Annotated in this window: 51 protein-coding genes (2 of these 51 running past the window's edge); 31 read left to right on the top strand and 20 right to left on the bottom strand. The window is 66.0% G+C overall.

Going from position 1 to position 56,623, the window contains the following annotated elements; translation table 11 throughout:
* Both glmU and QW845_RS02270 read left to right on the top strand, forming a co-directional pair.
* Positions 1-1,198 carry the 3' portion of a bifunctional UDP-N-acetylglucosamine diphosphorylase/glucosamine-1-phosphate N-acetyltransferase GlmU gene (gene glmU, locus QW845_RS02275; RefSeq protein ID WP_315800036.1) on the top strand. 149 nt of this gene lie to the left of the window's left edge, so the window shows 1,198 of its 1,347 coding nt (coding positions 150-1,347); its start codon lies beyond the left edge, outside the window; it ends in the stop codon at positions 1,196-1,198.
* Positions 1,173-1,409, top strand: a complete 237-nt coding sequence (locus tag QW845_RS02270; RefSeq protein ID WP_315800035.1) for a hypothetical protein — start codon at positions 1,173-1,175, stop codon at positions 1,407-1,409. The genes glmU and QW845_RS02270 overlap by 26 nt, the downstream gene beginning before the upstream one ends.
* Before the next feature lie 15 nt (positions 1,410-1,424).
* Here the strand turns inward: QW845_RS02270 and QW845_RS02265 are convergent, their stop codons facing one another.
* Positions 1,425-1,655, bottom strand: a complete 231-nt coding sequence (locus QW845_RS02265) for a hypothetical protein (RefSeq protein ID WP_315800034.1) — start codon at positions 1,653-1,655, stop codon at positions 1,425-1,427.
* Positions 1,656-1,894: 239 nt separating this feature from the next.
* Between QW845_RS02265 and glmS the strand changes: the two genes are divergently transcribed.
* From glmS to QW845_RS02250, 3 genes are all read left to right on the top strand, one after another.
* The gene (gene glmS, locus QW845_RS02260; RefSeq protein WP_315800033.1) at positions 1,895-3,721 is read left to right on the top strand and encodes a glutamine--fructose-6-phosphate transaminase (isomerizing); all 1,827 of its coding nucleotides are present in this window, start codon (positions 1,895-1,897) and stop codon (positions 3,719-3,721) included.
* A gap of 226 nt (positions 3,722-3,947) precedes the next feature.
* Positions 3,948-4,562, top strand: a complete 615-nt coding sequence (locus tag QW845_RS02255) for a LysE family translocator (RefSeq protein WP_315800032.1) — start codon at positions 3,948-3,950, stop codon at positions 4,560-4,562.
* Positions 4,563-4,757: 195 nt separating this feature from the next.
* On the top strand, positions 4,758-5,555 hold the full coding sequence (locus tag QW845_RS02250) for a DUF502 domain-containing protein (RefSeq protein ID WP_315712018.1): 798 nt from the start codon (positions 4,758-4,760) through the stop codon (positions 5,553-5,555).
* A gap of 44 nt (positions 5,556-5,599) precedes the next feature.
* On the opposite strand, the gene QW845_RS02245 is transcribed toward QW845_RS02250, so the two are convergent.
* Entirely contained in the window at positions 5,600-5,974 is a 375-nt protein-coding gene (locus QW845_RS02245; RefSeq protein ID WP_315800031.1) for a VOC family protein, read from the bottom strand.
* Positions 5,975-6,252: 278 nt separating this feature from the next.
* Between QW845_RS02245 and QW845_RS02240 the strand changes: the two genes are divergently transcribed.
* Positions 6,253-8,133 carry an autotransporter domain-containing protein gene (locus QW845_RS02240; RefSeq protein WP_315800030.1) on the top strand — a complete coding sequence of 627 codons (1,881 nt, stop codon included), beginning with the start codon at positions 6,253-6,255 and terminating at the stop codon, positions 8,131-8,133.
* 164 nt (positions 8,134-8,297) lie between these two features.
* The gene (locus tag QW845_RS02235) at positions 8,298-9,152 is read left to right on the top strand and encodes an NAD(P)-dependent oxidoreductase (protein WP_315800029.1); all 855 of its coding nucleotides are present in this window, start codon (positions 8,298-8,300) and stop codon (positions 9,150-9,152) included.
* 34 nt (positions 9,153-9,186) lie between these two features.
* Here QW845_RS02235 and recG read toward each other — a convergent pair whose 3' ends face one another.
* Positions 9,187-11,289 carry an ATP-dependent DNA helicase RecG gene (gene recG, locus QW845_RS02230; RefSeq protein WP_315800028.1) on the bottom strand — a complete coding sequence of 701 codons (2,103 nt, stop codon included), beginning with the start codon at positions 11,287-11,289 and terminating at the stop codon, positions 9,187-9,189.
* A 193-nt stretch (positions 11,290-11,482) separates the two neighbouring features.
* Between recG and QW845_RS02225 the strand changes: the two genes are divergently transcribed.
* Together QW845_RS02225 and mfd are read left to right on the top strand one after the other, a co-directional pair.
* Complete coding sequence (locus QW845_RS02225) at positions 11,483-11,770, top strand: succinate dehydrogenase assembly factor 2 (RefSeq protein ID WP_315800027.1); 288 nt, start codon at positions 11,483-11,485, stop codon at positions 11,768-11,770.
* A complete protein-coding gene (gene mfd, locus QW845_RS02220; RefSeq protein ID WP_315800026.1) occupies positions 11,770-15,285 on the top strand; it encodes a transcription-repair coupling factor in 3,516 nt (1,171 codons plus the stop codon). The genes QW845_RS02225 and mfd overlap by 1 nt, the downstream gene beginning before the upstream one ends.
* A gap of 469 nt (positions 15,286-15,754) precedes the next feature.
* Here the strand turns inward: mfd and QW845_RS02215 are convergent, their stop codons facing one another.
* The 3 genes from QW845_RS02215 to QW845_RS02205 form a co-directional block, all read right to left on the bottom strand.
* Positions 15,755-16,987: a GGDEF domain-containing protein gene (locus tag QW845_RS02215; RefSeq protein ID WP_315800025.1), complete on the bottom strand. Its 1,233-nt coding sequence runs from the start codon at positions 16,985-16,987 to the stop codon at positions 15,755-15,757.
* A gap of 113 nt (positions 16,988-17,100) precedes the next feature.
* A complete protein-coding gene (locus QW845_RS02210) occupies positions 17,101-18,609 on the bottom strand; it encodes a class I adenylate-forming enzyme family protein (protein WP_315800024.1) in 1,509 nt (502 codons plus the stop codon).
* A 51-nt stretch (positions 18,610-18,660) separates the two neighbouring features.
* Positions 18,661-20,487 (bottom strand): extracellular solute-binding protein, encoded by a 1,827-nt coding sequence (locus QW845_RS02205; protein WP_315800023.1) that lies wholly within the window; start codon positions 20,485-20,487, stop codon positions 18,661-18,663.
* Positions 20,488-20,748: 261 nt separating this feature from the next.
* Between QW845_RS02205 and QW845_RS02200 the strand changes: the two genes are divergently transcribed.
* Complete coding sequence (locus QW845_RS02200; protein ID WP_315800022.1) at positions 20,749-21,525, top strand: invasion associated locus B family protein; 777 nt, start codon at positions 20,749-20,751, stop codon at positions 21,523-21,525.
* Positions 21,526-21,680: 155 nt separating this feature from the next.
* Here the strand turns inward: QW845_RS02200 and hspQ are convergent, their stop codons facing one another.
* On the bottom strand, positions 21,681-22,013 hold the full coding sequence (gene hspQ, locus QW845_RS02195) for a heat shock protein HspQ (protein ID WP_315711998.1): 333 nt from the start codon (positions 22,011-22,013) through the stop codon (positions 21,681-21,683).
* A 144-nt stretch (positions 22,014-22,157) separates the two neighbouring features.
* Here hspQ and QW845_RS02190 point away from each other — a divergent pair, with 144 nt between their 5' ends.
* Positions 22,158-23,111, top strand: coding sequence for an AEC family transporter (locus QW845_RS02190; RefSeq protein ID WP_315800021.1), 954 nt, complete (start codon positions 22,158-22,160; stop codon positions 23,109-23,111).
* A 6-nt stretch (positions 23,112-23,117) separates the two neighbouring features.
* Here the strand turns inward: QW845_RS02190 and QW845_RS02185 are convergent, their stop codons facing one another.
* Positions 23,118-24,317 (bottom strand): UbiH/UbiF family hydroxylase, encoded by a 1,200-nt coding sequence (locus QW845_RS02185; RefSeq protein WP_315800020.1) that lies wholly within the window; start codon positions 24,315-24,317, stop codon positions 23,118-23,120.
* Between the two features lie 118 nt (positions 24,318-24,435).
* On the opposite strand from QW845_RS02185, the gene pcsA reads away from it, so the two are divergent.
* From pcsA to QW845_RS02170, 3 genes are all read left to right on the top strand, one after another.
* Positions 24,436-25,170: a phosphatidylcholine synthase gene (gene pcsA, locus QW845_RS02180; RefSeq protein WP_315800019.1), complete on the top strand. Its 735-nt coding sequence runs from the start codon at positions 24,436-24,438 to the stop codon at positions 25,168-25,170.
* Positions 25,167-25,895 (top strand): TerC family protein, encoded by a 729-nt coding sequence (locus tag QW845_RS02175; RefSeq protein WP_315800018.1) that lies wholly within the window; start codon positions 25,167-25,169, stop codon positions 25,893-25,895. Before pcsA ends, QW845_RS02175 begins: the two co-directional genes overlap by 4 nt.
* Positions 25,896-26,080: 185 nt before the next feature.
* Positions 26,081-27,055 carry a quinone oxidoreductase gene (locus tag QW845_RS02170; RefSeq protein WP_315800017.1) on the top strand — a complete coding sequence of 325 codons (975 nt, stop codon included), beginning with the start codon at positions 26,081-26,083 and terminating at the stop codon, positions 27,053-27,055.
* A gap of 37 nt (positions 27,056-27,092) precedes the next feature.
* On the opposite strand, the gene QW845_RS02165 is transcribed toward QW845_RS02170, so the two are convergent.
* From QW845_RS02165 to QW845_RS02155, 3 genes are all read right to left on the bottom strand, one after another.
* Entirely contained in the window at positions 27,093-27,845 is a 753-nt protein-coding gene (locus tag QW845_RS02165) for a hypothetical protein (RefSeq protein WP_315800016.1), read from the bottom strand.
* Positions 27,846-27,982: 137 nt separating this feature from the next.
* Positions 27,983-28,258: a hypothetical protein gene (locus QW845_RS02160; protein ID WP_315800015.1), complete on the bottom strand. Its 276-nt coding sequence runs from the start codon at positions 28,256-28,258 to the stop codon at positions 27,983-27,985.
* A gap of 301 nt (positions 28,259-28,559) precedes the next feature.
* Complete coding sequence (locus QW845_RS02155; protein ID WP_315800014.1) at positions 28,560-29,756, bottom strand: acetylornithine transaminase; 1,197 nt, start codon at positions 29,754-29,756, stop codon at positions 28,560-28,562.
* A 417-nt stretch (positions 29,757-30,173) separates the two neighbouring features.
* Between QW845_RS02155 and QW845_RS02150 the strand changes: the two genes are divergently transcribed.
* The 8 genes from QW845_RS02150 to QW845_RS02115 all read left to right on the top strand — a co-directional run bounded on the left by QW845_RS02150 (position 30,174) and on the right by QW845_RS02115 (position 38,598).
* A complete protein-coding gene (locus QW845_RS02150) occupies positions 30,174-31,295 on the top strand; it encodes a DUF2336 domain-containing protein (RefSeq protein WP_315800013.1) in 1,122 nt (373 codons plus the stop codon).
* A 192-nt stretch (positions 31,296-31,487) separates the two neighbouring features.
* Positions 31,488-32,666, top strand: a complete 1,179-nt coding sequence (locus tag QW845_RS02145; protein WP_315800012.1) for a radical SAM protein — start codon at positions 31,488-31,490, stop codon at positions 32,664-32,666.
* A gap of 119 nt (positions 32,667-32,785) precedes the next feature.
* Positions 32,786-33,625, top strand: a complete 840-nt coding sequence (locus QW845_RS02140) for a hypothetical protein (RefSeq protein ID WP_315800011.1) — start codon at positions 32,786-32,788, stop codon at positions 33,623-33,625.
* Positions 33,626-33,765: 140 nt separating this feature from the next.
* A complete protein-coding gene (locus QW845_RS02135; RefSeq protein ID WP_315800010.1) occupies positions 33,766-34,002 on the top strand; it encodes a hypothetical protein in 237 nt (78 codons plus the stop codon).
* 24 nt (positions 34,003-34,026) lie between these two features.
* Positions 34,027-35,172 (top strand): radical SAM protein, encoded by a 1,146-nt coding sequence (locus tag QW845_RS02130; RefSeq protein WP_315800009.1) that lies wholly within the window; start codon positions 34,027-34,029, stop codon positions 35,170-35,172.
* A 41-nt stretch (positions 35,173-35,213) separates the two neighbouring features.
* Positions 35,214-37,133, top strand: coding sequence for a RiPP maturation radical SAM C-methyltransferase (locus tag QW845_RS02125; RefSeq protein ID WP_315800008.1), 1,920 nt, complete (start codon positions 35,214-35,216; stop codon positions 37,131-37,133).
* A 26-nt stretch (positions 37,134-37,159) separates the two neighbouring features.
* Entirely contained in the window at positions 37,160-38,005 is an 846-nt protein-coding gene (locus QW845_RS02120) for an aKG-HExxH-type peptide beta-hydroxylase (protein ID WP_315800007.1), read from the top strand.
* A gap of 11 nt (positions 38,006-38,016) precedes the next feature.
* Positions 38,017-38,598: a hypothetical protein gene (locus QW845_RS02115; RefSeq protein ID WP_315800006.1), complete on the top strand. Its 582-nt coding sequence runs from the start codon at positions 38,017-38,019 to the stop codon at positions 38,596-38,598.
* A 17-nt stretch (positions 38,599-38,615) separates the two neighbouring features.
* On the opposite strand, the gene rimO is transcribed toward QW845_RS02115, so the two are convergent.
* Positions 38,616-39,941 (bottom strand): 30S ribosomal protein S12 methylthiotransferase RimO, encoded by a 1,326-nt coding sequence (gene rimO / locus QW845_RS02110; protein ID WP_315800005.1) that lies wholly within the window; start codon positions 39,939-39,941, stop codon positions 38,616-38,618.
* A gap of 113 nt (positions 39,942-40,054) precedes the next feature.
* Between rimO and QW845_RS02105 the strand changes: the two genes are divergently transcribed.
* The 5 genes from QW845_RS02105 to QW845_RS02085 all read left to right on the top strand — a co-directional run bounded on the left by QW845_RS02105 (position 40,055) and on the right by QW845_RS02085 (position 45,837).
* Positions 40,055-40,645 carry an ANTAR domain-containing response regulator gene (locus tag QW845_RS02105; RefSeq protein WP_315800004.1) on the top strand — a complete coding sequence of 197 codons (591 nt, stop codon included), beginning with the start codon at positions 40,055-40,057 and terminating at the stop codon, positions 40,643-40,645.
* Positions 40,642-41,796, top strand: coding sequence for a CmpA/NrtA family ABC transporter substrate-binding protein (locus QW845_RS02100; protein WP_315800003.1), 1,155 nt, complete (start codon positions 40,642-40,644; stop codon positions 41,794-41,796). The genes QW845_RS02105 and QW845_RS02100 overlap by 4 nt, the downstream gene beginning before the upstream one ends.
* 343 nt (positions 41,797-42,139) lie before the next feature.
* The gene (locus QW845_RS02095) at positions 42,140-43,930 is read left to right on the top strand and encodes a NirA family protein (protein WP_315800002.1); all 1,791 of its coding nucleotides are present in this window, start codon (positions 42,140-42,142) and stop codon (positions 43,928-43,930) included.
* Positions 43,927-45,528, top strand: coding sequence for a sulfite reductase subunit alpha (locus tag QW845_RS02090; RefSeq protein WP_315800001.1), 1,602 nt, complete (start codon positions 43,927-43,929; stop codon positions 45,526-45,528). Before QW845_RS02095 ends, QW845_RS02090 begins: the two co-directional genes overlap by 4 nt.
* 159 nt (positions 45,529-45,687) lie before the next feature.
* On the top strand, positions 45,688-45,837 hold the full coding sequence (locus tag QW845_RS02085; RefSeq protein WP_315711980.1) for a hypothetical protein: 150 nt from the start codon (positions 45,688-45,690) through the stop codon (positions 45,835-45,837).
* 6 nt (positions 45,838-45,843) lie between these two features.
* On the opposite strand, the gene QW845_RS02080 is transcribed toward QW845_RS02085, so the two are convergent.
* Genes QW845_RS02080 through pxpB form a run of 3 tightly spaced genes read right to left on the bottom strand, consistent with a single transcriptional unit; the run spans position 45,844 to position 48,424 of the window.
* Complete coding sequence (locus tag QW845_RS02080; RefSeq protein ID WP_315800000.1) at positions 45,844-46,611, bottom strand: 5-oxoprolinase subunit PxpA; 768 nt, start codon at positions 46,609-46,611, stop codon at positions 45,844-45,846.
* Positions 46,612-46,661: 50 nt separating this feature from the next.
* A complete protein-coding gene (locus QW845_RS02075) occupies positions 46,662-47,696 on the bottom strand; it encodes a biotin-dependent carboxyltransferase family protein (RefSeq protein ID WP_315799999.1) in 1,035 nt (344 codons plus the stop codon).
* Positions 47,693-48,424 carry a 5-oxoprolinase subunit PxpB gene (pxpB, locus tag QW845_RS02070; RefSeq protein WP_315799998.1) on the bottom strand — a complete coding sequence of 244 codons (732 nt, stop codon included), beginning with the start codon at positions 48,422-48,424 and terminating at the stop codon, positions 47,693-47,695. The genes QW845_RS02075 and pxpB overlap by 4 nt, the downstream gene beginning before the upstream one ends.
* Positions 48,425-48,671: 247 nt before the next feature.
* Between pxpB and QW845_RS02065 the strand changes: the two genes are divergently transcribed.
* Both QW845_RS02065 and QW845_RS02060 read left to right on the top strand, forming a co-directional pair.
* The gene (locus tag QW845_RS02065) at positions 48,672-49,370 is read left to right on the top strand and encodes a ribonuclease activity regulator RraA (protein ID WP_006613956.1); all 699 of its coding nucleotides are present in this window, start codon (positions 48,672-48,674) and stop codon (positions 49,368-49,370) included.
* A 54-nt stretch (positions 49,371-49,424) separates the two neighbouring features.
* Complete coding sequence (locus QW845_RS02060) at positions 49,425-49,832, top strand: cupin domain-containing protein (RefSeq protein WP_315799997.1); 408 nt, start codon at positions 49,425-49,427, stop codon at positions 49,830-49,832.
* Positions 49,833-49,909: 77 nt separating this feature from the next.
* Here the strand turns inward: QW845_RS02060 and QW845_RS02055 are convergent, their stop codons facing one another.
* Together QW845_RS02055 and QW845_RS02050 are read right to left on the bottom strand one after the other, a co-directional pair.
* Positions 49,910-50,788: a DUF2147 domain-containing protein gene (locus QW845_RS02055; protein ID WP_315799996.1), complete on the bottom strand. Its 879-nt coding sequence runs from the start codon at positions 50,786-50,788 to the stop codon at positions 49,910-49,912.
* A gap of 91 nt (positions 50,789-50,879) precedes the next feature.
* Complete coding sequence (locus QW845_RS02050; RefSeq protein WP_315799995.1) at positions 50,880-51,356, bottom strand: Lrp/AsnC family transcriptional regulator; 477 nt, start codon at positions 51,354-51,356, stop codon at positions 50,880-50,882.
* Positions 51,357-51,503: 147 nt separating this feature from the next.
* Between QW845_RS02050 and QW845_RS02045 the strand changes: the two genes are divergently transcribed.
* Both QW845_RS02045 and QW845_RS02040 read left to right on the top strand, forming a co-directional pair.
* Positions 51,504-52,523: a 1-aminocyclopropane-1-carboxylate deaminase gene (locus QW845_RS02045; protein WP_172108925.1), complete on the top strand. Its 1,020-nt coding sequence runs from the start codon at positions 51,504-51,506 to the stop codon at positions 52,521-52,523.
* A gap of 919 nt (positions 52,524-53,442) precedes the next feature.
* Positions 53,443-53,880 (top strand): hypothetical protein, encoded by a 438-nt coding sequence (locus QW845_RS02040; RefSeq protein ID WP_315799994.1) that lies wholly within the window; start codon positions 53,443-53,445, stop codon positions 53,878-53,880.
* A 157-nt stretch (positions 53,881-54,037) separates the two neighbouring features.
* On the opposite strand, the gene QW845_RS02035 is transcribed toward QW845_RS02040, so the two are convergent.
* The 3 genes from QW845_RS02035 to QW845_RS02025 all read right to left on the bottom strand — a co-directional run.
* Entirely contained in the window at positions 54,038-54,829 is a 792-nt protein-coding gene (locus tag QW845_RS02035) for a transporter substrate-binding domain-containing protein (protein ID WP_315799993.1), read from the bottom strand.
* Between the two features lie 178 nt (positions 54,830-55,007).
* Positions 55,008-55,418 carry a hypothetical protein gene (locus QW845_RS02030; protein ID WP_315799992.1) on the bottom strand — a complete coding sequence of 137 codons (411 nt, stop codon included), beginning with the start codon at positions 55,416-55,418 and terminating at the stop codon, positions 55,008-55,010.
* 244 nt (positions 55,419-55,662) lie between these two features.
* Positions 55,663-56,623, bottom strand: the 3' portion of a protein-coding gene (locus QW845_RS02025; RefSeq protein WP_315799991.1) for a hydroxyacid dehydrogenase. The gene runs 38 nt beyond the window's last position; the window shows 961 of its 999 coding nt (coding positions 39-999); its start codon lies beyond the right edge, outside the window; it ends in the stop codon at positions 55,663-55,665.

The raw sequence follows: 56,623 nt of genomic DNA, 5'->3' as shown, positions 1-56,623 counted from the left end.
CGTCGCGGTGGTGGTGGGGCCGGGGCACGAGGCGGTCGAGAAGGAAGCCCGGCGCCTGCGCCCGGATGCGGATATCTTCGTCCAGCGCGACCGGCTGGGGACGGCGCATGCGGTGCTGGCGGCGCGGCAGGCGATCGCGCGCGGCGCCGACGATCTGCTGGTCGCGTTCGGCGACACGCCGCTGATCACGGCCGAGACGTTCGCGCGGCTGCGGGCGGCGCTCGCCGAAGGCGCGGCACTCGCCGTGCTCGGCTTCCGCGCCGCCGATCCGACCGGCTATGGACGCCTGCTGCTCGACGGATCGAAGCTGGTCGCGATCCGCGAGCAGGCCGATGCGAGCGAAGCGGAGCGGGCGATCACGCTGTGCAATGCCGGGGTGATGGCGATGGACGGCCGTCGCGCGCTGGGGATCCTCGACAGGATCGGCAATGCCAACAGCAAGGGCGAGTACTATCTGGTCGATGCGGTGGCGATCGCGCGCGAGCAGGGGCTCGATGCGGTCGTGATCGAAACCTCCGAGGACGAGGTGCGCGGCATCAACACCAAGGCGCAACTCGCCGAGGCCGAGGCGGTGATGCAGACCCGGCTGCGCCGCGCGGCGATGGATGCGGGCGTGACGCTGATCGCGCCGGAGACCGTCTATCTCGCCGCGGATACGACGTTCGGCAAGGACGTGACCATCGAGCCGTTCGTCGTGATCGGCCCCGGCGTGTCGATCGGCGACGGCGCGGTGGTGCATTCATTTTCGCACATCGTGCAGTCCAAGCTCGGCCGCAACAGCCTGCTCGGGCCGTTCGCGCGGCTGCGGCCCGGAACGTCGCTCGGCGACGGCGCCAAGATCGGCAATTTCGTCGAGGCCAAGGCTGCGGTGCTGGAGCCGGGCGTGAAGGTCAATCACCTGTCCTATATTGGCGACGCCCATGTCGGCGCCAATACCAACATCGGCGCCGGCACCATCACCTGCAATTATGACGGCTTCAACAAGCACAAGACGAACATCGGCGAGGGCGCCTTCATCGGCACCAACACCTCGCTGGTGGCGCCGATCAACATCGGCGCGCGCGCCTATATCGGCTCGGGCTCGGTGATCACGCGCGATGTGCCCGACGATGCGCTGGCGCTGGAGCGCAGTCCGCAGACGACGCGCGAAGGCGCCGCGGCGCGATTCCGGAATGCCAAGCAACGCCACAAAAAATAGGCGCGAGCCGGGGCAGGGCAGCTTGGATTTCGGTCAACTGCTGTTCGATCTCGTCGGTGCGATTCTGACTGCGATCGTACGGCTAGCCATGTTTTCTGGCCGCGTCGTTTACGGCACGCTTGGTACAACTCCCCCTTTGGAGATCATGTTGCTGACCGGGCTCGGCATTTGGGCCCTGATCGGTGCGATCGCCGCTTGGGTCTTTCTATAGGCGCCACGCGCTTGTTCACTCTTCGTCGTCCTGGAACTCGGCGAACATCGCGCGCGTCAGGCGCCAGCCGCGGCGGGTGGCGTGCTTGACCGGCTCGTTCTTGCTCTGATGCTTGATCGGCATCGGCTTCAGCTCGTGACTCAGCGTCGGCGGCGGCCAGTGCGCCAGATGGCTCCCGGACGCCGGATGTGACAGGCTGAGCGAGCTGGTTCCCTTTGGATCAGTTGGGCGGCGGTAAAAGGCCATGGGTCATCTCCGACGCGATAGTCTTGTGCGAAAGCGTTGACCGCACGTTAAGCCCGCTCCGAACCGACCTCCGTGTCGAACCGGAGCTGCCGGCCTGCCGCGTGGTTAAGCCTCGCGTGAAGTCTTGCACTTAACCCTGTCGCAATCCGCAATAATTATTGAATCCTGAAAGCGCGCGGTTTTCGTTAAGACAATGCCACGCTTTTGAATCTCTCTCGACGATTTGGGGACTAGCGCTGATGTGCGGAATCATCGGGATCCTGGGACGCGGGCCGGTTGCCGAGCATCTCGTCGATTCCCTGAAACGTCTCGAATATCGCGGCTACGATTCCGCGGGTGTCGCCACGCTCGAGGGCGATCATCTGGACCGGCGACGCGCCGAGGGCAAGCTGAAGAACCTCGAGAAGCGGCTCGAGCAGCAGCCGCTGAAGGGGCACGCCGGCATCGGTCATACCCGCTGGGCCACCCACGGCAAGCCGACCGAGAGCAACGCGCATCCGCACGCAACTGACAATGTTGCCGTGGTGCATAACGGCATCATCGAGAATTTTCGCGAACTACGCGCCGAGCTCGAAAGGCAGGGCGCCAGGTTCGCATCCGAGACCGACACCGAGACCGTCGTCCATCTGGTCAATTCCTATCTGCTGAAGGGCCACACGCCGCAGCAGGCGGTCGCTGCGTCGCTGCCGCAGTTGAAGGGCGCCTTCGCGCTGGCCTTCCTGTTCAAGGGCCACGGCAATCTCCTGATCGGCGCCCGCAAGGGCTCGCCGCTGGCGCTCGGCTATGGCGACGGCGAGATGTTCCTGGGCTCGGACGCGATCGCGCTGGCGCCGTTCACCGACACGATCAGCTATCTCGACGACGGCGACTGGGTCGAGATCACCCGCGATTCCGGCATCATTCACGACGCCTCGGGCGCGGTGGTGAAGCGCGAGGTGCTGAAATCCGGCGCGTCGTCGTTCCTGGTCGATAAGGCCAATTATCGCCACTTCATGGCCAAGGAGATCCACGAGCAGCCGGAGGTCGTCGGCCACACCCTGGCGCGCTACGTCGACATGGGCACCGAGCGCGTGATGCTGCCGGCGCGGCTGCCGTTCGACTTCAAGGACATCCAGCGCATCTCGATCACCGCCTGCGGCACCGCGAGCTACGCCGGATTCGTCGCCAAATACTGGTTCGAGCGCTTCGCGCGGGTGCCGGTCGAGCTCGACGTCGCCTCCGAGTTCCGCTACCGCGAGGCGCCGCTTCGCAAGGGCGATCTCGCCATCTTCATCTCGCAGTCCGGCGAGACCGCCGACACCCTGGCCGCGCTGCGCTACGCCAAATCGCAGGGCGTGCATACGCTCTCCGTCGTCAACGTGCCGACCTCGACGATCGCGCGCGAGAGCGAGATCGTGATGCCGACGCTGGCCGGTCCCGAGATCGGCGTCGCCTCGACCAAGGCCTTCACCTGCCAGTTGATGGTGCTGGCGGCGCTCGCCATCGCCGCCGGCCGCGGCCGCGGCGAGCTGTCCGAGGCCGACGAGACCAAGCTGGTCCACGGCCTGGTCGAGGTGCCGCGTCTGATCGCGGCGGCGCTGACCACCGAGCCGCAGATCGAGAAGCTCGCCCGCGAGATCGCCAAGTCAAAGGACGTGCTCTATCTCGGCCGCGGCACCTCCTATCCGCTGGCGCTGGAAGGCGCGCTGAAGCTGAAGGAGATCTCCTACATCCATGCCGAGGGCTACGCCGCCGGCGAGCTCAAGCATGGGCCGATCGCGCTGATCGACGAGACCATGCCGGTCGTTGTCATCGCGCCGTATGACCGCGTGTTCGAAAAGACCGTGTCGAACATGCAGGAGGTCGCCGCGCGCGGTGGCAACATCATCCTGATGACCGATGCCAAGGGCGCCGAGGAGGCGACGGTGGACTCGCTGGTCACGATCACCATGCCGGACATGGCCGCGACCTTCACGCCGATCGTCTACGCCATCCCGGTGCAGCTGCTGGCCTATCACACCGCCGTGGTGATGGGCACCGACGTCGACCAGCCGCGCAACTTGGCGAAGTCGGTCACGGTGGAGTAGATACGCCGCCGCTTGCCGCGTCCAAGCGATGCTCTCGCGTCGCCTTGAGAACCAGTTGGGCGTGAGTTGCGACGCGGCCTCTGCACATTCGCTGTCATCCAGGCGAACGCCGGGATCCATAACCACCTCACTTCGTGGCTGGCAGCTCCAGCGAGGCCCAAACCACCTGCCGGGACGACGGCCGAGTTTGCCTGTGCTGTGGCGCAACTGATTGACAGGGATTCCGATGGCACTCGACACTTGGCTGCTGTTCCTGCTCACGAGCATCGGCATCTCGCTGACGCCCGGGCCCAACGGCCTGCTTGCCCTGACGCATGGCGCGCTGCATGGCGGTCGGAGGACGCTGTTCACGATCGCGGGCGGCCTGATCGGCTTCATCCTCGTCATCGCGCTGTGCATGTTCGGCATCGGCGCGCTGGTGCAAGCGTCGATCACCTGGCTCGTGGTCCTGAAGTGGGTCGGCGGACTCTATCTTGCCTGGCTCGGGATCAAGCTCTGGTTCGCGCCGCCGGTGGGCGTCGATCTGGCCGGCCAGACCGTGGCGGCGCGCCCGCACGCGCTGTTCCGCCAGGGCTTCCTGACCGCGGCCACCAACCCGAAATGCCTGCTGTTCTTCAGCGCCCTGCTGCCACAATTCATCGATCCCGATCGCAGCCTGGCGGTGCAGTTCGCCGTCGTGGCCGTCACCTATACGGTGACGGAGTTCGTCACCGAATACGCCATTGCCAGCGCGGCAGCCCAGGTTCGTCCGTGGCTCGCCCGGGTCGGGCGGCGCTTCAACCAGGTCTGTGGCGGCATCTTCGTGGCGGTCGGCCTGGCCCTGCCGCTGCGTAGCGCCTAGGGGCGGCGGGTTTGCCCTTTTGAGTGGCTCCTCGCCGCCGCAGGGATCGAAATCGACGGCTTGCGCGCTGACTTGGGGCCCGACTGCCGGGCCACAGGTCAGCGGCAAAGCGCGCCTGTGTCGGAAAGAGGGCCTTTGCCCTTCAAAAATCTGCTAAGACCCCTAGGTGAGATTTGATCCGACCCGGAAGTTCGCATGAGTTCCCGCGACGACCTGCCGCCTGAGACCGATCCCTTGGCCGATGCTCCGGCCGAGACGCCCCACCATGGGCTGATGTTCAGGTTTCGCAACTATTTCCTGACCGGCCTCGTCGTCGCCGGACCCGTTGCCATCACGCTCTACATCACCTGGTGGTTCGTGACCTGGGTGGACGGGCTGGTCCGGCCGTTCGTGCCGCTGGTCTATCGTCCGGAAACCTATCTGCCGTTCGGCGTGCCCGGCTCCGGCCTGATCGTGGCCGTGATCGGACTGACGCTGCTCGGCTTCCTGACGGCCAACCTCATCGGCCGCACCCTGGTCGACCTCGGCGAGCGGCTGCTCGGCCGCATCCCGGCGGTGCGGGCGATCTATCGCGGCCTCAAGCAGGTGTTCGAGACGCTGTTCTCGGGCAAGGGTTCGAGCCTGCGCCGTGTCGGCCTGGTCGAGTTTCCGTCGCCCGGCATGTGGTCGATCGTGCTGATCTCGCAGCCGCCGAGCGCGGAGATTTCGAGCCGGCTGCCCGGTGACGACGAGCAGATCTCGGTGTTCTTGCCGTGCGCGCCGAACCCCACCACCGGCTTTTTCTTCTATCTGCCGCGGAGCAAGATCATCGAGGTGGACATGAGCGCCGAGGACGCGGCGACGCTGATCATGTCCTGCGGCGTGGTGCAGCCGGGATCGGACCAGCAGAAAAAAGTCGCGGCGCTGGCCAACATGGCCAACGCCGCGCGCCTCGCCAACGCACCCGCGCAGCCATCGCCGCACCGCGAGCCCGAGCCGGCCAAGGCCGACTAGGCTGAAGGGCCGACTGGCGCGAAAGGCCAGCCACTGCGGAAGAGCTAGGCCGCATCCTGCGGAACGAACACGCGCAGGCGATGTCCATCCGGATCGAGCGCGACGAACGTCGTTCCGAAATCCATCCGCGTCGGCGCCTGCGCGATCGAAAGTCCGCGCGCCTTCCAGTCGTCGTGCAGCCTTTGGACCTCGCCGGCATCGCCGACCGCGAACGCGACCTCGCCGAAGCCTGCTGCGCCGGCCGCTGGCGGCTCGACCGTGTGCCGCGACCACAGGCCCAGCATGACGCCCTCGCGCAGCGGCAGCATGGCGAACGTCGGCGATTGTTCGATCACGGGCCGGCCAAGCAGATCCGCATAGAAGGCCGCGCTGCTCGGCGGGTTGTCGACGTAGAGGATCAGGAAATTGAACTCGGGCATCGTCTTTTCTCCGGTGGCGGCGCCGGCTGCGGCGCGTCAGCCACACGACTAGCCGAGCTCCCTGCCAGATTCTGTCAGCAGCCTTCGCGAGCACGGTCGGCGGCGGTCCGGTCCGCCCAGCGGGCAAACGTGCGCATCGCGGCACTTTGCACTGCATGATGATGCGAGGAAGGCACAGCCACGGATGTCGTCGTTCCTACAACCAGCGGGCGGTGGTGTTTCGAATGGTCACCATGGAAACATCGGGCAAACAAAAGTATGACGTTGGGGAAGCGCGTATGAGGCCTGTGAGTAGAACGACGTTGTTGTGCGTGGTCGCGCTGTCCGTAGCGTCGCTGCAACTGACCGGGCCGGCGGCAGCCCAGACCACCTATACGCGCATTCAGGCATTTGGCGACAGCTACGCCGATACGGGCAATCTCTGGACCTTCACCGGCGGGGCCGGCAAGCTGCCGCTCTATCCCACCGGCCGCTTCAGCGGCGGCACCAATTTCGTCGATACGACCTCGGCGCTGCTCGGCATTCCCCAGCTCAACTACGCGATCGGCGGCGCCATGGCCGGCAACACCAACGTGGTGGCGCCCGGCATTCCCGGCTTCTTCCAGGAGTGGAGCGGACTGACCGGCTTCTCCGGCAGGATCTCATCGACCGACCTCGTCGAAATTTCCGTCGGCGGCAATGACGCACGAGCCTACTACCGCGCCGGTGGCTCGCTCGCTGGAGCGCCGACGGCCGCGGCCGTCACGGCTCAGCAGGCCATGGCCGGCATCAACGCGCTGGTCGGGGACGGCGCGCGCAGCATCGTGTTCACGGCCGGCGATGTCAGCACCTTGCCGGAGGCCGTCGGCAACGCCAATGCTCCAGCCGGCAAGGCCTACAGCACGACCTACAACAGCCTGATGCAGCAGTCGCTCGCCGGCGTCGCGCGTTCGGGCGTACGTGTCGAGTATGTCGACACCGGACTGGTGGGGACGCTGATCCAGGCCAATCCGTCGCGCTATGGCTTCACCAATGTCGGCGCCTGTCCGATCGCCTGCATCGGCAATCCTGCGCTGCAGAACCAATACCTGTTCTATGTCGATGGCGTGCACCTGACGTCACACGGCTTCGAGGTGCTGGGCCAATATATCGTCAACCGCCTCAACGCGCCGCTGACCTTCGCGCCGCAAGGCGAGGTGGGGTCGATCACGGCGATGGGCTTCGCCTCGACCCTGTTCGGCAAGCTCGACATGTTCCGCGAGACCGCGGGCTTTGCTCCATCGACGATGAACGCCTATGGGGCAATGGGCCGCCCGTCCTACACCAAGGCGCCGCCGCTTGCGCCGGTCAGTCCATGGTCGTTCTACATGCAGGGCAATGGCGGCGTCAGCGACCGCCAGGGCAGCGCCGCCTCGAACGGCTTCAATCTCGACAGCATCGGCGGCACGATTGGCGTCGAGTACCGGCTGTCGGCGAACGCCATGATCGGCACCGCCTTCGACTACTCCAACCCGAAGGCGAGGCTGTTCAACAGCGCCGGCACCACGGATGCCAACTCCTATCAGTTCGGCCTCTACGGCGCCTGGGCCAGCAGCAACCTGTTTGCGGAAGCGCTCGCGACGATCGGCCATCAGGACTATCGCAACATGCGGCCGGGCGTCGTCGACACCATCACCTCCAATCCCGGCGGCACGACCTTCGTCGCGGCCGGCAAGGCCGGTTACCTGTTCGATGCCGGCACGGCAAAGCTCGGCCCGATCGGCGGGCTGACCTATGCCCGCGCCCGTGTCGACGGCTTCACCGAGACCGGCGATCCTGCGCTCACGCTCGCGGTCGGCTCGCAGACCGCCGAGACCCTGATCGGCAGCGTCGGCGTGCAGCTGCGCACCCCGTTCCAGTTGCAGGGCAACGTCATCAATCCGTACCTGAACCTGACGCTCGATGACGACATCATCGGCAACGGCCGCCTGATTCAGTACAGCGCGACGTCGGCGCCCGTCATCGTCAACAACTGGACCGTTCCGAACGGCACCTCGCACGACGTCTACGGCCGGGTGAGCGCCGGCGTCGTGGCGCCATTCTGGAGCAATGTGGCGCTGACGGCGACCGTGTCGCGCACCATCGGACGCACGGGTGGCGACGATTTCTTCGGCAGCGGAGGATTGAAGATCGCGTTCTGAGGTCTGCCGCGGCGGCCAGCGTTCTCGGGGGCTCTGAGGGGAGCGTTGAAGTTGCGGCCAAGGCGAGGGCAGCCCGGAAGGGCTGCCCTTCGTTTTCGTGCCTTCAATTTTGTCACGGGGTGCGCATAGTCTTCGAGACCATCGTTGGAACCGGAGCCGTCCTCATGCCCCCCAGCATTGCCGTCATCGCACCGGGCGCAATGGGCGGCGCGATCGCTGCCCGTCTCGTGGAGCACGGCTGCAACGTCCTGACGTCGCTCGAGGGGCGCAGCGCGGCGACGCGGGCGAGAGCGGCCGCATCCGGCATGATCGGCGCCAGCGATGCCGAGATCGCCAATGCGGACATCATCCTGTCGATCGTGCCGCCGGGCGAGGCCGTGGCGCTGGCGGAGCAGCTCGCGACGGTCATCAACCGGAATTCGAGGAAGCCCATCATCGTCGACTGCAATGCCGTCAACGTCGAGACCATCCGGACGATCGAGGATATCGTGCTGTCGTCGGGCGCGCGCCTGGTGGATGCCGCCATCATCGGCCTGCCGCCGAAGCCCGGCACGAAGGGACCGGCCTTCTATGTGAGCGGCGAGGCGTCCGCCGATGTCTCCGTGCTGGGCCAACTCGGGCTCGATCTGCGACGGATCGAAGGACCCATCGGCGCGGCTTCGGCGCTGAAGATGTCCTATGCCGGCATCAACAAGGGGCTGACCGGGCTCGGCGCCGCGATGGTGCTGGCCGCCACCCGCGCCGGCGCAGCGGACGCGCTGCGCGATGAGCTGGCTCTGAGCCAGCCGCACGTGCAGGCGCGGCTCGGCAATGCGCTGCCGGACATGCTGCCGAAGGCCTATCGCTGGGTTGCCGAAATGCGCGAGATCGCGGGCTTCCTGGGAGAGGATCATCCGGCGGCGCTGATCTACGAAGGGTTGGCCCGGCTGTTCGAGCATGTTGCAGCGGACGTGCAGGGGCAGGGCATCGAAGCCGCGCAACTGGTGGCGTTCGCGGAAAACTGCAAGGCGAGGACGTAGGCATCGTCCTCACTCGCAATGACGGCGGTTGAACCTATCCCGCCGTCAACAGCGGGATCGCCTCGTCGCGTTCGTACAAATACAGCAGGCAGCGCAGCGCTTCGCTGCGCGGGCCCTTCAGCCTGGGATCGTCCTTCAGGATGCGCAGCGCCTCGTCGCGCGCCTGGGTGATCAACTGGGCGTGCACCTCGGGCCGCGCGATGCGATAGCCGGGCAGGCCGCTCTGGCGGATGCCGAGCACGTCGCCTTCGCCGCGCAGCTTGAGATCCTCCTCGGCGATGCGGAAGCCGTCGGTGGTCTCGCGGATCACCGCGAGCCGCGCCTTCGACATCGGCCCGAGCGGCTCGTGATAGAGCAGGATGCAGGTCGAGGCCTCGGAGCCGCGGCCGATGCGGCCGCGCAGCTGGTGCAATTGTGCGAGGCCGAAGCGCTCGGCATTCTCGATCACCATGATGCTGGCGGCCGGCACGTCGACGCCGACCTCGACCACCGTGGTGGCGACCAGCAGGCGCAGCTCATGCGCCGCGAAGCGGCCCATGACCTCGTCCTTCTCGCTGCCCTTCATCTTGCCGTGGACGAGGCCGACCTTGTCGCCGAAGCGCTCGCGCAGGCTCTCGAAGCGATCCGTCGCGTTGGTGAGATGATCGATGCCCTCGGCCTCGGATTCCTCGACCAGCGGGCAGATCCAGTACACCAGCTTGCCGGCATCGAGCGCGCGGCCGACGGCGTCGATGACCTCGCCGAGCCTGACATCGGCGACCGCGCGGGTGTCGATCGGCTGCCGGCCGGCCGGCTTCTCGCGCAGCTCGGAAATGTCCATGTCGCCGAAATAGGTCAGCACCAGCGTGCGCGGGATCGGCGTCGCCGACAGCACGAGCACGTCGACGGCCTCGCCCTTCGAGGTCAGCGCCAGCCGCTCGCGCACGCCGAAGCGATGCTGCTCGTCGACGATGGCGAGCGCCAGCGACTTGAAGATCACGTCGTCCTGGATCAGCGCGTGGGTGCCGATCAGGACGTCGATCTCGCCGGCTTCGAGCCGGGCAAGGATGTCACGGCGTTCCTTGCCCTTCTCGCGTCCGGTCAGGATGACCACGTTCATGCCGGCGCGCGCGGCAAGCGGGGCGATGGTCTTGGCATGCTGCCGCGCCAGGATCTCGGTCGGCGCCATCAGCGCAGCCTGCTTGCCGGCCTCGGCGACGGCGGCCGCCGCCAGCAGCGCCACCACCGTCTTGCCGGAGCCGACGTCGCCCTGCAGCAGCCGCAGCATGCGGACCGGTTTTTCGAGATCGGCGGCGATGGCGTCCAGCGCCTCGGCTTGCGAATTCGTCAGCGCGTAAGGAAGGGCGTCGATGATCCTGCGGCGCAGACGGCCATCGCCGGCATGACGGTTGCCGGCGGGCCGGCGCAACTGCGCCCGCACCAGCGCCAGCGCCAATTGGCCTGCGAGCAGCTCGTCGAAGGCGAGGCGCGACCAGAACGGGTTCTCCGGCAGGATGTCGGTCAATTCCTGCGGGACGTGCACCCGCGTCAGCGCCTCCCTCAAGGACGGGAAGTTGCAGCGGCTGAGCACCTCCGGGCTGATCCATTCCGGCAGGTCCGGCAGCTTGGTCAGCGCGGCGGCGATCGCCCGCCGCAGCGAGCCGAGCGCGAGGCCTTCGGTCAGCGGATAGACCGGGTCGATTCCTGACAGTTTTGCAAACCCAGCCTCATCGAGGATGCGGTCGGGATGCACGATCTGCGGCACGCCGTCGTACATCTGCACCGTGCCGGAGACGTAGCGCTTGGCGCCGACCGGCAGGATCTTCTCGATGTAGTCGCCCTTGGGGCGGAAGAACGTCAGCACGACGTCGCCGGTCTCGTCGCTGGCGTAAACGAGGTATGGCGCGCGCGCGTTGCGCGAGGGACGGTGGCGGTCGACCGTGACCTCCAGCGTCACGACCGTGCCGACCTCGACGTCGCGGACCTTCGGCCGGTTACGGCGGTCGATCACGCTGGCCGGCAGATGCAGCAGCAGGTCGACCAGCCGCGGCGTCTCGCTGCAGCCGAGCAGGTAGCGCAGCAGCTTGTCCTGCTTCGGCCCGACCCCGGAGAGGGCGGTGACCGGCGCAAACAGGGGATTGAGGATGCTGGGGCGCATGGAGCGAACACTTAAAGCGGTTTGAGAGCTGGGATAGCCGCGAATGCCGAGACATCCACGTCTTTTTCTCAGTTTTCAGGTGCCGGGCATGCCGGTTCTGCAGTCCCGAGGGCTGACAGGGGCGCCGCGCACCGCTATATCAACCGCGCCCGGCACCGTCCGGGCTTTTGGCGTTGTACCGCAGGATGCCGCGATGACTGGAACGACCCGATCGAGCCAAGGCCTTGACGACCGCCGCAAGCGGCTCCTGTTCCGCTGCTGGCATCGCGGCACCCGCGAGATGGATCTGATCCTCGGCCGCTTTGCCGACGCCGAGATCGGCAGCCTCAGCGAGAGCGAGCTGGCCGAGCTCGAGCAACTGCTCGAAGTCCCCGACCCGGACTTTTATGCCGCGGTCACCGGCGCCCGGCCGCTGCCGCCGGAGCAGACCCCGGCGCTGTTCGCTCGCATCAAGGCGTTCCGCGCGGTGGACGCCGACTGATGAAGAGCCCTGTCAAGTCGCCTGCCGAGCATCTCGCGCCGGGGCGCGCGCTGACGCTCGCCAACGTCGCCGAGGGCGCCGAAGGCCTCGTCGTCTCCGACCTCGCGCGTGCCATTGCCGCCAAGCCGAAGCCGCCGGCGGTGAGCCTCGCCGTGGTCTGCCGCGACGGCGCACGCATGCAGCAGCTGGCGCGGGCGCTCGACTTCTTCGCGCCCGATCTTCCTGTCATGCAGTTCCCCGCCTGGGACTGCCAGCCCTATGACCGCGTCTCGCCGCATGGCGGCATCCTGGCCCAGCGCGTCACGACATTGGCGCGGCTGTCGCGCCTCGCCGGCAGCGACAAGCCGCTGATCGTGCTGACCACCGTGAATGCCATCGTCCAGCGCGTGCCGTCGCGCGACACCATGGCCGGGCAGGCACTGTCGGTCGCGCCCGGCCATGTCGTGCCGATGGACTCTGTCGTCGCCTGGTTGGAGCACAACGGCTACCACCGCTCGTCGACCGTGCGCGAGAGCGGCGAATATGCCGTGCGCGGCGGCATCCTCGACCTGTTCCCGGCGGGCCTCGACCAGCCGGTGCGCTTCGACTTCTTCGGCGACAGCCTGGAATCGATCCGCACCTTCGACGCCGAGACGCAGCGAACCCTGCTCGACATGCGCTCGCTCGATCTGGTGCCCGTCTCCGAATTCCAACTGGTCACCGACACCATCCGCCGCTTCCGCATGGGCTATGTCGCCGAGTTCGGCGCGCCCGAGCGCGACGATGCGCTGTACGAGGCCGTCAGCGAGGGCCGGCGCTATCCCGGCATGGAGCACTGGCTGCCGCTGTTCCACGACAAGATGGAGACGCTGTTCGACTACCTGCCGAACACGCCGGTCGTGATCGAGCCGCAGGGCGAGGACGCCGCGCGCGAACGCTTCAAGCAGATCATCGACTATTACGACGCGCGCCGCGAGGCGATGGAGCATCCCGGCGGCGGCGCGATCTACAAGCCTCTGACCGTCGATCGGCTGTATCTGACGTCGTCCGAATGGGCCGAACGGATCGCCACCGTGCCGCTGGCGCGGATCACGCCCTTCGCCGTGCCCGAAGCGGCAAACGTCGTCGACATCGGCGCACGGCAGGGCCGCAACTTCGCGCCGGAGCGCAACGACGCCGCGGTCAACGTGTTCGAGGCCGTGGTGGCGCATGTGCAGGCGCTGCAGTCGGTACGCAAGAAGGTGGTGATCGCGCTGTGGAGCGAGGGCTCGCGCGACCGCATGGCCAGCATGTTGAAGGATCACAAGCTGATCCACGTCACCAGCGTCAATACCTGGCGCGTGGTGCAGGCGACGCCACGCAACGAGACCATGCTGGCGCTGCTCGGGCTGGAGTCCGGCTTCGAGACCGACCAGATCGCTGTGATCTCCGAGCAGGACATTCTCGGCGACCGCCTGGTGCGGCCGCGCAAGGCGAGCCGCAAGCTCGACAACTTCATCTCCGAGGTGACGAGCCTCGCGGTCGGCGACATCGTTGTCCATGTCGATCACGGCATCGGCCGTTTCGTCGGCCTGCAGACGCTCGAAGTCGCCGGCGCGCCGCATGACTGTCTCGAGCTGCGCTACGCCGGCGAGACCAAGCTGTACCTGCCGGTCGAGAACATCGAGCTGTTGTCGCGCTACGGCTCCGACCAGACCAGCGTCGAGCTCGACAAGCTCGGCGGCTCCGGCTGGCAGACCCGCAAGGCCAAGCTCAAGAACCGAATCCGCGAAATGGCGGGCGAGCTGATCAAGATCGCCGCCGAGCGCATGCTGCACGAGGCGCCGAAGCTGCCGGTGCAGGCCGGCCTCTACGACGAGTTCTGCGCGCGCTTCCCCTATGACGAGACCGAGGACCAGCTCGCCGCGATCCAGGCGACGCTCGCTGATCTCGAAGCCGGACGGCCGATGGATCGGCTGGTCTGCGGCGACGTCGGTTTCGGCAAGACCGAGGTGGCGCTGCGCGCGGCGTTCGCGGTCGCGCTCGACGGCAAGCAGGTCGCCGTGGTGGTGCCGACCACGCTGCTGGCGCGCCAGCACGCGAAAACCTTCACCGAGCGCTTCAAGGGCTTTCCGGTCAACGTCGCGCAGGCCTCGCGCCTCGTCTCGACCAAGGAGCTCAACCAGGTCAAGAAGGGCCTCGCCGACGGCTCGGTCGACATCGTCGTCGGGACCCATGCGCTGCTCGGCAAGTCGATCAAGTTCCGCGATCTCGGCCTCGTCATCGTCGACGAGGAGCAGCACTTCGGCGTCGGCCACAAGGAGCGGCTGAAGCAGCTGCGTGCCGAGGTGCATGTGCTGACGCTGTCGGCAACTCCGATCCCGCGGACCTTGCAACTTGCTTTGACAGGCGTGCGCGAGCTGTCGATCATCGCCTCGCCTCCGGTCGATCGTCTCGCGGTTCGCACCTTCGTCGCGCCGCATGACCCAGTGATGATCCGCGAGGCTCTGCTGCGCGAGCGCTATCGCGGCGGCCAGGCGTTCTACGTCGTGCCGCGCATCGACGATCTCGCCGAGGTCAAGGAGTTCCTCGACAAGACCGTGCCGGAGATGAAGGTCGCGGTCGCCCATGGCCAGATGGCGCCGACCGTGATCGAGGACATCATGTCGGCGTTCTACGACGGCAAGTTCGACGTCCTGCTGTCGACCACCATCGTCGAGTCCGGCCTCGACATTCCCCGCGCCAACACCCTGATCGTGCACCGCGCCGACATGTTCGGCCTTGCCCAGCTCTATCAGCTGCGCGGCCGCGTCGGCCGCTCCAAGCTGCGCGCCTATGCGTTGTTCACCCTACCGTCGACCCACAAGATCAGCCCGCAGGCCGAGAAGCGCCTGGGTGTGCTGCAGTCGCTGGAGACGCTCGGCGCCGGCTTCCAGCTCGCCAGCCACGACCTCGACATCCGCGGCGCCGGCAATCTCCTCGGCGACGAGCAGTCCGGCCACATCAGGGAGGTCGGCTTCGAACTCTATCAGTCGATGCTGGAGGAGGCGATCGAGAACCTCAAGGCGGGCATCACCGAGCCGACCGTCGACCGCTGGTCGCCGCAGATCACCATCGGCATGCCCGTGCTGATTCCGGAGGACTACGTCTCCGACCTCTCGGTGCGGCTGTCGCTGTACCGCCGGCTCGCCGATCTCGAGACCGACGACGAGATCGACAACTTTGCCGCCGAGCTGCGCGACCGCTTCGGCAAGCTGCCGGACGAGACGCGCTATCTGTTCAAGGTCGCGGCGATCAAGAACTACTGCCGCCGGGCCAATGTCGAGAAGGTGGATGCCGGTCCGAAGGGCGCCGTCATCGCCTTCCGCGACAACAGTTTTGCCTATCCCGAGCGCCTGGTCGCCTTCATCAAGCGCCACGGCCAGGCCGCCAAGGTACGTCCCGACATGAAGGTCGTGTTCCTGCAGGTCTGGGAGACCCCGGAGGAGCGGCTGGCGGGGACGACGGATATCCTCAAGGAGCTGGCCGAGCTCGCGGAGAAGAAGAAGGCGGCGTAGGGCAGCCGCTGGCTCTACATCAGCGAAGCTGCCAGCCGAAGTGCAAGGCAAGGCTGGCGATCAGGAAGACCGAGACGATCGCGACGACGCTGACCCAGTCAGTCTCGTCGCGTGATTGCCGGTTGTGCATGACGCATGCTCCGCTTACTGAGATGCCCCCGAGTCGAGCTTGGATCGCACCACACGAGTGGGGCAAATACGCGATCTCAACATGCACGTGTTTGGATGAGATCGTGGCCGAAGGAACGAACGTCCGGCGTGGAACACGAGATCTCGTAGGGTGGGCAAAGCGGCCGCCGTCAGGCGGCAGCGTGCCCACCGTCGGCCGGCATACTAAGCGGTGAGACGGTGGGCACGGCGCCATCTAATAGATCGCATGTAGCGAGACCGTGCATGCGCCTTTGCCCACCCTACGCAGCACGACTCTTGGTTCGAACCAGCGCAGTGATGACGCAAAACATGTAGTTTATTACGACGCCGCGCGCTGCGCCTCGCCATAGACCCGGGCCAGCAGGGTGCGCGCGGTGTCAGTCGGCTGCAGCGCGGCGACGGTGATCGACGGCTCGGTGCGGGTGTCGCGCTTGCCGTGCGAGGTGTGGCGCATCACGCTGGAGAGGCGGCGGGCGATGGCATGGGCGGAGCGGAGGTCGGTCTCGGCGAAGACGACCACGACGGAGCCGTTGTCCTCGTGGGTGCCGAAATCCATCCGCCGCATCAGGCGGCTGATGATGCGGGCGCCGTCATATTGCGCGCGCGGGTTGACAGGGTCGAAGGCGAACCGAGCTACCGCGAGGCTGCCGCCGCTCTTCTGCGTCTGGCTGACCGCGGTGGCGAAGTCGCGCGCGAAGGCGTTGCGGGTGAGCAGGCCGGTCTGCGGATCGAGCATGCCGCCGGCTTCGATGGCGCGCAGCGTGCGGTTGAGGCGGGCTTCGAAGGCGTGCAGGCGGATCAACGGCAGCGCGCTGGCCGCGATGTGCGCGGGAGCGCCGGCGATGATCTCGAGATTGGCGAGTTCCTGCAGCGGCGCCGGCTGGTTGGCAGTGACGACAACGGCAAGGTTGCGGAAGCGGGTGTCCTCGGCGAGCACCGCGAGGAACGCGTCGACCACGCGCGGCGAAAACCCTTCGCCGAGCACGATGCCGTCGATGTCGCGGCTCGACAGATGCTTGGCGGCGGCTTCGATGCTCAGCGCGCCGACGACCGCCATGCGTTCGCCGAGCGCGACCGACAGGCCGGGCAGGGAGCTGCCGCGGCCGAGCAGCAGCACGGTCGCGTCATCCAGCGGATCTGTTTCCGGCAGGGTGGCGTCGGGTGCCTTCTTTTCATCGAGACGGCGCAGCACGGTGGTGTGCAGCGTGCGGACACGCAGCGCCGCGCGCAGCCGCGCCAGCAGCCGCTCGTGATTGTCGCTGCCATGCAAGGGAATGGCGTGGTCGGGCAGGACAGCGCCACCGGGCGCGATGGCGATCAGCGGCACGTAGGGCTTGCGCGCACCGACATGACGCGAGACCGCCGCCAGCTCGGTTGCATCAGCATCCTCGACGACGGCGACGACCGCGGCCGGCTGAACCCGGGACATCGTGCTGATCGCATCAGCCCAGCGCGTCTCGACGGAGGGGAGAATTTGCGCCACCGCGAGGGCCGCACTCAGCGAAGGCCGCGTGGACGAGGAGACGATGAGAAGCGGGCCTTGTGGGGACATCCAGGAAACTCAGGATACGCTGGGCGATACGTCGCGATCCTAGGTCCCTCCCGTTAACGCAGCGTCAACACTGTTCCAAACATGACGGTTCCGTAGTGGTCCGGACGGCAGGATCAGCCGCCCGGGCCGGCGCGGTCGCGGAAGGCCTCGACCATCAGCGGATTGAGCCCGAGCTCGGCGAGCGCTTCCCGCGCGCGCGCATTGTCCATCGCGCGGCCCGCGAGGCGGTGACCGCTGAGACGGTCGGGCAGAGCGGTCAGCAGCGCGCCCTGGCCAAGCCGCCGCGACCATTCGTGCAGGTCCTGCGCAAGGAAGCGGTAGCCGCCGACGGCCATCACGCCGGCCGGCGGCGCCGTGATCGAGATCGTGTCCTGGGCACGGTCGAGGCGCACGGCATACTCGGTGTCGACGTAGTCGCGCGGCGCTGCCGGCATCAGCGAGTCGCTCGGCGGCGGCGGAGGGGCGTAGGCGGCGAGCACGACCATCGGCCCCCGCAGCCCGAGCGTGCCCTTCGGCGTCACCAGGATCTCGCCGGCGATCGACGAGCCCGGCTGTTCGCGCTGCGCGCCCTGGCGGCCCGGTTTGACCGGCCCGGGACTGCCATCGGCCGCGGTGCGGCGCACGGCGAACAATCCGGCTTCGCCGAACAGATAGACGTCGGTCATCTCGATGTCGCGCGTCTTCCACGATGCGCTCGACGCCACCTGCTCGGGCGCGCGCCACATGCCGAGCACGTAACGCAGGTTCGGCAGCCGCGAGGCGAGGTCGCCCTCGTCGAGACGCAAGGCGAGTTGGGCCGGCGCGATCAGCGTATCGCAGGCGAGCTCCGCGAGCTGCTGTTCTAGCGCGTCGGCGTCGAACGGGTGGTGCAGCGCAAGGGTGCCGCCGGACAACAGCCATGTCACGACCGAAGCGGCAAGGCCGGCGAATGACGACGGCAGGAAGGCCGACATCATGTTCACGCCCTGCGGCAGATCGCTCTCGAGCGAGATGGCAAGCCCACCGGCGATCAGGCTCAGATGGGTGCGCGGGACGGCGCGGAAGCCGTCGGCGGTCACGTCGAACGAGACGATCGCGGCCTTGCGGCCGTCCGGCATCAGCCCGCGCGTCGAGCGCGAAGGTTTCGCGATCGACTGGTCGAGCGAATACATCCCCTCGGGCAGGTCGGAGCCGAAGCCGCAGACGTGGCGGATCGAGAACGCCTCCGCCGCCGCATTCATCGCGAGATCGGAGTGAATCACGCCGTCGATCTTCGACATCGTGACGATGGCGCGCGCGCTGGTGCGGTTCAGCGCCGCCACGAGCTCCGACTGACGCCACAGCAGTGGGAACACGGCGACGACGAGGCCGGCGCGATGTGCGGCCAACACCGTCAGCACGAACTCGATCGTGTTGGGCAGCTGGACCGCGATCACCGAATGGGCGGGCAGGCCGGCGTCAATGAAGTGCGCCGCCAGCGCCGAGATCACGCGATCGGCTTCGGCATAGGTCAGGCGCATCGGCGGCCGCCCGGTGACGCGCTGCTTGTTGATCGGATCGACCAGCGCGACCGCATCCGGCTTGCGCGCCAGGATGCGTTGAAACAACGCGTCGAGCGTCGGCGACGTATTGGCCTGATTCACCTGTTGCCCCGTACTTTCACGGACCCGGCCACGACCAATTGCCCCGATTGGTCACTTCCGTGCCGGCTCCGGCCGCTGCCACCAGCTCTCCGGGAGCGCTCCCGTCAAAGCCGTCCTCTTTGGCCGTTCTATACGATTCCACCGCGCGATCCATTCCTCGGCGGCATTGAGCACTGGAATAGCGTAGAACCCCGCCATAAGAGTACGGTCCAATGCGCGAACCGTCGAGATAAATTCCGGCCTGTCGCGGGCGCGCAACAGCGCCGCGATCATGGCGTCGATCGCCGGGTCCCTGGCCCCCATGTAGTTGCGGGTTCCGGTGCGGTCGGCGGCCTCGCTGCCCCAGTAGAACGCCTGCTCGTTGCCGGGGGACAGCGACTGGTCCCAGCGGTTCTGGATCATGTCGAACTCGAAGCTCAGGCGGCGCTGGTCGAACTGCACGGGATCGACCACCCTGATCGAGGCATTGATGCCGGCCCGCTTGAGACTGCCGGCGTAAGCCAGTGCGATGCGCTCCTGATCGCGCGTCGTGACCAGGATCTCGAAGGCGAGGGGGGCCCGCGTGGTCCGATGCCGCAATACCGTCCCGTCGAGGCCATATCCGGCCTCGTTAAGCAGATCGAGCGCCGCCTTCAGCGTTGCGCGGTCGCGGCCGGATCCGTCGGTGATCGGCAACCGGTAGCTGCCGTCCATGATGTCGGCGGGGATCTGCGTGGCGTAGGGCTTCAACAGCTCAAGCTCGGTCGCGTCGGCCGGACGTCCATAGGCGGACAGCTCCGAGCCGGCGAAATAGCCGCCGCTGCGGCGGTACAGTCCGAAGAAGTAGTTGCGGTTGATCCATTCGAAATCGAACAGCAGCGTCAGCGCACGGCGCACCTTCACGTCGGCGAACACCGGCCGCCGCGTGTTGAACACCAGGAACTGCGAGGGCTGCGGCATCCCCGAGGTGAAGCTGTCGCGGATGACCTCGCCATTGCGTGCGGCCGGGAAGTCATAGCCGTCGTGCCAGCGCAGCGGCTCGGTCTCGACGCGGAAGTCGTACAGCCCGCGCTTGAAGGCTTCGAACTGTCCGTTGGACTCGCGGTAGTAGTCGAGCCTGACCTCGTCGAAGTTCCACAATCCGCGGTTGACCGGCAGGTCGCGTCCCCAATAGTCCGGATTGCGGGTGAGGGTGACACTGGATCCCGGCTGCACCGCGGTGACCCGATATGGGCCTGACCCGAGCGGCGCGGTCATCGTCGTGTCCTCGAAGCTCGGCACGTCCGTCGCGTGCTTCGCCAGAATCGGCATCAGGCCGAGGATCAGCGGCAGCTCGCGGTCTTCCGTTCCACCGAAATCGAACCGGATGGTCAGGGGGTCGAGCACGTCGGCCCTGGCCACCTTGCCGTAGAACTGCCGGTGGTTGGGGCGGCCGTGATCGCGCAGCAGCTCAAAGGAGAACGCCACGTCCTCGGCGAGCACGGGGCTGCCGTCGGAGAAGCGGGCACGCGGGTCGAGCCGGAAGGTGACATAGGTCCTGTTCTCGTCGGTCTCGACGGATTTCGCGAGCAGGCCATACAGCGTGAACGGCTCGTCGTTGCCGCGGGTGAGCAGGCTCTCGACCACATAGCTGCGGATTTGCTGCACCGCGAGACCGCGGACGATGAACGGATTCAGGCTATCGAAGGTGCCGAGCAGTCCCCAGACCAGACGGCCGCCCTTGGGCGCGTCGGGATTCGCATAGGGCATGTGGTCGAAGTCGGCCGGCAAGGCCGGGAGACCGTGCATGGCGATCGCCGCAGTCTCTGCCGCGTTCGCCGTGGGGGTGTAGACCGCGGGCAACAATGCCAGGACCACGGCGACCCATCCCGCGGCCGCGCTGAACATGCGCTGCAGCATCAGGATCGGGGCGCAAGCATTTGATTCGGAACAGGTCACAAGGGGCTTTTACCACAGGCTCGCCAGCGCTAGACCGCGGCTTCGACATGGTCTCGCGGCATTGATTCTTCCGCGCACCGCGTTAAGAAGGCGGGCGATTGAGTTAGGGCGGCAACGCCTGTCACTTAACCGCCTCATTTCCTGAGGAGACAGCCGCTTCAACGGCTTGGTGTGGCGCCTTTGGCGGTCTCGGGCGCTGCCGTTCAGAAAGGGTTTTCCGCAATGAATTTCCGTGACTTGGCCTCGTCGGTTGGGCCGCGTGGGCGGCTTGTCGCGCTGCTCGCGGTCACCGCGCTGGCCGTTTCCTTCGCTCCTTCGGTTGCGCAGGCTCAAGCGCCGAAGGCGAAGGCTCCGGCTGCCGCTCCCAAGGCTCCCGCGCCGGCCGCCCAGGCCCCTGCCATTCCTCCCGCCGGCGGCCAGCCTCAGGCCCAGGCTCAGCAGGAGATGCCGCAGCTGATCTACGCGCCGTGGACCAAGTTCTGCCTGAAGGGGCAGGATGCCAACGCCAAGCAGGTCTGCTTCATCGGCAAGGACGGCCGCATCGAATCCGGTCAGCCTGTGGTTGCAGCCGTCATCATCGAGCCCGAAGGCGAGCCGAAGAAGATCCTGCGTGTGACCTTGCCGCTCGGCATGCAGCTCCAGCCCGGAACCCGCATCGTCATCGACAACAACCAGTTCATGGAAGGAAAGTACGTCATCTGCTTCCAGAACGGCTGCATGTCGGACTACGAAGCGACGCCCGAATTCGTGAACAGCCTCAAGAAGGGCCAGACCCTCTACGTCCAGGCGATCAACTCGAACGGCACCGCGCTGACGCTGCCGCTGCCGCTGCAGGAAGGCAACAGCAGCTTCGCCAAGGCCTATGATGGTCCGCCGACCGACCCGAAGCAGTTCGAAGAGACCCAGAAGAAGCTGCAGGAAGAGCTGCAGAAGCGCGCCGAGGAGCAGCGCAAGAAGCTCGAGCAGACCCAGCCAGGCCAGCCGCAGGCGAAGCAGTAACGCTGGCCGGGCCCGTCCCGCATCATCAAAAGGCGCTCCATTCGGGGCGCCTTTTTCATTCTGCGAGCTGATGCGAGGGGGAACTTGCGAGCCGGGACCGAACGATGAGGGGCTTGCGCCGACGGCGCTCAGGCGAAGCTCTCTGGTCGAGCAGATCAGTTCATCAGCGGATTGCGCGGACGATAGCCGCCCGATTTGTCCTTGATGAAGATCTCCGCAACCTGGGAATGGCGGATCGGCTCGCCGGACTCGTCGGGAACCAGGTTCTGCTCGGAAACATAGGCGACGTATTCGGATTCAGCGTTCTCGGCCAGCAGGTGATAGAATGGCTGGTCCTTATGCGGACGGACCTCCTCGGGAATCGACAGCCACCATTCCTCGGTGTTGTTGAACTCCGGATCGATGTCGAAAATCACGCCCCGGAACGAGAACACCCGATGCCGGACGATCTGGCCGATCTGAAACTTGGCAGTTCGTGCTTTGATCATCCCAGTCGAATAGACCAGGACGGGGAGCGATGCTAGTGCCCCGCGGGCGGATTTAATCTAGACCAATCCGAGTCGCGTCAAGCCGCGACGCCCCCGCATTCCAGGCCCTTCCCAGGCTCCCTCAGGGGGCCATCTTCCGAGCCCATGTTCGACATTCTCAATCTGGCCCTGCCTTATTTCGGCGTCGTTTTCATAGGCTTCGCCTGCGGTAAGTGGAGGAGGCTGCCCGAAGCCGGGCTCGCCTGGATGAACTTCTTCCTGCTCTACGTCTCGCTGCCCGCCTTGATGTTCAACCTCATCGCGCGGACGCCGTTCACCGAGCTGAGCAACCCTCCCTTCCTGGTTGCAACGACGCTCGCCACCATGCTCACCTTCGCCCTGGCGCTCGTGCTCGGCAAGGCCATCGGGCGGCTGTCGCTCCGCGAGGCGACCATGGCCGGGCTCGCGGGTGGCTACGGCAATATCGGCTATATGGGGCCTGGGCTGGCGCTGGCCGTGCTCGGGACCAAGGCGGCGGCGCCGACCGCGCTGATCTTCTGCTGCGACAGCATCTTCCTGTTCTCGATCGTGCCGCTGCTCGTCGAGCTGACCGAGCGCGATCATGCCTCGGTGGTGCACGCGATGCGCACCGTGCTGCGCCAGATCCTGCAGAACCCGCTGATCATGGCCACCGCCGCCGGCATCCTGGCGGCCGCGTTCCAGTTGCATCCGCCGACCGTTCTCGACCGCACCCTGCAGTTCCTGCAGAACGCCGCTGCGCCGACGGCGCTGTTCGCGCTCGGCGTGACCGTGGCGCTCCGCCCGTTCGAGCGGCTGCCCTGGGAGGTGCCGGTCCTGACCGTGGTGAAGCTCGTCGTTCACCCGCTGCTGTCGTTCGGGCTGATGCTGCTGTTCGGGCCGTTCGCGCAGCCCTGGGCGGCGACCGCGGTGCTGATGGCGGCGCTGCCGCCGGCGCTCAATGTGTTCGTGATCGCGCGCCAGCACGACAGCTGGATCGAGCCGGCCTCATCGGCGGTGCTGATCGGCACCTTCGCCTCGGTGATCACCCTGACCAGCGTGATGTGGCTGATCCAGACTGGCCGGCTGGCGTTTCCCTGACGGTGCTCAACCGGCCCTGCGCGTGGCTCTCCATGACGGCGCCAGGCCCTCGCGCATCGCGAGCCGTCGCAGCGGACCGATGCCGCTCATGAGGTGCATGCCGACGGCGCGCAGCGACTGCATCGGCAGAAGATCGCTGAGCAGCGAGCGGTTGGCGACGTCGATGGCGAAGGTGCGGCTCAGGATATCGGCGCGGCGCGCCGCACCATAGCGCGCGAGCACCTGCGGCGCACCGATATCCTCGCCGGCAGCATTGGCCTTGCGCACGACATCTGCGATGTCGATGCCGTCGCGCAGGCCGAGGTTCAGTCCCTGCGCACCGATCGGCGGCACCACATGCGCGGCCTCGCCGACCAGGGCGATCCGGTTTTGCGCGTAGCTCAAGGGCCGCTCGATCGCGAGCGGAAACACATGGCGGCCCGGCTCGACGCGCACCCGGCCGAAGATCGAGTGCGACTGCCGCTCGGCGGCGGCGGACAGGGCGTCGTCGTCGAGCGCGAACAGCCGGTCGGCCTCCTTCGGGGCCGCGACCCAGACAACGCTGCAGCGGTCGCCCGGCAGCGGCACGAACACGCAGGGTCCCTGCGGCGTGTGGAATTCCGTCGACACGTTGTGATGCGGCCGTGCATGGGTGATGTTGAAGGTCAGCGCCGACTGCTGCAGCGTGCGCCGGCTCACGCCGATGCCGGCGGCCTCGCGGCACAGCGAATGCCGGCCATCGGCGCCGACCACGAGCCGCGCCGTCAGCACGCGGCCCGATGCGCTGGTGACGGTCACCGCATCGGCATCGCTGCGCACGCTGTCCGCATCCTCGGCGATCCGCACCAGGCCGTCGATCTCGCCGGCGCGTTGTTCCAGCGCGTCGACCAGGACGGCATTGGCGATGTTGTAGCCGAACATTTCGAGACCGATCTCGTCGGCGACGAAGCGGACCTCCGGGGCTCGGATCAGCCGGCCGGTATCGTCGACAAGCCGCATCGCCTTGAGACCGGCGGCGCGGTCACGGCACGCCGACCAGACACCGATCTCGTCGAGAAAGTCGACCGAGCCGCCGAGCAGGGCGGTGGTGCGGTTGTCGGCATACGGCGCCTGGCGGGCCACGAGCGCCGTCCGCGCCCCGGTCTGCGACAGGGCAATGGCGGCGGCGAGCCCGGCGGGTCCGCCGCCGACGACGATGACATCAAAGCTGGCGTCTGTGTTGCTCATCCGGGAACATTTGACGTTCCGGCAGGGCTTTTTCAAGGGTATTGCGTGAGCCTGCGCGGCGCATCGCCGCAACGGCGGATATGCAATCGGCTCCGATTCCTGATAGCACTGGCGCCGCATGGATCAGTTGAGACCAGAGAGCAGGGTCGCCGCAACGCCGGCGCATCGCGTCGCGGCGTTCTCGGTGCACGTCTTCACCGCGCTCGGTGCGGGCGTCGCGCTGCTGGCGATGCTCGAGGCCGTGCGCGAGCATTGGACTGCGATGTTCTGGTGGCTCGGCGCCGCGCTCGTCATCGACGGCATCGACGGGCCGATGGCGCGCCGGCTCGACGTCGTCCATGTGCAGCCGGACTGGTCGGGCGACGTGCTCGATCTGGTGGTGGACTTCACGACCTATGTGTTCGTGCCGGCCTACGCCATCACCGCCAGCGGCATGCTGCTGCCGCTCGCCGCGCCGGTCATCGGCGTCGGCATCGCCGTCACCGGCGCGCTGTATTTCGCCGATCGCCGCATGAAGAGTAACGACAATCATTTTCGCGGATTTCCGGGACTCTGGAACATTGCGGCATTCTACCTGTTCCTGCTGCATCCCTCGCCATCGTTGGCGACCCTCGGTCTCGCGGTCCTGATCGCGCTGACCTTCGTCCCATTCCATGTCATCCACCCGGTGCGCGTCGAGCGGCTGCGCTGGCTGACGCTGCCGCTGGTCGCGCTCTGGGGCGTCCTGGTCATCGACGTGCTGGGAAACAACTTCGCCGTGGGCTCGATCGTGACGGCCTTGTTGTGCGCGATCGCCCTCTACATCGTCGCGAGCGACTCCGCGATCCGCCTGCTGAGATCCTTGAAAGCATGATCGACCTTCTGACCAGTCCCGAAGCGTGGGCCGCGCTGCTCACTCTGACCGCCCTCGAGATCGTTCTCGGCATCGACAACGTCATATTCCTGTCGGTGATCACCTCGCGCATCCCGCAGCCGCAGGCGACACGCGCCCGCCAGATCGGGCTGGCGTTGGCCCTGATCTTCCGCATCCTGCTGCTCAGCGTGCTGGTCTGGCTGATCGGGCTGACGCAGCCGGTGTTCACGATCGGCGGCGTGGGCTTCTCCTGGCGCGACATCATCCTGATCGCCGGCGGCCTGTTCCTGATCGCCAAGGCCACGCACGAGATCCATGCCGAGGTCGAGGCGCGCGAGGAGGAGGAGGGGTCGCAGGGCGGCGGCGCCAACAAGTTCTTCTGGGTGATCCTGCAGATCATCGTCATCGATCTCGTGTTCTCGCTGGACTCGATCATTACCGCGATCGGCATGGCCCAGGATCTCGAGATCATGATCGCCGCCGTCATCATCGCCATGGTCATCATGTACGTGTCCTCGGGACCGGTGGCGCGTTTCGTGGCGAACCATCCGACCACCAAGATGCTGGCGCTCGCCTTCCTGGTGCTGATCGGCGTCGCGCTGGTCGCCGACGGCTTCAAGTTCCACATCCCGCGTGGCTACATCTACTTCGCGATCGTCTTTGCGCTGGCGGTCGAGGCCTTCAACGTGATGGCGTCGCGCAACCGCAGGAAGCGCAACGCCTGACCGGTGCCGAGTTGACAAGGCCGCCGTGATCGCCTTCGCTTTTGCCGCCGGCAGCGCCGGGTGCGCGGCCGGAGGTCGGCTCCTTCAACGGAGCCGGATGTCCGATGAGAATCAGGTAAGTGTCGAAGGTTCTTTCGCCGGATTCCCGGACGCGGCGATGGAGAGTCCGAAGGGGAGATGGCGGGATGGTCAAGGCGGTGCGCGTGCACAAGGTGGGAGGCCCCGAGGCGCTGGTCTATGAGCCGGTCGATCTCGCCGCGCCCGGCCCCGGCGAGGTCCGCATCCGCCAGCACGCGATCGGCCTCAACTTCATTGACGTGTACTATCGCACCGGACTGTACAAGGCGCCCGGCCTGCCGTTCATCGCCGGCAACGAGGCGGCAGGCGAGGTGATCGCCGTGGGGCCCGGCGTCACGCATTTCCATCCCGGCGACCGCGTCGCGTATTATGAGAACCTCGGCGGCTATGCCACCGAGCGCAACATCGCCTGGCAGCGCCTGGTCAAGCTGCCCGACCATATCACCTATGAGCAGGGCGCGGTGCTGATGCTCAAGGGGCTGACGGTCTGGTATCTGCTGCACAAGACCTTCAAGGTCGAGCCGCACCATCGCGTGCTGATCCACGCCGCCGCCGGCGGCATCGGCCTGCTGGCCTGCCAGTGGGCGCGCGCGCTCGGCGCGCACGTCATCGGCACCGTCGGCTCCAAGGCGAAGGCGGATCTCGCGCTGGCCAATGGCTGCGACCACGTCATCCTCTACAACGAGGAGGACTTCGTCGCGCGGGTCAAGCAGATCAGCCGCGGCGAATTGTGCGACGTGGTCTATGACGGCGTCGGCAAGTCGACCTTCCCCGGCTCGTTGTCCTGCCTGAAGCAGCGCGGCCTGTTCGTCAGCTTCGGCAACGCCTCGGGTCCGGTGCCGCCGTTCTCGATCGCCGAACTCAACAGTCATGGCTCTCTGTTCGCGACCCGGCCGAAGCTCAACGACTATATCGGCAAGCGGTCCGAACTGCTGGAGGGCGCCGATACGCTGTTCTCGGCGGTGATCAGCGGCAAGCTGCACGTGCCGATCAATCACGCCTATGCGCTGAAGGATGCGGGTCGGGCGCATGCCGACCTCGAAAGCCGCGCCACGACCGGGGCCTCGATCCTCAAGCCTTAACAGCCGGCCTTAACAGCCGCGCGACCGAGCCCTGTCGCTACACCTCGCCCCGGATCGAAGCGTCACCGGCTGCCGCGCGACTCCAGAGCACCGCATCGGTCTGCGCTGCCGTCGACGCCTCGATCCGCGCCGGCGCGAGGCTGTCTTGCCCGTCCCGCCAGGCGCGCTCGCGCTCGGGGTCGTCGAGCGCCAGAACGAGACCCTGGTTGAGCTCATACAGGCCAGAGGCGAGCCCCGCAGCGTCGAGCGCCGCCCTGAGCGAATCCTGCACCAGCGCGCGCAGCGCGAGGTGTGGTGCCGAGACCGGCACGTCGACCTCGCGGCCGGCCATGGCCTGTGCGCAGGCGCGCCGGTCGAACGAGGCATGCCCGCGGCAGGCGAGCGGACCCGCGGGATGGATGATGCAGCCGCCGCGTACGAGGAATGGGCAGGGCTGACGCAACTTCATCCGCGCGGTGTCGCTCAATCCGTGCGTCGCGCGGTTGGCGAGCTTGATCCGGCGCGACAGCGAGCCGAGCGTCTTAGCCGGCATGCGCTGGTCGATCTGCCGGACATAGCGCGCGAGCAGGAAGATCTCCGGTGCCGTCGCGGTCACGCGCAATGCGCAACAGGAGGGGCAGCCCTTGGCGCAGGCGAGGGCGGGCAGATGCGCCGTCTGGGCATCGATATTGGCTTCGAACAGATCGAAAGCGCGGTCGGCGAGCGTCTCAGCGCAGTTCTGCGATGCCCTGCACGCTGCCAGCAGCGAGCTGAACGCCCGCTTCAGTTCGGTGAAAGCCGCATCGCTCAATGCTGTCCTCCAAAGACCCGACGATCAAAACGCCGGACGGTCAAAACGCCAGCGACCGCGGCGCACCCGGCGCACCGCGGTCGACAGGGGCAGGGCAGAGAGGACGCTCACTGCCACACCCAGCCCGAAAGCCGATGTCAGGCAATGCCCTTGAGGATCGCCTCGAAACAGGGGCGGGGGATGCGGAAGAAGCCGCGGCCGCCGGCGAAGGTCTGATAATGCGGACGCGCCATGTCGAGCAGGCGCTCATACCATTCATTGGCGGTCAGGCTGGCGGGCTTCTCGCCGATCGAGTTGATGTCCGAGTTCGGGAAGAAGCGAACGTGGATCAGCACCTCTTCGGTCGCGGCCAGGGCGATGTGGCTGCCGCTGTCGTCGACCGGCAACGCCCGAGCCAGATTGTCTCTCGCCATTCTTGCATCTCCTTCTATCGTGCCGACCTCGTTGTCGGCGGATGATCATCAGCTTGGTCCCGGCAAGCCTCTCTCCTCCGAGCTGATCACATCCCGTACAACGCTATATCAGGATAGATATAACGTAAGTCATCGGATCGCAGGTGTTTGGCGCGATCAGGATCGTTGTTCGGGGGGACAGCTGTCCTTGATCCAGGTCAAATGGCGGCGAGCCCGACCTCGGTGTTTGTGCCTCATCTGTAGGCAGCCGGCACGCAGGCTTCGCATGTGGCACGGAGCCTGCGTCTTGAACGGCATTCGATCAGGCGACGCAGCGCGCGGCGCCGACCTTGGTCAGGATTCCGTCCAGCGTGTCGATCATCGCCGCAATCTCATCGCGAGTCACATTGAGGGCCGGCATGAAGCGTAGCGCATCCGGACGCGGCGCGTTCAGCAGCAGGCCGAGCTCGAAGGCGTGCGCAACGATCGCCGGCGCGATCGGCCTGATCACGTCGAGCGCAAGCAGCAGACCACGGCCGCGCACTTCGCCCAGGCCGTGCCTTGCCGAGATGCGCTGCAACTCGCTCTCCAGATAGATCCCGTTGTCCGCGACAGCCTTCAGAAACTCCGGCTTCTCGATCACATCGAGCACGGCGAGCCCCGCCGCACACATCAGCGGATTGCCGTTGAAGGTGCCGCCCTGATCGCCATGCTCGAAGCAAGACGCCTCGTCGGTCGCCAGCAGGGCCGCGAGCGGAACGCCGCCGCCGATGCCCTTGCCCAGGGTCATGATGTCCGGGAGGACGTCGGCATGCTCATAGCCGAACAGTTTTCCGGTGCGGCCCATGCCGGTCTGGATCTCGTCGACGATCAGCAGCAGCCCGTGCCTGGTGGTCAGCGCCCGCAACTGCTGCAGGAACTCGTCGGTCGCGGGCCACACGCCGGCCTCGCCCTGGATCGGCTCCAGCATGATCGCCACCGTCTTGTCGGAGATCAGGGCCTCGACCGAGGCGATGTCATTCAGCCGTGCCTTTGGAAAGCCCGGGACCTTGGGCTCGAACAGCGGCTCGAACGCCTTCTTGCCCGAAGCCGACATCGTCGCCAGCGTGCGGCCGTGGAAGCCGCCCTCGAAGGTGATGATCTCGTATGCGCCGTTCTTGCGCAGAGCGCCGTATTTGCGGGCGAGCTTGATGGCGCCTTCATTGGCTTCGGCGCCCGAATTGGTGAAGAACACCTGGTCGAAGCACGAGCGGTCGACCAGCGCCTTAGCGAATTGGAGGCTGGTGTCGTTGAAATAGGCCGGGCTCGGCGTGATCAGGCGTGCCGCCTGGTGGGCGAGCGCGCTGGCCAGCTCCGGCGGCGCGTGGCCGAGCGAGTTCACGGCCCAGCCCTGGACGAAGTCGAGGTAGCGCTTGCCGCCGTCGTCCCATAACCAGGAACCCTTGCCCTGAACGAAGACGGTGCGCGGACGCGCCGTGATCTCCATCAGAGCGTCGTAGGGATGGGAGGCGGTCAGCATGTGCAATCTCCTATGCTCAGGGGGAAACGGGGGCCAAAAAGCGAGAAGGCCGCTCCTTTGCGGGAGCGGCCTTCTCGAAAACCTGGAGCTGATGAGCTAGCTGATCAGCAACGTTTTCGGACATGGCGCGCCCCGGCATCGTCACGGCGGTGACGACGGCAAACGGCGGCGCGGCGGTTGGTCCGGTTGAAGATCATGCGGCGGCCATACAGGCAAATCGCAACCGGTGTCAAGATGCCGGCCTGCAGACTGCAACAAGGGCCGCCGCTCCAGGAAGCGGCGAGGGAAGCGCCGCCGGTGCGAAGCCCGCTCGATCCGGTCTCGGGTCTCGCACTTTAGTGACAACTTTACCAAACATTTAGCGGCTGTGTTTACCCTCCCTGGGCAGCTTGAAAATGCAAGCGCTCAGGACGAGCGATGTCGAACCCCCATCTCACGATCGCCGAAGAAGTGCAGGCGGCCATAGCCACCGGCTCAGCCGACCGCTGCTCCGGCGTGGCCGAGCGGGTCGCCTCCCTGTTCGTCGCCTCTGCCGGCAGCCTGGATATCGAGCAGCACGCGCTGTTTGCCGACGTCTTCGAGCGTCTCGTCAATACCATCGAGCTGCGTGCGCTGGCCGACGTCGGGGCCCGGATCGCACTCGCCGAACTCAGCGCCCAGCTCGCCCCGATCCCGCAGGCGCCGGCCGGCGTGATCCGGCGGCTGGCCCATCATGACGACATCGCCGTCGCGGGGCCGGTGCTTTCGGAATCGCCGCGGCTGAGCAGCGAGGATCTGATCGAGATCGCGCAGACGCGCAGCGAGAAGCACCTGATGGCGATCGCCGGGCGCTGGTGGCTGCAGGAGATCGTGACCGACGCGCTGCTCGCGCGACGCTATCCGAGCGTGAGCCGGCAACTCATGAAGAACCCCGGGGCGCGGGTGTCACCCGCCGGATTTGCCGCCATCGTGGCGCAAGCGGCGGGAGACGCGGAGCTCACGGTCGCGGCCGGCATCCGCGCCGATCTGCCGGCAGCCTTGCGCAGGACCCTGTTGCAGCGCGCGACGGAGGCGGTGAGGGTGCGCCTGCTCGCGTCGGCGCCGCCGCATCTCTACGAGGAAATTCGCAGCGCCATTTCATCGGCCACGCTCGACGCCGAGCGCGAGATGTCGCGCAATCGCGACGCGGGCAGTTCCAAGGTGGCAGTCGGCCAGCTGAAGCAGGGCGGCAAACTGACCGAAGCCGCGCTGCTGGAATTTGCCCGCCAGCGGCGTTACGGCGAGACGATCGCGGCCATCGCGGAGCTCGCGAAATGCAGCATCGAGCTGGTGCGGCCGCTGATGCAGAGCCTGCGCAGCGACGGCATCCTCGTGCCGTGCAAGTCCGCTGGACTGAGCTGGGTCACGGTTGCCGCGATCCTCGATAGCCGGTTCGTTTCAGGCGCAACGCCCCCCGACGAGCTGACCAAGCTCAAGAACAAATATCTCGAACTGAAGCAGGACGAGGCGCTTCGCCTGCTGAAGCTCTGGTCGGTTCGTACCACGGGCTCCTCGCACTGAGGACGGCTCGCCCGGGGCCGCAAAGGCGCTTGGGCGACCTGCTGCGGTGCAGCAAGACAACCGAGGGGCGTTCGGCCATATCCACGCACCTTTGATCTTTTAAAATCAGGGGTTGTGTCGTATCCTCTTCGCTGCCTGCGGGAGATGCCCCGGTCAGACCGGTCAGGAATGACTCCCGTCGAGGAGATCGTGATGGGTGTCGAGCTTCGTCCGCTGGGCGTGACCTGCAACATCATGTGCCAGTATTGCTACCAGAACCCGCTCCGGGACAGCGGCAGCCTGCGCCCGCGCTATGACATCGATGCGATGCTGGCCGCCCTCGCAGAGGACGATGAGCCGTTCACGTTGTTCGGCGGCGAGCCGCTGCTGCTGCCGCTGCCGGATCTCGAGAGGCTGTGGGCATTCGGACTGGCGCGCTTTGGCCGCAACCGGATCCAGACCAATGGCACGCTCATCACAGACCGCCACATGGAGCTGTTCGCGACCTATGCGGTTCATGTCGGCATTTCCATCGACGGCCCTGACGCTTTGAATGATGTCCGCTGGGCCGGGTCCCTCGACAGGACGCGGGACCTCACCAAGAGCGTCGATCGCGCGATCGCCGGACTGTGCGAGCGGGGCCTGCATCCGAGCCTGATCATCACGATGCATCGGGGCAATGGGCTGCCGCAGCACTGGCCCTCGATGGACAGCTGGCTGCTGGAGATGCAGGCGAGGGGGGTGCGAAATGTCAGGCTGCATGCACTCGAGGTCGACTCGCCCGCCGTGCAGGCGCATTGGGCGATGACCGATCCCGAAACCATCGCGGCGTTTCTGCACTTCTATCGATTCGAGCGCGAGCACCTCACCTCGATGCGCTTCGATATCTTCGACGAGATGCGCGCGCTTCTTCGTGGGCTGGACGACCAGACCGGCTGTGTCTGGCACGGTTGTGATCCGTATACGACCGGCGCGGTGCACGGCATCGAGGGATTTGGCGAGCGCAGCAATTGCGGCCGCACCAACAAGCGCGGGATCGACTTCATCAAGACCGAGGCTGCCGGCTATGAGCGCAGCATTGCCCTGTGGTTCACCCCGCAGCCGGCCGGCGGCTGCCGCGACTGCCGCTTCTTCGCGATGTGCAAGGGCCAATGCCCGGGAACCTCGATCGACGGCGATTGGCGCAACCGCAGTGCGCAATGCGCGCTCTGGACCGCGCTGTTTGTCCAGATCGAGGAAGACCTGCTCGCTGCAGGCGAAACGCCGTTGTCCTGCGATCCTCGTCGCGCCGAGATCGAGCACAGGCTCATCAAGTCGATGATGGACGGCCGGGTCCCGTTGCTGACGGAGATCATGGAGGATCTGAGTGGATCGCCGCCTGTGGCGGTTTGAGATCCAGGACGTTTGCGAAAGAGAATTTGGCCGATCAAATGTCCGAGCATGCCGCGATCCTCCCTCCGATCCGCCCGCCATTCGTTCGCATCGGCTGGGTCTCGGAGGCTGCGAGAAAGGTGTGGGAGCCGCGCTTCGAGCTGATCAGGACGGAATGGAAAGTGTTGCGTTGGCGGGCGGTCGCGGCCGGTTTGAGCCGGGCATCGATCAGCACCGTCAACCCCGAAGCTCTCGATGAGATGGCGCTGCAGGTCGAACGCGCAGGGCTCGCGCTCATACCAGTCCGACTGGCGGTCGAGGCGGTCCCGAAATTGCCGTCGTCGCAGACGCGGGCAAGACTGCCGCTCGAAGTCACCATCGCTGTCGTCCGTGCTCGCGACACGGATGAGTTCGAAGCCGACTGGCAGCGCGATCCGGCACGAACATTGCGGGACTGGGCAGGGTGTCCCCATTGTTGCGCGGAGGCGCTGCGCCGCCGCGAGCGCCGGCCGCTGGATCCGGTCTGGGCGAGCGCGCTGTTCGAGAGAACCGGAGCGTCGGGACATCGGCGGATCGAGCTGCCGTCGCGGCCGGCGACGAACATGCTCTGGCGGTCAATTGATCTCTGCATCATCCCGCATTGGCCTTGCCGGCTCGATTGCCCGGCAAGCGCCGCGCTCGCGGCGAACATGCTCGCATTCGGCCGAGCGCATTGCGGGCAGACGACGGAGTGGCTGCTCGATGTCCTGACGTGGCCGGCCGAGTGGTCGATGATGCACGGCATCGCCGAGCTGCACGCGCCGGTCTGCCGGATCACGGCATCGACCTCCTACAGCAGCGCACGCCGCGAAATTATCTATCATGGCGCGACCTGGCCCGTTGAAGGCGCGAGCGGCTTGCGCTTCCCGTATCGGGCACCATCGCGCGAACGCTGGACGGGGTCGAAGAGCTTTCGTGGGGGAACGCTGACGACAGGGTAGGCGGTCCTACTTCCCCGGCCCGAGTGAAAATACAATCTCCGCGAGTTGTGATGTATCTACTTCCGCAAAAGTGTTATATGCTCCGCTTTGCGTTGATTGACCACCTTCATTGCCAAGAGCGATTATCGGGAGACTCCAAGATGTCTTACATGGACAAGAAGATTCAAATCACTGCGGACCTTGCGAAAGTGAAGGCTGCGGCGGCCCAGCTGAAGAGCCAGGCCAATGCCGCGGACGAGCTCCAGAAGGATCCGCAGGGATATCTCGCCCAAGTCGGCATCGAGATCGATTCGAACACGGCCGATCTGATCAAGGATCGCCTGTCGGGCCAGAAGGCGACCGCCGCGCCTGCCTCGGTCATTCACGTCGACGTCTGACCGCGATCTCAAGCCGGCCGGACAATGTCTGCATTGCCCGGCCGGAAACGTGCTGCAGCTCCGACCTCCGTCAAAGTCAGTTCCTGCCCCTGGGAGCAGCTGGACATGCATTCGCGTGACCGCGTGACGAAACCGACTGAGCTTGTCTTCAATATCAGTTACCGCTGTCCGCTGAAGTGCAGCCATTGCTGCTTTTCGTCGGATATGACTCAGCTCGACCTGCTGCCGCAGGACCTGATGATCGCAGCGATCGATGATGCAGCCGTCGCTCACGACATGACGCGGATCAATCTGGTCGGCGGCGATCCATTCCTCCAGCCCGAATTGATGCGCGCTGCGGCATCCCGCGCCAGGTCGTTCGGCCTCTCCACGTCCGCGACCACCAGCGCCTATTGGGCGACATCCGAAGCGAAGGCCGAGCGGATCCTGACTCCACTGGTTGAAGCAGGTCTCGAACGGATCATCATCTCTTTCGACGACATGCATGCCGAATTCTTGGACGGGCGCAATATCGCGCATGCCTACCGGGCTGCCCGTTCGCTCGGATTGGACGTGCTGATTGCCGTCGTGACATCGCCGGGCAGCGTGATCGACCGGTCCCGGATCTTCGATCTTCTCGGTGTCGACCCTGACTCGGATCCGCAGCTGTCGGTGTACGAGACGGCGATCAACTCCACGGGACGCGCCGTCGACGATGTCAGCGCGTCCGACCTCGACGCAAGGCGGCATTCGCCACAGGTCTATCGCGGACCATGTCCCTCGGTGCTGAGGCATTTCTCCGTGGCCCCGAGCGGGAACGTTCTGCCCTGCTGCGGCGTGCTGCCGTTTCATGCCGCGATGAGCGTCGGTGATCTGAACGAGACGCCGATGTCCGAGGCGATGTCCCGCGCCTACATGGACCCGGTGTGGAAGTGGATTGCCTTCGAAGGTCCGGTCGCTCTGCTCTGCGAAATCACGGCGGAGACCGAACGACCGCTCGCGGCCAGCGATTTCGACGGCATCTGCACGGCGTGCGACCGTCTGTTCTCAAATCCCGAGCTGCTGCAATTGCTCGATAGTCATCTGCCGCGGAAGCTGCCAACGTTGACGCTGCTCGAGCACATGTTCGAGGCAGTGGGTGTATTTCATTCGGTGCCTCCGCCGTCATCCGACCTGTCCGCCAAGTTCTGACAGCCCAAGTTCTGAGAGCCCAAGTTCTGAGAGCCATTGCCATGACCATATCCGTTGCGCTGGTTGCAGCGCCGTTCCTGGCCCTGACGCGGCCCGCGCTGGGGATCAGCACGCTCCAGGCGGCCCTCGAGGACCGCGGGATCGACGCACGGCAGTACTATCTCGGTTTTGCGTTTGCCGAGTTGATCGGCGCCGACACCTTCCAGTTCATCGCGGAGCAGGTTCAGACCAGCCTGCTGATCGGTGAATGGGTGTTCGCCGCGACCTTCGAAAACGCCCCTGATCCTGTCGCGGAAGCCCGGCACCGGGAGCGAATGGAAGCCTATTGCGGCAAGCATTGGCCCGCGGTCGTCGCGGCGCGCGATGCGGCGGAGAGGTTCGTCGACCGGTCGGCTCGTCTGCTGATCGCAGACGGCGCCCGCATCGTCGGCTTCTCGTCGACGTTCCAGCAGAATTGCGCGTCTCTCGGCATCGCGCATCGCATCAGGCAGCTCGCGCCGGACACGATCATATGCTTCGGCGGCGCCAACTGCGAGGGGCCGATGGGCGAGGCGCTGCTCGAACGCTTCCCGCAAATCGACTATGTGTTTCGCGGCGAGTCCGACCGGACCTTTCCGGATTTCGTCGAGCGCTTCCTTGCAGGCACCTTGCCTTACAGTGAAAGCACCGACGTGCTGGGCCGCGTGGGCACGAATGAGAGGATCGCGGAGACTCCGCTGCAGAATCTTGACGAGCTTCCCGTCCCCGACTTCACCGACTATTTCGCGGAGCTGAGGCAGGCGTCGTTCTGCGATGATCTGCTCCCCGCGCTGCCGTTCGAGAGCTCGCGCGGCTGCTGGTGGGGCATGAAGCACCACTGCACATTCTGCGGCCTGAACGGCGCGACGATGGCGTTTCGCACCAAGTCGGCCGAGCGCGTGCTGGCCGAGCTCGCAACACTATCCGCGCGCTGGAGCGTCAAGCGCTTCGAGGCGACCGACAACATTCTGAACTTGAAGCATGTCGACGCCGTGTTCGGCCACCTCGCCAACACCGCGCCGTCGCCTTACCGGATCCTCTACGAGATCAAGTCGAACATGCGCCCCGAGCAGCTGCGTACGCTCGCGCGCGGCGGGGTGACCTGGGTTCAGCCGGGCATCGAGCATCTCGACAACGATGTCCTGCGCCTGATGGAAAAGGGCGTGACCGGGCTGCAGAACGTCCGCGTGCTCCGAAGCTGTGCCGAGATCGGACTCCGGCCGATCTGGAACGTGCTGTGCGGCTTCCCCGGCGAGCGGCCTGCGGCCTACGCCAAGATAGCGCGATGGTTTGCGCTGCTGGAGCATCTGCAGCCGCCGACCGGACATTGCCGGATCAGGCTCGACCGCTTCAGCCCGTACTTCAACCACGCGGCCGAGTTCGGGTTTGAAAATGTCGCTCCCGCGCTGGCCTATCAGGCGGTCTATGGCCAGCCGGAAGATGTGCTGACGCGGCTCGCTTATTTCTTCGATGGCACGGCAGCCAACACCGCGTCGGACGAGGATCTCGCGCCGCTCGGCGCGGCGATCAGGCTTTGGCGGTCTGCACATGTGGACGGCACCGCAATGCCGATACTGGCGGTGGTCGGATTGGGTCCGTTGTCGATCCTCAAGGACACGCGCCGGATCGCAACCGAGACATGGCGCATCCTCGATCCGATCGAGATCGCCGTGCTGGACGCCTTCCGAGAACCAGTTCGCATCGACGCGACCCTCGGGCGACTGGTCGACCAGGAGACCTCCTGGCCAGAGGTGGAGCAGAGCTACGCCGGCCTGGTCGCCAGCGGGTGCATCCTGGAAGACGAGGACTGCGCGCTGACACTGGTCACCAGCACCGAAGCCCTCGTCATCGACGACGAATGCCGGCGCGATTTCCCCGGCGGCTGGCTGCGCCCGATCGCCAGGGACGGCTCCGGCGCGTCGTCCGCTCAGCTTCAATTCTGAATCAACAACCGTCGCGGGAGGAGACAATGATCGACTGGTCGCGGGCCGCGGCACCACAGGATGATCTGTATGACGCCTTGCTGGCCTGTCATCTCGCCAGCACGACCACGAACGCTCACCGGCCGGAGCCGTTCGTGCACCGGGTCGCCGGCCATTCGCCGCGCATCTTCGATGGCGCCGTGTCGGTTCGCTACGTGCAGCCGACCGCGCCGGGGGCGCCCGTATTCAGCAACGGTCCGCTGGAGCACCCCAACATCGATGCTGCCGTCGACTACGTGCGGCGCTGGCCGGTCGCCTTCGAACAGATGCGCATGCTCATCGATTCCTTCCATCCGTTGGCGCGTCCCGATGTTGCGGAGAGCGACTATCGCGAGGGCTATGGATCCTACAGCGGCTCGACCGACGACCGGCTAGGCACGCTGTTCGCCACCATCTTCGATCCGATCGGCCTGGCCCAGGCGTTCGTGCACGAGATGGGACACAACAAGCTTCGCGCGCTCGGCATCAATCTGGAATCCGCGGATCGGCTGGTGTTGAATCCGGCGGACGAGTTGTATGTCAGCCCCGTCATCAAGGATCGTTTGCGCCCGATGACCGCGGTGCTGCACGCGGAATATTCGTTTGCCTACATCACGGCGCTCGACATCGTGCTGATCGAGACCGAGCCGGATGAAGAGCGGCGCCAATTGCTGTTTCGCCTGCTGCAGCGCAATCTCGCCCGCATCGAGGAGGGGGTCGACGAGATCCGGCGGTACATCCGCGTCGACCGGGACGGAGAGGCGTTCGTTGCCGGCCTCTATGCCTGGATCGACGCGTTGATCGCGCGAGGCCGGCAGTTGCTCGAGACCCGCGAGGCGGCGGCGGTGCACTGAGGAGGCCGTCGTTGGACCTGTCAACGTGGCGAGCGCTGATGTCCGGCGAACGGCCCGCGCCGGATTGGCTTGCGGCCGACAACGGCTTCGCGTCCGTCTGCGGAATGCGAGAGGCTCACGCTCCCATCGCCGCGGCCGTAAGAACGGTCACGGCCGGGGCGCGCTACAACATCATCGATCTCGGATGCGGCAATGGGGCGCTGTTGGCCGCGAGTTGCGAAGGGACGCCTGATCTGCAGCCGCTCGGCATCGAGCGAGATTCACGAAAGCTCGTCCATGCGCGAGCGATGTTCGGACGAGCGGTTTCGCACTGGCCGAGTTGCGACATGTTCGCTTGCCCCGCACCGCTTGAGACGGCCGCTGATCGGAGCGTCGTTTTGATCATGCCCGGACGGTTGCTCGAAGCGGGCGCTGACAGGGCTGCCGCACTGTGTCGGTGGCTTCGCAGCCACGCCGACATCATCCTCTGCTACGCCTATCCCGATTGGATCGCGCGCTACGGCAATCTTGATGAACTCGGCAGACGCGCCGGCTTTGCATCATTGGAAAGCGTGGGACCCGACCGGACGATTGCGATCGGCCGGCTTCCCTGAGTTGCCGTTGACCCGCGCTAGAACCCAGCGACCGTGCCGTGCAGGTCGTATTCGTCGGCACGCTCGATCTTGACCGTGACGATCTCGCCGACACGCAGCGGCCGCCGGCTGGACAGATAAACGGCGCCATCGATGTCCGGGGCATCGGCCTTGGTGCGGCCCTTGGCGACGCTCGGCCCGACCTCGTCGATGATCACCTGCTGACGCGTTCCGACCTTGCGCTTGAGCCTGCGCGCCGAGATCTTCTGCTGGCGGGCCATGAGCGCGTCCCAGCGCTCCTGCTTGACCTCGTCCGGGACCTGGTCGGGCAGGGCGTTGGAGGTCGCGCCGGCCACCGGCTCGTATTTGAAGCAGCCGAGCCGATCGATCTCGGCCTCATCCAGCCAATCCAGCAGGTAGGCGAAGTCGGCGTCCGTCTCGCCGGGGAAGCCGACGATGAAGGTCGAGCGCAGCGCAAGATCCGGGCAGGTCGTCCGCCAGGCCTTGATCCGGTCCAGCGTCTTGTCCTGCGCCGCCGGGCGGCGCATCGCCTTCAGGACGTTGGGGCTGGCATGCTGGAACGGGATGTCGAGATAGGGCAATATCTTACCGTCCGCCATGAGGCCGATCACCTCGTCGACATGCGGGTAGGGGTACACGTAGTGCATGCGCACCCAGGCGCCGAGCTCGCCGAGCTCGCGCGCCAGATCGAGGAAGCGAGCCCGGACGTTGCGGTCCTTCCAGGCGCTTTCGGCGTATTTCAGGTCCAGCCCATAGGCCGAGGTGTCCTGAGAAATGACCAGGAGCTCCTTGACCCCGGCTGCGACCAGCCGCTCGGCCTCGCGCAGCACGTCGGCCGCGGACCGCGACACCAGATCGCCGCGAAGCTTCGGGATGATGCAGAAGGTGCAGCGGTTGTTGCAGCCTTCGGAGATCTTCAGATAGGCGTAGTGCCGGGGCGTGAGCTTGATGCCCTGCGGAGGAACCAGGTCGAGATGCGGGTTGTGCGCCGGCGGCGACGCGCGATGGACGGCGTCCAGCACGCTCTCATACTGCTGCGGGCCGGTGATCGACAGCACGCCGGGATAGGCCTGCTCGATCTGCTCCGGCTCGGCGCCCATGCAGCCGGTGACGATGACCTTGCCGTTCTCGGCCATGGCCGCGCCGATCGCCGACAGCGATTCCTGCTTGGCGCTGTCCAGGAACCCGCAGGTGTTGACGATGACGACGTCGGCGCCGTCATGCTTCCGGGCGAGCTCGTAGCCCTCGGCGCGCAGGCGCGTGATGATGCGCTCGGAATCGACCAAGGCCTTGGGACAACCGAGCGAAACAAAGCTGATCTTGGGCGCCGAACCCTGCTGCATCTTGGAACTGCCTGATGAGATAGGCGTCAGCTAGTCCGAATTGTCCAGAAAGACAAGGCTTTGAGGCGGCCACGTCCATGCTATGGGTGAGGGCCCGGACAACCTGGTGATCGATGAGCGCCGAGCAATCGCCTAAAATCGTGATCGTCGACGAAAGCCCGATCCGCGCGGCCATCCTGGAGGAGGGCTTGCGCGAGGCGGGTTTTACCGGCGTCGTGCATGTCAGCGAGATGCAGGGTCTCCTGGCGCGCATCTATGCCCTGGACCCGGACGTCATCGTCATCGACCTGGAGAACCCCAGCCGCGACGTGCTGGAGCAGATGTTCCAGGTCAGCCGCGCCGTCCGCCGGCCGATCGCGATGTTCGTGGACCAGAGCGACGCGGCCTCGATCCAGGCCTCGGTCGAGGCGGGCGTCTCAGCCTACATCGTCGATGGGCTGAAGAAGGAGCGGATCAAGCCGATCCTCGACCTCTGCATCTCGCGCTTCAATGCGTTCTCCAAGCTTCAGGACGAGCTCGAGCGCACCAAGTCCGCGCTGGAGGACCGCAAGGTGATCGACCGCGCCAAGGGCATTCTGATGAAGATGAAGGGCTTCACCGAAGAGGAAGCCTATGTGCTGTTGCGCTCCACGGCCATGCGCGAAAAGAAGAAGATCGGCGAGATCGCGCAGTCGATCCTGACCGCCTCGGAGTTGTTGAAATGACCGGCCCGCTTCGCATTGGCTTCATCCCGCTGGTCGATGCCGCCGCGCTGATCGTCGCCGTCGACAACGGCTTCACCGCGGCCGAAGGTCTCGACGTCACGCTGGTCCGAGAGGTGTCGTGGTCGAACGTGCGCGACAAGCTCAACATCGGCCTGTTCGACGCGGCGCATCTGCTGGCTCCCGTCGCCATCGCGTCGAGCCTGGGCATCGGTCACGTCAAGGTGCCGATCGTGGCTCCTTTCAATCTCGGGGTGAACGGCAACGCGATCACCGTGACGCCGGCGCTGCATGCGGCGATCATGGCCAATCTCGATGGGGATCGTTTCGACCCGATGGCGACGGCGCTGGCGCTGGCGCGCGTCGTCGCGGAACGGCGCAAGGCCGGGCGCGAGCCGCTGACGTTCGGCATGACGTTTCCGTTCTCGACCCACAACTATCAGTTGCGGTTCTGGATGGCCGCAGGTGGCGTCGACCCCGATGAGGACGTCCGCCTCGTGGTGCTGCCGCCGCCCTACATGGTGGAGAGCATCGCCAACGGTCACGTCGACGCGTTCTGCGTCGGAGCACCGTGGAACTCGATCGCAGTCGATCTCGGCATCGGCCATATTCTCCACTTCGTGTCTGACGTGCTGGTGCGCGCGGCCGAAAAGGTGCTGGCGGTCAGGCAGAGCTGGGCTGACAAGAATCCCGGCGCTCTCGCCGGCCTGGTTCGCGCCTGCGCCAAGGCCGCCAATTTCATCGAACAGAACCACGCAGAATCCGCGCGCATCCTGGCTCAGCCGGAGCGCATCGGCGTCGATGCGGAGGTGCTCCAGCGTACGCTGGACGGCCGCCTCAAGATCTCGCCGGACGGCACCTTCCGCGAAAGCTCGCGCTATCTGCTGGTGGGCCGCGAAGACGCGGGACGGCCCGAGAGGATCCAGGCGGCATGGCTCTATGCCCAGATGGTGCGGTGGGGCCAGACTCCCCTCAGTACTGAAGCCCTGGGCACTGCCATGGGCGTGTTCCGGCCGGACATCTACGACGCGGCCATGGGCACGGCCGCGGTCGGCACGGATGCCGCCATCGGCGCATTCGCCGGTCCGCCTTTCGCGGCGGACGACGTGATCGGCCATCTCAAGGCCTTCAAGATCGGCCGCTGGACGGCCTGATTCACGCACCGATCACGGTCTGGGCACCGTGTGCCGTCGACCAATTTTTGGGCGGCGTGCCCGTATTTCGAGGCTTGAGTCGGTTAACTTGCCTTCATTGATTCGATCAGCATTCTGATTTTACAGGCTTTTCCTGATTTTTCAGGCTGGCACGCAACTTGAATATTGCAGTGCAGTCAGCCGCCGCAGATGCCGCTGACTGCAATCCGTGTCGGATTTCCGCAGCAACGAAGCTGGTCGGATCTTTCATCGGAAGCAGGCCATGTCGGCCTGTCGGACGGTGCGATCCTCATCCCATTCCCGAACGCCAACCGCCGTGGCCGCTGGAGCTTCGTCCGCCATCATGAAAATCGAATCGTTGTCAGTCGACTTCAACGACGAGCAGAAGCGCTACCTCGAAGGCTTGGCTGCGGGCCTCAAGGTCACGCTGGCAGGGCGCGGCCAGGGTGGCACGCCGACAGCAAGCGAGCCGACCGGTCCAGACGCCATCCACATCAAGGCGCAGGACAAGGTGATCGCGTCGGGACGGAAGCTCGTCGACCAGGAGAAGGTCAAGCGCGAGCTCCATCCCTTCGATGCCTACGAGAGGCTGAAGGAGCAGGCGCGCAATGATGCTGCGCCATCCACGGCCGACAATTTCCGCTGGCGCTATTACGGCCTGTTTCACGTCGCGCCGGCGCAGGATTCCTATATGTGCCGGCTGCGCATTCCCAACGGCATCCTGAAGCATTGGCAACTGACGGGCCTTGCCGATCTCGCCGACCAGCTTTGCGGCCCCTACAGCCACGTCACCACGCGGGCCAACCTGCAACTGCGCGAAATCCCGCCGCGGCACGCGGTCATGCTGCTGGAAGGACTCTCGGATCTCGGTCTGACGGCGCGCGGCTCCGGCGCCGACAACATCCGCAATGTGACGGGGACGCCAACGGCCGGCATCGATCCGCAGGAATTGCTGGATACGCGGCCTTTCGCCCGCGAATGGCATTTCCACATCCTCAACGACCGCTCGCTGTACGGCCTGCCGCGCAAGTTCAATGTCGCCTTCGACGGCGCCGGACGGATCGCGGCACTGGAGGACACCAACGACATCGCCTTCTCGGCGGTCGAGGTGAAGGACGGCTTTGGCGTTGCGCCGGGCGTGTGGTTCAAGCTCGGCCTCGGCGGCATCACCGGACACAAGGATTTCGCCAAGCCGACAGGGATCATCGTCGAGCCGGAGCGGGCGACCGAGGTGGCCGACGCCATCGTGCGGCTGTTCATCGAGACCGGCGACCGCACCAATCGCCTCAAGGCTCGGCTCAAATATGTGCTCGACAGCATGGGCCACGACAAGTTCATGGAAGCCGTTGAAACAAGGCTCGGCCGCAAGCTGGCGCGCGTCCCCGACGAGGCGCTCGCGCCGCGGCCCGACGCCGATCGCATGGCCCATATCGGCGTCCACCAGCAGAAGCAGCAGGGGGTGAACTGGATCGGCGTGGTGCTGCCGTTGGGCAAGCTGACGACGGACCAGATGCGCGCGCTCGCCAAGATCGCAGCCGATCTCGGCGACGGCGAGATCCGGCTCACGGTGTGGCAGAACCTGCTGCTCTCGGGCGTTCCCGACGACAAGGTCGCGCTGGCCTGTGCGGCGATCGAGCAGATCGGGCTGTCGACAAAGGCCTCGCACATCCGCGCCGGACTGATCGCCTGCACCGGCAACGCCGGCTGCAAGTTCGCGGCATCCAACACCAAGAAGCATGCGGCCGAGATCGGCGACTGGTGCGAGAGCAGAGTGGACGTCGACACCCCGTTGAACATCCATCTCACCGGCTGTCATCATTCCTGTGCCCAGCACTACATCAGCGACATCGGCATGATCGCGGCAAAGGTGCCGGTCGGTGATGGCGACGACACGGTCGAGGGCTATCACCTGTTCGCCGGCGGCGGGTTCGGCCCGCAGGCCGACATCGGCCGCGAGGTCTATCGCGACCTCAAGGCGGCGGATGCGCCTGTAACCGTTGAGAAGCTGCTCAAGGCCTATCTCGCCCATCGCGCCTCTCCCGAGGAGACCTTCCTGTCGTTCGCACGCCGTCACGACGGCGAGGCGCTGCGCAATCTCGCCGAAGCCCAGACCTCGTCGGAGGTGTCTGCATGAACCAGATCACGCCCATGCCCAAGATCGAGATCATTCCTTCGACGGCGCCATTCTCCGAGGCGCAACGCTCATGGCTCAACGGCTTTCTGGCCGGAGCGCTCGGCTTCGACGGCGCGACAGCGTTGTCGCCGGTGCAGAACGGCGCCGTGCTTGCGCCCGCGGGCGACGGTGACGACGGCGAGGCGCCATGGCACGACCAGACCATGCCGATCGCCGAGCGCATGAAGCTCGCCGACGGCCGTCCGCTGCGCCGGCGCATGATGGCGGCCATGGCGCAGCAGGACTGCGGCCAATGCGGTTACAATTGCAGCGACTATTCGGATGCGATTGCCGATCGCAGCGAGGCGCGGCTGAATCTGTGCGTCCCCGGCGGCAAGGAAACCGCGCGGATGCTCAAGGCGCTCTACGAGGAGATCGACAGGGCTCCGGCCGCGGCCAAGCCCGCTGCGGCTGCGCCGGCCACCGTCTCCGTCGTCGTCAGCGAGCCCGGTCGCTCGCGCGACAATCCGGTCGATGCGACGTTCCTGTCGCGGCGCCTGCTCAACAAGCCGGGCTCGGAGAAGGAGACCTGGCACATCGAGTTCGATCTCGGCGAGAGCGGGCTCGACTACGTCGTCGGCGATTCCTTCGGCATCTTCGCCAAGAACGATCTCGGCCTCGTCGATCAGATCATCGCGCTGCTCGGCGCCTCGCACATGACCGAGGTGAACGGCAAGCCGCTGCGGCAGTGCCTGTTGGAGGACGTCTCGCTGGCGCCGGCGCCGGATTCGCTGTTCGAACTGATCTCCTTCATCACCGGCGGCGCAACCCGCGAGAAGGCGCGGCAGCTGGCGCAGGGCGAGGATCCCGACGGCGACGCGGCGACGCTCGACGTGATGGCGGTGCTGCAGAAGTTCTCCGGCGTCCGGCCGCATCCGGAGGCCTTCGTCGAGGCGCTGGAGCCGCTGCAGCCGCGGCTCTACTCCATCTCGTCGTCGCACAATGCCACGCCCGGCAGGTTGTCGCTGACGGTCGACTGCGTCCGCTACGTCATCGGCAAGCGCAAGCGGCTGGGACTTGCCTCGACGTTCCTGGCCGAGCGGATCAATCCCGGCGACAAGCTGCGCGTCTATGTGCAGAAGGCGCACGGATTCGCGCTGCCCGCTGATCCGAAGACGCCGATCATCATGGTCGGTCCCGGCACCGGCGTCGCGCCGTTCCGCGCGTTCCTGCACGACCGCAGGGCGACCGGCGCGCCCGGCAAGAACTGGCTGTTCTTCGGACATCAGCGCAGCGACTGCGACTTCTTCTACGCCGACGAACTGAACGCCATGAAGACGGCCGGCCTCCTGACGCGGTTGTCGCTGGCGTGGTCGCGCGACGGCGACAAGAAGTTCTACGTCCAGGACCGCATGCGCGAGGTCGGGCGCGAGGTCTGGACCTGGCTCGCCGACGGCGCCCATCTCTACATCTGCGGCGACGCCAAGCGCATGGCCAAGGACGTCGAGCGCGCCCTCGTCGACATCGTCGCCCAGTTCGGGGCCCGCTCGACCGACGAGGCCGTCAGCTTCGTGGCCGACCTCAAGAAGAAGGGCCGGTTCCAGCTCGACGTCTACTGAAGGGGAACCCTGCGGAGAATATTCTCGGCCGCGAGCCCGGCCGAGAATTTTTTGGTTCCAGCGGGACCCGAAGCAGGGGGCTTGTCGTTATTTCGCCGGTTGCCTTGCACCGGCCCGCGAGAACGCTTTTCTCATGGCCGGAACTTCAGGAGACCGGCCATGCGGACGATATCGACGCCCCTGCGACAGATGCCCCAGGCCCGCGCCATTCGCGAGCGCGGCGCAACTGTCGCGCTGGTTGCCTTCTACAGCGCGATGGCGCTGATTGCCGCGATCACCCTGGGCACATCCTTCACGCACCCGTTCTGATCCTCCTCACCTCTTGAACGGCGCGACCGTGATGCCGGCCGCGTCCAGCGCCTTGCGGACCTCCCGCGCAATCTCGACCGCGCCAGCGGTATCGCCGTGAATGCAGACGGTGTCGGTGCGCATCTTCATCACCTTGCCCGTCACCGAGATCACCGCGCCATCCTGAACCATGCGCACGACGCGATCGGCGATGACCTTGGGATCGTGCAGCACGGCGCCGGGCTTGCTGCGCGACACCAGAAGCCCGTCGTCGCCATAGGCGCGATCGGCGAACACCTCGTGCGCCATCGACAGATTGGCCTTCTCGCCCGCGGTCACCAGCTTTGAGTTGGCGAGCACGACGAAGATCAGGCTGGGATCGACGGCCTTGATCGCCTTGGCGATCGCGTTTGCCGTCATGTCGTCCTCGCAGGCGACGTTGGACAGCGCGCCGTGGGCCTTCACATGCGTGACCTTGTGGCCGGCCGCGGTGGCGATCGCCTGCAGCGCGCCGATCTGATAGGCGACGAGGTTTTCGATCTCCGATGATTTCAATCCGGGTACCGGACGCCGGCCGAAACCATGCAGATCGCGATAGCCGGGATGCGCACCGACGCTGACGCCTTTGGCCTTCGCCATCTCGACCGTGCGGCGCATGATGTCGGCATCGCCGGCATGAAAACCGCAGGCGACGTTCACCGACGTCGCCAGCTCGATCATGGCGGCATCGTTGCCCATTTCCCACGGGCCAAAGCTCTCTCCGAGGTCGCAGTTCAGGTCGACGGTGCTGGTCATGTCAGGGTCCGCTCGTTGATGGGTCCGAAACAGCGTGAGATGTGCTCAAATCAATCGGGAGTCGCTCCGGGCCAGGTGGTGGCGTCGGTTGCGCTGACCGCATGACCGGCGACATTGGCCGTGAACAGCGCATCGACATTGAAATCGCTGTTGGCGAGCTCGGTGACGCGGCCGGGCAGGCTGCGCAGCAGATCCTTGTAGCGGCGCAGTTCGGCCTGCGCCTCGGCGATGCTCACGGCCTTGAAGCGGAATGGCGTGCCGGCGGGCGTCTGCGCCAGGCGGCCGAAATCCGCCGTGATGACGGTCGCGATCTTCGGATAGCCGCCGCTGGTGCCGCGATCGGACATCAGCACGATCGGCGAACCGTTGCCAGGCACCTGGATGCTGCCGTCCACGGTGCCGTCGGAGACGATGTTGTGGCCATGGAGATGGCGGATCGGCGGTCCTTCGAGGCGATAGCCCATGCGGTCGCTGGTTGCTGACACCATCCAGTCGCTGCCGAGGAACAGCGCTTTCATCTCGTCGCTGAACTCATCGTCCTGCGGCCCCATCACGACGCGGATCACGCCGCTCATTCTCGGCACATCAATCCGCAGTTCCGGCGCGTCGCTGGCGGGGGTGACCTCGAACCTGTCGCCGGCCTGGAGCGGCCGCGGGTAGGGGCTGCCGAGCCCGGCGCGCGCATTCACCGAGAGACTGTTGAACATCGGCTCGCCGGCGATGCCGCCTTCGATGGCCAGATAAGTGAACGAGCCGCCGCGCGCAAAGCCGAGCGTGAGCTGCTCTTCGTCGTTCAGTGTCACCGACGTGTTGATCTCGATCGGCCGCTTGGCGACGTCCGCCGGCCGCTGCGCGCCGGCGAGCGCCACGCGCACCGCGCCGCCCTTCGCCGCGAACGTCGCGCCGAACGGGCCGATCTCGATCGCAGCCGCCATCGGCACATTGCCGACGAGGCTGTTGGCTGCGGCCAGCGCCAGCTTGTCCATCGCGCCGGATGGCGTCAGTCCGTAGCGCTGAGCGCCGAAACGCCCACCATCCTGGACCGAGCTTGCCGGACCGATCTGTGAGACGACGAGCGTGCTCATGCGGCGATCCGCTCTGCGATGAGCTCGCCGCCCTCCGCGGCGCGCTCCTGCTCTGCGAAGGTCTTCACGTCGACGGCGTAGAAGCTGACCTCGTCGCCGGGCTCGAGCAGGAAGGTCGGGTCGCGGTGCAGTTGAAACGTCCGCATCGCGGTGCGCCCGAGCAGGTGCCAGCCGCAGGGGCCGGCAAGGCACTGGATGCCGGTCTGGATGCCGCCGATCGCGATGATGCCTGCCGGTGTCGAGAGCCGCGGATTCTGGCGGCGCGACATCTGCAGCGTCGGATCGAGACCGGACAAATAGGACCAGCCCGGCGTGAAGCCGATCATCGCGACGCGATAGATGCCGGCGACATGGCGGGCGACGACCTCGTCCGGCGTCAGGCCCAACGCCTTCGCGACATCCTCGAGGTCGATGCCATTCTCTCCGCCATAGCAGACTGGAACCCGCCAGCGCCTGACCTCGCTGTCCGGCGCAAGCGACCCGGCCGACAGCGCCAACAGCTTTGCCCCAAGCGTGTCGTGGTCGATCACACCTGCATCGTAGTGCACCAGCAGCGAGCGATAGGTCGGCACCGTCTCGGTGATGCCCTCGATCCCGGCCGCTGCCACCGCATGGTCGAGCGCAAGCACGCGGCGATTGGCGGTCTCGTCGATGGTCCGGCTGAACTCGACGGTGACCGCGCTGTCGCCGCTGGGCAGCAGGCGAGGAGGTGGAAAAGAGTCGGCCATTTGTCCGAAAAGATCCGTGTTGCTGTTCCTCATCTAGCTGCTTTCGATCGCCAGTGGAATTGCGCTGGAGACAAAAAGTCTCGAAAATTCAATAAATTAATCGGATGCCCCGCGATAAGAAGACCTTATCGGGCCGCTGCAGGCCCCGCATGCGCTGGGCGCACTGAGCATGCCCTTGACGCGGCCTTCGTCGCTCGCAAGATGCGCCTGCTTTTTCCGCCAGCCTGTTTGGAGCGCCAGTCTCACAATGTCCCTCACTCCCGAAGCCATCGCTACCCTCTCCCAGGTCACTACGGCGACCATCACGACGGTCCTGCTGAAGAAGGGGTTGCGCAATGTCTGGCTGCGCGGCGCCAAGCCGCTGCGCCCGGGACAGAAGCGGCTGGTCGGTCCCGCCTTCACGCTGCGCTTCGTGCCGGCGCGCGAGGATCTGGCGACGCCGGAATCCTGGTCGTCGCCGATCTCGACCCGCACCGCGATCGAGGCGATGCCCGAAGGCTGCATCGCCGTGGTCGATGCGATGGGCGTCAAGGACGCCGGCATCTTCGGCGACATCCTGTGCGCCCGCATGGTCAAGCGCGGCGTCACCGCGCTGATCACCGATGGTGTCGTGCGCGACCTCGAAGGCGTGATGGGCACCGGCCTGCCGGTGTGGTGCGATGGCTACGCCGCGCCGCCGTCGGTCGCGGGGCTCACCTTCGTCGGCTGGGGCGAGGCGATCGGCTGCGGCGGCGTTGCGGTGTTTCCGAACGACGTCATCGTCGCCGACCAAGATGGCGCGGTGCTGATCCCGCAGGCGATGCTCGATCACGTGCTCGCCGAAGGCCCGGAGCAGGAGCGCATGGAAGCCTGGATCGTCGACGAGGTGAACAAGGGCGCGGTGCTGCCGGGCCTCTATCCGATGAATGCCGAGACCAAGGCGCGCTACGCGGCGTCGAAGAAGTAGGTCGCGGCCGACGCGGCGATCGATCGACTGCAAGGACTCAGGAAAGGCAGAACCATGGTGGATGTTTATCTCTCGGGCTCGCGCCCCACGCGCCGCGCGGCGGCCGAAAGTTTCACCGGCACGGTGTGGCAGGACCCGATCATCACACCGCAGGCGCCGGCCCGCGTCGCCTCGGCGCGCGTGGCGTTCGAGCCCGGCGCGCGCACCGCTTGGCACACCCATCCGCTCGGACAGACGCTCTACGTGATTCAGGGCGTCGGTCGGGTGCAGGCCAAGGGCGGGCCGGTGCGCGAGATCAAGGCCGGCGACGTCGTGTGGATTCCGCCGGGCGAGAAGCACTGGCATGGCGCCGCGCCGACCACCGGCATGGTCCACGTCGCGATGCATGAATCGCTCAACGGTGAGCACGTGACGTGGATGGAGCACGTCACCGACGAGGAATATGCGACGCCGGTCGGCTGATGCGGGACTAGCAAGACCAAGAGCGCGCGGTCGCAGGGCCGCGCGCTTTGCTTTTGGAGGCGCGTCGCGCGCCGGGCTCAGTTCACCCGCGTCCAGGTCTGGCCGCCGCAGAACATGCCGCCGAAGGCGCAGCCCTGCACGCGCAGATTGTCCGCTCCCTTCAGCGCGATGGTCGAATCGTAGGTGCTGCCGCTGTTCGGATCGAAGATGCGGCCGGTCCACTTCTTCTCCTGGGCCTTGTCGCTCGGCCGCATGTTGATCAGGATCTGCTCGCCGTTCTGCTTGGTCTTCGCATCCACGGCGTAGCCGCAGAGATTGGCGCCGCAGGGCTCGATGCGGATCTGGCCCTCCTTCTCCTCCGTCAGCCAGATGCCGACCGGCGAGTTGGGATCGCGACCGGCGGTCTGCGCCGCAGCGGGCGGAGCGGCTGCGGTGGTCACGGCAGGCGTCTGGGCTGGACGCGGTGGCGGCGGCGCGGCGGCGGGAGCCGGAGCAGCAGCAGGAGCCGCAGCGGCCGGCGGCGCAACAGGTGCCGTGGCATTGGCGGCTGGGGCCGCCGGAGGTGGCGGCAGCGGCGCCGGTGGCGCGGCCGCCTGGACGGGAGCAGGAGCGGCCGGCGGGCTCACCGGTGCGGCTGCCGTCGGAGCAGGCTCGGCGGGAACTGGAGCAGGGACCGCGACGGCGGGAGCAGGCGGTTGCGGGGCCGGGGTGACCGCCGCCTCGGTGGGCGCCGGAGCCGGCTTGTCCGCCGCGGCCGGCGGCCTGGCCGCCTGATCCGGATCGCGCTTGGTGCGCTTGGACTTCTTCTGCTCGGTATTGTCGTAGACGCCGGGGATCTGCACGGTGCCGCGGTCGGGATCGATGCGGATCGTCTTGCCGCCGTACTCGATGACGTACTGCGCCTCGGCGGCACTGCTGGCCAGAACCACGGCAGCAACGGCCAACAGCCTCTTCATCAGGATCTCCACGATGTCGGTTGCTGATGTGAGCGAGCTCACGCGCAATTAAGTCGCCGCTGCGGCAGCCCTGGTTCAACGCGCCCTCCGCTCAGAAATCCAGCGGCGCATTGTCGACCACCTCCTTCATCACGAAGAAGGTGCGGGTCTGCCGCACGCCGGGCAGCGAGATCAGCTGGTCGCCATGCATGCGGTTGAAGTCCTGCATGTCGCGGACGCGGATCTTGAGGAAGAAGTCGAAATCGCCGGCGACGAGATGGCAGTCGAGCACGAATTTGAGCTTGCGGATCGCGGCCTCGAAGGTGCGAAAGCTCTCCGGCGTCGAGCGGTCGAGCACGACGCCGACCAGCACCAGTGCGCTGCGCTCGACCTTCTCCGGCGCGATCTGCGCGCGCACGCTCCGGATGTAGCCCTCCTCGAACAGGCGCTGGGTGCGGCGATGGCAGGTGGCCGGACTGACGTGAACGGTGGCGGCAAGCTCGGCATTGCTCATCCGGCCGTCCTTCTGCAGCAGTTGCAGGATGCGTCGGTCGACGCGGTCGAGATCGGTTTCGGAAGTTTCTTTCATATGACACACAAGTTTTGGGAAAACCCATCGCTCAACGAGCCAAGTGCCAACGTAAGCATGAAATTCTGCGCCAATAAAGAGAGCACCTTTCTCAGGCTTTTTCGTATGTTGGGGACGACCGATCTCATTCACCCACGGAGAGGCCCCGTGCTTCGGCTCGACAAATTCAAAAAATATCCGCTCACCTTCGGTGCCACCCCGATCGAGCATCTGCCGCGGCTGACGGCGGCGCTCGGCGGCAAGGTGCAGATCTACGCCAAGCGCGACGACTGCAATTCCGGTCTCGCCATGGGCGGCAACAAGCTGCGCAAGCTCGAATACATCGTGCCCGACGCGATCGAGTCCAATGCCGACACCCTGGTCTCGATCGGCGGCGTGCAGTCCAACCACACCCGCATGGTGGCGGCGACCGCGGCCAAGATCGGCATGAAGTGCGTCGTCGTCCAGGAGAGCTGGGTGCCGCACGAGGACGCCGTCTATGACCGCGTCGGCAACATCCTGATGACGCGCCTGATGGGCGCCGACAGCCGCATCGTCGAGGACGGCTTCGACATCGGCATCCGCAAGAGCTGGGAGAACGCGATCCAGTCGGTGAAGGACGCCGGCGGCAAGCCCTACGGCATTCCGGCCGGTGCTTCCGTGCACAAATTCGGCGGCCTCGGCTATGTCGGCTTCGCCGAGGAGGTGAGGGCGCAGGAAGCCGAGATGGGCATCAAGTTCGACTACATCATCGTCTGCGTCGTCACCGGCTCGACCCAGGCCGGCATGATCGTCGGCTTTGCCGCGGATGGACGCGCCGACCGCGTCATCGGCATCGACGCCTCCGGCACGCCGGAGCAGACCCGCAGCCAGGTGCGGCAGATCGTCGACAACACCGCCGAGCTGGTCGAGCTCGGCCGCAAGGTGCGCGACGACGAGATCGTGATCCTGAATGACTACGCCTATCCGGCCTATGGCGTGCCGAGTGCCGAGACCAACGAGGCCATTCGCCTCGCCGCCCGCACCGAGGCGATGATCACCGACCCCGTCTACGAGGGCAAGTCGATGCAGGGCATGATCGACCTCGTCAAGAAGGGCTACTTCCCGGAGGGATCGAAGGTGCTCTACGCCCATCTGGGCGGCGCGCCGGCGATCAACGGCTACAGCTACACGTATCGCAACGGCTGAGGCCTGTTTGAACTCCGTTCGCTGCGCGGTTATGAGCCGAGCTTTCACAACACGCTCCACTGTCGTCCCGGCCTCGAGCCGGGACCCATAACCACCAGCGGGACTGTTCTGCAGGCCTGCACCTTCGCACCTGCCACAAACGACGGCCTGTGAGCATGGGTCCCGGCTCGAGGCCGGGACGACACCGTTTGTGTCGCCCGAGCGATCCGCACCTAACACTCTAGAGCATGACCTTGCTGTCTCGCGACGCATGACGTCCGAGTGATCCATCAGTCGTGCCCCTCTGAAATAGAAGAGGGCGCAGGGAATGCCGGGTGAGGGCCTCACCCATGGCCCGCCTGCGTAAAAAAATGCAGGCGGCAGGTACCACAGGTGCTGCCGATCAACCGGCATTCCCTGCGCGACGGTCTTAACGCTTATACGCAGTCTCCCTGGTGCGCCGGGCTTGTTGGCCACCATCACCACGCGGCGCCTTGAGCACCTTCGCGGCTTGATACCAGCGTCGGGGTATCAGGACCCTGCGACTTCACGTCCGCAAGCTGCCATTCGTCCGCGTGCAAGCACGCTTTCGGCATCTCGCGGCCGTCGCCTCCCCACCTCGCGTGTCGTGACGATCGCGCGCAACGCCCCTCTTCGATGAGGCGGGATGGCGGCAGTAAAGCATGAAATTCTGAAAAACAAAAGTGGAATATTTTCTACCGGAGGACTGGACAGAGGTCTTCTCATTGAAACTACGCCGGAATATCGCGTTTAGGTGCGGGTCGTTCGGGGTAGGCTCGGCGTGCAATTCCACGGCGGGTAGACTGACGCTCCACGAGGTCCGATCTAAGGTCACAACCGGCCATCGTATATCTACTCCCGGCCCAGAGGTGACACTCAGCCCCTAGCAACAGCGAAGGGCGATCGCTAGAATTCGGTCATGAGCGACACCGCGAAGGCCACCGGTAGGGGACTGCGCTTAGGCTGGCATTGGCTTTGGTTCGTGCCGCTTTGCGTGATCGTGCTCGCGTTCGTGGAGCGGCACACGGTTAGCCACGCTTTCTTGCTCATCAAGCTCGGCTGGCATCGCTGGACGTGGGGCGCTCTGATCTCGCCGTCTGCGGCGTTCTTCCTCGGCGTAATTGCGACTTCAATTATTTGGCCGCTTTACGGTCTAGCTGTTGTTGCGTTTCTCGTCACGGTGAGACAGCCATGGCGATGGGTGGTCTTGATGATCGCCGGGGTATTGCTGCTTCCGTTTGTCACCGATCTTCTCACTTGGGGATCATTCCCCTTCATCTTTGACAACACAGGGAGCGCACGATTGAGAATGATCCCCTTCCTCCCGTGGCCGAGCGGCGCTTACGGGGAATATTGATTGCGTGTCTGCTCTGCTCCGTGACAGCGACGTTGCTTCGTTTTCCGCCAAGCCTTAACTTTTTCGATCCGACGTTCTCACGGGGCACTTGCAGAGAGTCTGCCTAATTCATCGAACGCTGCATATTCAGCCTACATCCCGTCAGCTTCGTCAGAATTTACTCGAACCAATTCTTGTAGATCGCCTGGTAGCTGCCGTTCTCCGTCGAGATGTGCAGCCATTGGTCCACGAACGCCTTCAGCGCCACGTCGCGCTGCAGCCAGTAGGCCTTCTCCGAAAAGTCGAACGGCTTCTCTGGGTGGACGGCGCACAAGACACCAGGATGCAGCTTCTGCTGGTAGCGCGTCTCAGAGGCGTCGGTCATCATCAGGTCGGCGTCGCCCTTGGCGATCTCGTCGAAGATGGTGACGTTGTCGGTGTGGACGCGGATGTCGGCCGCCTTGATGTTGGCGCGAGCAAAGCGCTCGTTGGTGCCGCCTGGATTGACGACGACCCGGGTGCCGGGCTTGTCGATGTCGGACAGCGTCTGGTACTTCGAGGTGTCGCTGCAACGGGCGATCGGTGTCTTGCCCTCGCGCATGATCGGCGTCGAGAAGTAGCCCTTCTTCTGACGGTCGAGCGTGATCGACACGCCGCCCATGGCGACGTCGAACTTGTCGGCCTCGAAATCCTTCATGAGCTGCGGCCAGCTCGTCGGCACGAACTCGACCTTGACGCCGAGCGCCTTGCCGAGCGACTCGGCCATGTCGACGTCGAAGCCGGAGAATTTGCCGGTCGCCTTGTCGAGATAGGTGAAGGGCTTGTAGTCGCCGGTCATGCCGACCCGCAAGCTACCGCGCTGCACGATCTCGTCGAGCCGCGAGGCCTGGTCCGCGGCCGCCGGCACAGCAAGGCTGCAGACAAGGACGAGCCCGGTCAGGACGGACAGCGGACGATCGAAAAACCCCATGATGGCGACACCTCGGCTTGAGTGGGACGAGGGTCTTCTTACAGGAAGCGGTGTCGCGGGACGAGGGGCAGGCGGCGGTCGCATCGTTCGGATCGGCTCACGGCCGCCGCCAGCGGTCGAGCCTCCTGGTCCACCAGGCAATGCCGCGCATCATTCAACGATGCGCGGCCACCGAGCGCTAGGTCCGGCCGGGTTCGACCGGAGCAAACGCACCCTTGCCGGTCATCTCGTTCTTCAGTGCCTCGAAGCGCTCTGCCGCCTCGCGCGCACGGGTGTCGACCATGTCGATGGCGGCTTCGGCCGTCATCGGGCCGCTGCTGACGGCGATCGAGGTCGGCCCGACGGTCTCATCGACATAGTAGCCGTCCTCGCCGCGCCGCGCGGTCCAGCGGAAGCGGATCGCAGAGATCGGGCCGGGACCGATCTTGGTGTAGCCGTCGGCCTGACCGAATGAGACCACCGTACCCGTGGCCTTTCTGGCTGGAGAGTTGGGAACAGGCGCGCTCGCCCGGTCGTCACGCTTCGCAGATTCCGGCTTGTCGAGGATGCTCGCTATCGTTGCGAGCGCGTGCTCCGTCGCAACACTCATGATCGCCTCTGTTCCTACTGACGCGCGCAAACGCCGACGCCAATAGCTGCAGTTGTAGCGAAGTCTGGGCGAGATGCAACATTGCGTTCAAATTTGGGCGACAAAGCGGTGGATGAAGATCCCCGCAGGACGGCGCTCGACTCAGCCGGCTCGTCTCCAAACGTGAATGGCCGGGATGGAGCCCGGCCATGATCATTCGAGCACTGAGCACAAGTATCAGCGCGAGACGGCGCCAGCCCGCGATTCAGAGCACGTCCTGATTGATCACGTTCTGCCGAATCGGCACGCCGTCGAGCACACTGAGGATGTTGCGCGCGGTCTGCTCGCTCATGCGGTCGACCGCCTCGCGGGTGACGCCGGCGACGTGCGGGGCCATGATCACGTTGGGCAGCATATGCAGCGCGTGGCCGACCGGCGGCGGCTCCTGCTCGAACACGTCGAGGCCGGCGCCGGCGAGGCGGCCGGACGCCAGCGCGTCGTACAGCGCGGCCTCGTCGATCAGGCCGCCGCGCGCGGTGTTGATCAAATAGGCGGTCGGCTTCATCAGCCGCAGACGCGCGGCATTGAACAGGCCGATGGTCTCGGGCGTCTTCGGGCAATGGATGCTGACGAAGTCGGCGCGCGGCAGCGCGGCGTCGAGGTCGGTTACCGGCTCGCAGCCAGCGGCGGTGATGTCGGCGGCGGGCTTGTAGGGATCGTAGACCAGGACCTGCATCTCCATCGCCAGGCAGCGCTTGGCGGTGCGGGTGCCGATGCGGCCGAAGCCGATGATCAGCACGGTCTTGCCGTAGAGATCGAACGGCAGCACGCCGAGCCGCGAGCCCCAGGTGCCGTCCTTGACCATTGCATGCATCTCGTTGGCGCGCTTGGCCAAGGTCAGCATCATGAACAGCGCCTGCTCGGCGACCGACGGCGAATTCGCGGTGCCCGCGACCATCAAGGGCACCTTGTGGCGGCTCAGCGCCGGCACGTCGACCGCATCGAAGCCGACGCCGATCCGGGTCACGACCTTCATGTCGCCGGCAGCGACGAGCTCCGGCTCGCCGAAGCGCGTCGCACCAAGAGCCACACCATGCACCGGGGCATGGGAGGCGAGCAGCACGGAGAAATCCGCAGCCGAGATCATGTTGGGGAACTCGATCATCTCGACGTCGTCACGCGCTGCGAGCAGCGCGCGTCCCTTGGCCGAGAAGGATTCCGTGACG

The organism is Bradyrhizobium sp. SZCCHNS3002, assembly GCF_032377435.1.
In the GTDB taxonomy this organism is placed as follows: domain Bacteria; phylum Pseudomonadota; class Alphaproteobacteria; order Rhizobiales; family Xanthobacteraceae; genus Bradyrhizobium.
The sequence above is the reverse complement of the archived record's forward strand: the minus strand, read 5'-3'. Positions and strand labels throughout refer to the sequence as shown.

Bases quoted from the DNA above. Each gene is read 5' to 3' on its own strand.
- QW845_RS02120 (WP_315800007.1), top strand. From the start codon at position 37,160: ATGATCGACTGGTCGCGGGCCGCGGCACCACAGGATGATCTGTATGAC.
- recG (WP_315800028.1), bottom strand. From the start codon at position 11,289: ATGCGCCCCAGCATCCTCAATCCCCTGTTTGCGCCGGTCACCGCCCTC.
- QW845_RS02265 (WP_315800034.1), bottom strand. From the start codon at position 1,655: ATGGCCTTTTACCGCCGCCCAACTGATCCAAAGGGAACCAGCTCGCTC.
- QW845_RS02255 (WP_315800032.1), top strand. From the start codon at position 3,948: ATGGCACTCGACACTTGGCTGCTGTTCCTGCTCACGAGCATCGGCATC.
- QW845_RS02200 (WP_315800022.1), top strand. From the start codon at position 20,749: ATGAATTTCCGTGACTTGGCCTCGTCGGTTGGGCCGCGTGGGCGGCTT.
- QW845_RS02215 (WP_315800025.1), bottom strand. From the start codon at position 16,987: ATGTCCCCACAAGGCCCGCTTCTCATCGTCTCCTCGTCCACGCGGCCT.
- QW845_RS02155 (WP_315800014.1), bottom strand. From the start codon at position 29,756: ATGCTGACCGCCTCCCATCCCTACGACGCTCTGATGGAGATCACGGCG.
- rimO (WP_315800005.1), bottom strand. From the start codon at position 39,941: ATGCAGCAGGGTTCGGCGCCCAAGATCAGCTTTGTTTCGCTCGGTTGT.
- QW845_RS02190 (WP_315800021.1), top strand. From the start codon at position 22,158: ATGTTCGACATTCTCAATCTGGCCCTGCCTTATTTCGGCGTCGTTTTC.
- QW845_RS02105 (WP_315800004.1), top strand. From the start codon at position 40,055: ATGAGCGCCGAGCAATCGCCTAAAATCGTGATCGTCGACGAAAGCCCG.
- QW845_RS02135 (WP_315800010.1), top strand. From the start codon at position 33,766: ATGTCTTACATGGACAAGAAGATTCAAATCACTGCGGACCTTGCGAAA.
- QW845_RS02235 (WP_315800029.1), top strand. From the start codon at position 8,298: ATGCCCCCCAGCATTGCCGTCATCGCACCGGGCGCAATGGGCGGCGCG.
- QW845_RS02150 (WP_315800013.1), top strand. From the start codon at position 30,174: ATGTCGAACCCCCATCTCACGATCGCCGAAGAAGTGCAGGCGGCCATA.
- QW845_RS02035 (WP_315799993.1), bottom strand. From the start codon at position 54,829: ATGGGGTTTTTCGATCGTCCGCTGTCCGTCCTGACCGGGCTCGTCCTT.
- QW845_RS02085 (WP_315711980.1), top strand. From the start codon at position 45,688: ATGCGGACGATATCGACGCCCCTGCGACAGATGCCCCAGGCCCGCGCC.
- QW845_RS02205 (WP_315800023.1), bottom strand. From the start codon at position 20,487: ATGCTGCAGCGCATGTTCAGCGCGGCCGCGGGATGGGTCGCCGTGGTC.
- QW845_RS02065 (WP_006613956.1), top strand. From the start codon at position 48,672: ATGTCCCTCACTCCCGAAGCCATCGCTACCCTCTCCCAGGTCACTACG.
- QW845_RS02145 (WP_315800012.1), top strand. From the start codon at position 31,488: ATGGGTGTCGAGCTTCGTCCGCTGGGCGTGACCTGCAACATCATGTGC.
- QW845_RS02060 (WP_315799997.1), top strand. From the start codon at position 49,425: ATGGTGGATGTTTATCTCTCGGGCTCGCGCCCCACGCGCCGCGCGGCG.
- mfd (WP_315800026.1), top strand. From the start codon at position 11,770: ATGAAGAGCCCTGTCAAGTCGCCTGCCGAGCATCTCGCGCCGGGGCGC.
- QW845_RS02250 (WP_315712018.1), top strand. From the start codon at position 4,758: ATGAGTTCCCGCGACGACCTGCCGCCTGAGACCGATCCCTTGGCCGAT.
- QW845_RS02040 (WP_315799994.1), top strand. From the start codon at position 53,443: ATGAGCGACACCGCGAAGGCCACCGGTAGGGGACTGCGCTTAGGCTGG.
- QW845_RS02160 (WP_315800015.1), bottom strand. From the start codon at position 28,258: ATGGCGAGAGACAATCTGGCTCGGGCGTTGCCGGTCGACGACAGCGGC.
- QW845_RS02245 (WP_315800031.1), bottom strand. From the start codon at position 5,974: ATGCCCGAGTTCAATTTCCTGATCCTCTACGTCGACAACCCGCCGAGC.
- pxpB (WP_315799998.1), bottom strand. From the start codon at position 48,424: ATGGCCGACTCTTTTCCACCTCCTCGCCTGCTGCCCAGCGGCGACAGC.
- QW845_RS02185 (WP_315800020.1), bottom strand. From the start codon at position 24,317: ATGAGCAACACAGACGCCAGCTTTGATGTCATCGTCGTCGGCGGCGGA.
- QW845_RS02175 (WP_315800018.1), top strand. From the start codon at position 25,167: ATGATCGACCTTCTGACCAGTCCCGAAGCGTGGGCCGCGCTGCTCACT.
- pcsA (WP_315800019.1), top strand. From the start codon at position 24,436: ATGGATCAGTTGAGACCAGAGAGCAGGGTCGCCGCAACGCCGGCGCAT.
- glmS (WP_315800033.1), top strand. From the start codon at position 1,895: ATGTGCGGAATCATCGGGATCCTGGGACGCGGGCCGGTTGCCGAGCAT.
- QW845_RS02270 (WP_315800035.1), top strand. From the start codon at position 1,173: ATGCCAAGCAACGCCACAAAAAATAGGCGCGAGCCGGGGCAGGGCAGC.
- hspQ (WP_315711998.1), bottom strand. From the start codon at position 22,013: ATGATCAAAGCACGAACTGCCAAGTTTCAGATCGGCCAGATCGTCCGG.
- QW845_RS02240 (WP_315800030.1), top strand. From the start codon at position 6,253: ATGAGGCCTGTGAGTAGAACGACGTTGTTGTGCGTGGTCGCGCTGTCC.
- QW845_RS02225 (WP_315800027.1), top strand. From the start codon at position 11,483: ATGACTGGAACGACCCGATCGAGCCAAGGCCTTGACGACCGCCGCAAG.
- QW845_RS02055 (WP_315799996.1), bottom strand. From the start codon at position 50,788: ATGAAGAGGCTGTTGGCCGTTGCTGCCGTGGTTCTGGCCAGCAGTGCC.
- QW845_RS02125 (WP_315800008.1), top strand. From the start codon at position 35,214: ATGACCATATCCGTTGCGCTGGTTGCAGCGCCGTTCCTGGCCCTGACG.
- QW845_RS02090 (WP_315800001.1), top strand. From the start codon at position 43,927: ATGAACCAGATCACGCCCATGCCCAAGATCGAGATCATTCCTTCGACG.
- QW845_RS02050 (WP_315799995.1), bottom strand. From the start codon at position 51,356: ATGAAAGAAACTTCCGAAACCGATCTCGACCGCGTCGACCGACGCATC.
- QW845_RS02095 (WP_315800002.1), top strand. From the start codon at position 42,140: ATGAAAATCGAATCGTTGTCAGTCGACTTCAACGACGAGCAGAAGCGC.
- QW845_RS02130 (WP_315800009.1), top strand. From the start codon at position 34,027: ATGTCTGCATTGCCCGGCCGGAAACGTGCTGCAGCTCCGACCTCCGTC.
- QW845_RS02080 (WP_315800000.1), bottom strand. From the start codon at position 46,611: ATGACCAGCACCGTCGACCTGAACTGCGACCTCGGAGAGAGCTTTGGC.
- QW845_RS02030 (WP_315799992.1), bottom strand. From the start codon at position 55,418: ATGAGTGTTGCGACGGAGCACGCGCTCGCAACGATAGCGAGCATCCTC.
- QW845_RS02075 (WP_315799999.1), bottom strand. From the start codon at position 47,696: ATGAGCACGCTCGTCGTCTCACAGATCGGTCCGGCAAGCTCGGTCCAG.
- QW845_RS02170 (WP_315800017.1), top strand. From the start codon at position 26,081: ATGGTCAAGGCGGTGCGCGTGCACAAGGTGGGAGGCCCCGAGGCGCTG.
- QW845_RS02100 (WP_315800003.1), top strand. From the start codon at position 40,642: ATGACCGGCCCGCTTCGCATTGGCTTCATCCCGCTGGTCGATGCCGCC.